This is a genomic window from Paenibacillus sp. strain BS8-2 (assembly GCF_054483835.1).
In genome coordinates this window covers 2,696,714-2,754,384 of sequence record NZ_CM137010.1, presented here as the reverse complement: position 1 = coordinate 2,754,384, position 57,671 = coordinate 2,696,714, and the positions used below count along the sequence as shown (strand labels likewise).

The window sequence follows — 57,671 nt, the reverse complement described above, 5'->3', positions numbered from 1 at the left end:
TCTACGCTTTTTTATCATGTATTGTGTTTACGTATACTGCAGCGATTCTTGAACAAAAGCAGCGCTTCACACACATCATCCTCGGACTGAAGTCGCTTGCCGCATCTTCATTTGGCATCTATCTGCTTCATCCATTGTTGCTTGCGTTCTATCGGGAGTTCAAGCCCTCCCTGACCTCTCTATCTGAATCTTGATTGCTTCATCTCTGGTATGGGGGCGGCTTTATGCTTGCATGGTTTGGTACATGGGGAATCGTTACTGCAGCACAACGTTATGTTCCGTTCGCCTGGCTTGCATTGGGACGAGCTGATGGAGAGAACAGGAAGAGGATGGCCAGTCAGAAGGGGCTTTCGCGTGTAAAAGCGGATAAACGAAGTGCGCTGTAGCAAAGCAGTTCCTTGCCCACTCGCGCAGCTCTCCGTTTTCGGAGGAATGAGCGGTTCGAGCAAGCCGTTCCAATAGAGGCTTGCTCCTGCCGCTCATAAAGGTAAACACTAACTAGTAGCCTACCTCCACCGAAGCAATAACGACATAAGCCAGATCGTTAACATCGTCTTTGTCCGCCAGAACGATTCCGCTGCTTGTCAGCATACCGCCGTCCACAACTTCGAATGTAACGTGTCCATACGGTAGTTCCTTACGGATTACTTCCAAATCTATTACATCCTTGTCCGCTGGTACCGCTAGCCTCACATTCACCTTCATATTAGCCAAATCTCCACCCGGAAGCACGGACCGAATACCCGGCATCGAATTGTGATGAATCGCATTTTGTACAGCACGAACGGCTGCTTTCGTAACATTCTGACCATGCAGGTCTATGCCCATTCCGATCTCTACAAACATCATTTTGTCCATTTGCCAATCACTCTCCTGAATGAAATGTCCTGATTATCGCTATCTTACCACCCCTATTATCCTTACCGCAAAGGCTGCCGCTACTAAGTTGACCTCCTCGCTAATCCCACGGTTCTCCGGGAAATCTACACAATCTTGACGGGATTTGAAATTGTCCTTATTCTGTAACAAGACGTGAAATCATTCACGTACTTTTCTTTTATACTGTTACTGTTACCACCAGTAAACATATCGTTTCATCACGGGTATGTGTAATTTTCGAAGACAGCCAACCTTGATGTTCCCTGGCGCATGTCAACAAGAAAGGCGGATCGTTTCATGAAGTCGACGCGGTTGATCACCGTTACTATAGTAGTCATCTCGATTTATCTTGCTTATGTATTGTCGGACAACTACCTGCTCGACCCGCAGGCCAAGCAGTTCCTTGCGCTCAAAACGGGTCTGGACAAACCGCTCAATTTGCCAGTATGGCTAAACGTTATGTATGTGCATGTTGGCTTCGCAACACTTGCTGTTAGTACTGGCGTTATCAACTTTATCCAATCCATCCGGGTACGCTGGCCAAGGTTCCATCGTGCCAATGGCTATTTGTATGTTATCTCGGTCATGCTTGTTGTCTTGACTTCTGGATATATGGCGCCTTACGCGACTGGCGGCAAAGCAGTCAGCATCGCATTTAATATGATGAATATCGTGTGGCCTGCTTTCACTGTTCTCTCTCTTATCCGCATCCGCAGAAAGGATATCCCCGGCCACCGCCGATGGATGATTCGAAGCTATATGTTCTGCTTTAACAACATCTTCGTGCATGCGATGACATATGTGATTCAAGAGAGCTTTAGACTCCCATATGAGACCAGCTACTCGGCAGGTGTCTATGCCGCGTTTGCGCTGAACTTACTGACGGCAGAACTCATACTTCGACTCTATTTCCCCAAGCCACGGACTAACAAAACCTCCATCCCGCCTTCTCCTTAACGGACGGCGGAACGGAGGTTTTTGCTGAACAATTAGCATTTTAACCCTTCACTTCTTTAAACGTTGCGTCGTAAAGGCGGAACATCGTTTTGTAGCCGGATTCATCGATTTTGATGCCTACATCGAGTCTTCCCGTCAGCTCAAGCGGCTTGGACGTATACCGAAGCTTCGTCCCGTCCTTGACGAATACGATCATAATTTTGTTCCAATAGGTTTCATCCCCGTTATCGAACGGGCATTCCGCACCAGGCTCCGGTATGAGGAGGAACCAGTTGCTGCCTATCGAAAGAACCTCGCCCATGAACCCCTTGATTCGAACCGTCGTACGAGCCTCGGACAAATCCCAGAATTGATCCGAAGGCGTCGTCTGATCTTCATTGTCGAAGAAGCCTGACCAGGTGATGGAAGGTGTTTTGGCTTTCTGAGCGTCGTTAGAATCCCCTTTTGTCTGCTCCGTAACAGGTGATGCAGGAGTAGGAACCACTTCGATCCCTCCCGTCTTTCCAGAGGGCGCCTTTTCTCCAGATGTCTCGTTCACCTTGTTATCCGCAATGGGCGAAGGGCTGGCAGCAAGCGAAAGCTTATCAGATTGCTGGGAGGGGGCAGCTGGATCGGCCAAATCAACCTCAATTGCTCCATCGCCGGCCGCATCGTCGACAAGGGTATCGTGACCCGGTGCTTCCGGGGATGGCTTAACTGATTTCTCTGCCGATTGTCCCTCCGGTTCTCCGTCGATGGGTACTGGCGTACCTTCGCCCGCTTCACTCCCTTCCGTTCCCGTCAGATTGTTGGAGTTGCTTCCACCTACTGTAGTCGACTCGCTCTCCGCTCTGTCCGCAACGACTGCCTCACCGAACGACCCCGTTTCTTCGTTCGATTGTTTGGCTCCACATCCACTGACGAAGATCGAGATCATCACAGATGCTGATATTAACGTCATCAATCGGTTCCGCTTTATCATCCTGTTCTCTCCTCTCAATCTCTGAATAACGACAGCGCATCCGTTCGATAGACGCCTAGCGCAGGCCCAATCGAAGCCAGTAATCCAACGCTCATCGTTGCTACGATGAGCAGCCACTCCGATCCGGCAATCCGCAACGATTCTATCTGAATGCCAGTCCGCTCAAGAATGATCGGCTCGAGCATCAAACCGGCGCCATGACCCAGCATCAGCCCCGTTATCAGACCGATCAGCGTAAGAGCGACGCCTTCTCCGACGAGACGGACCATAATGTACGAACGGCTTTTCCCAATAAGTCGAAGCAGTCCGACTTCCCGCTTCCGCTCCTGTATAGAAGCCATTAATGCCAGCAGCAATGTCATGGCAGCGAGCAGCACACAGACTGACATTACGATCAGCAGCAGCTCAGATCCCGTATCAACTGCATTAAGCACATCCGCAACCGCTTTGCCCGTGTATGCCGCCTGTACGTTGTTGTAGGCATCAAATTGCGTTTTCAACGTCTGCACACCGAGGAGCGTTGCCGGCTTGATCATAATGGACGTAATTTCTTTGTCTGTTTCCTCTAATCCATGAACGGCCCAAGCGTAATCCATCGTAGTGAAAATCGCTCGATCATCCGCCGTTCCCAGCTTCGGCAAAATTCCTGTCACCGTATAAACGAAACTGGAATGTGCATGGTCGGCATCGTCGGCGTGCTCATCACCATGCGTGTCTTCTTCTGAATGATGAGCGTTCTCTTCTTCTTCCTCATGTGCCAGCTCGATATGCTCCACTAATCCATGGGCGCCGCTGAAGGTGTCGCCTACATGCAGATTAAGCGCATGTGCCGCCGCTTGCCCAACGGTTACTTCCCCAAGCGAAGCGTACAGCCGCCCCTCCGATAGACGCCGATCCTCGTACCGGCTCATGAAGTAGGATGGATCTATCCCTACGATAGGGTATCCCGCATGACTATCGCCTGTCGTCATGCCATACGCTTGGTCGACATGCTCGCTATGTTCGGCTTCTTCAAGCAGCGTAAAAGGGATATTGCCAGTAGGCGCGCCTACGCGGTAGAACGTATTCAGCACGAGCTGCGACTCGCTTCCATCCGCTCCGATTACAAGCTCGAATGGCCCATACCCATCCTTTGCGCCAGTCTCCACGCCATCTCTGCTCATAAGCAGCAACGAGAACAGCGCCACCGTAACCGCTACCGCCACAATCGTTAATACAGCCAAGAAGGAGCGATGCCGCAGTTGTGTCCCAATATACGTCCAGCCGCTCATCCTTCGGTAACCCCCTTCATGTCCAGCAGAGTCTGCTCCGCATGCGCCCCTGCATCCTTACGGCCCATCCGTTCGTTGATCTCGCTCATCTGCACCGTTCTCGGGAACAGCTTGGCGAGCTCCAGGTCATGCGTCACGGTCAACAGCGTAGCTCCGTTTTCCTCACAAATATCGAGCAGCAGTCTCATTACAGTGCCCGCCGTCTCGAAGTCGAGACTGCCTGTCGGCTCATCTGCAAGCACGATCGGCGGTCTGCCGGCAAGTGCCCGCACGATCGCCGCGCGCTGTTGCTGACCCCGCGACAGCTTATTCGGCAGCCGATCCATTTCGTCTTGGAGCCCGACCCGTTCGAACCATCCTTCCAACAATCGAGCCCGCTCTTGTCCGCGAATGGATTTGGACAGAACAAGCTCGACATTTTGACGAATCGTCATAGACGGGATCAAATAAAAATCCTGGAACACATACCCTATGTACTGGGATCGGAATGCGTCACGAGCACGCTCCGACATGGCGCTTACAAGTTGATCCGCCGCAACAATCCTACCTCGTTGCGGCGCCAGCACGCCTCCAATGAGATGAAGCAATGTACTCTTGCCGCTGCCGCTTGGCCCTAACAACACAATTCGCTCCCCGCTCTTCACGTTCCACTGCTCAACGTGGATAACGGGCACCTGCTGCCGTGAGCCGAATGCGTGGCGCAGTCCTTGTATCCTAATGATGTCCGACATGAAACGCCCCCCTTATGATTGACCCAAGGTGAAACGGCTATCGCCGTCTTTGGCGGCGCAGCGCGTTTCATTCCGAAAATTCTAAGCTCAGATAAGATGCAAAAACTTATAAATTCTTAGAATTTCAAATAAAACGGGAGAGCAGCCGCTCTCCCGTCATTTGACATGCTCCCGATCAACCGTTCATCTACTTTCTAACGATTCGCTCCGACAAGGAGTCCCATGTCATTCCTGCACCGGTCAGCTCATTAAACGCCTCAAGCGGCAGATACAGCTTGCCATTGTCTACATCGCTAGCGATATCATACGCAGCGCCATCGAGCGTTGCCGAACGATCATCCAGCTTAACGCTGATCATGCTGCCATCCAACATAATAGATGCCGTACGTGTTGCCGCATCCCACTTCGCTTCGCCGCCAAGCGCTTCGACCATCGCTTTCGCAGGGAACATCACTTGACCTTCGCGTGTAATTTTGAATTTAGGATACAAATATTTGGCTAGCAGAGCGTCGCTTGCAGCGTCCAGATCCAATCCGATAATTTCGGCGGATGCCGTTGCGATACGCGTATTATCGATTTGTCCCTGTACGAGATTAGCGATCGGACCATACGCCCATACGCCGACGTCGACAGCCGAGTGACCATGACCGCTCCAGCCTACGAGCAGCCTCTTGCTGATTACAGCGTTATATGCTCCTTCCTGTGCATAGGAAGAGCCGTCTCCGGCCATGATTTGCTCCGCTTCTTCGTCAGAGAGATCGGTAATCCAAGTGTTGGCTTGAACGATTGCTTTCACTTCCGCGATCGTCGCAGCTTCTTTCAGCTTACCTGCAATAGACTCGGAGGAGTTCTTCTGCGCATCCCACAGATCTAGGTTCAGCTCATAGATATTATCGCGTGAGAGAGACAATCCGCCCGTCTCGTGATCGGCTGTAATGACAACGGATGTGTTGCCATCCTGCTTCGCAAAGTCGAGCGCAACCTTTACAGCGGCATCGAAATCGAGCATCTCTTGCACCATCGTAGGGAAGTCATTCGCATGAGACGCATGGTCGATACGTCCGCCTTCGATCATAATTGCGAAGCCGTTCTCTTCTTGCGACAGTATTTCCAGCGCAGCACCTGTCATATCGGCGAGGGAAGGCGTCTCCGCAGAGCGGTCCGGTACGTAAGACACATGGGAGCCTCCGAACAGACCTAATACTTTATCCGTATCGGCTGGCAAGGAAACCAGACCGGAACGATCGTTTATGTAGGTGTACCCTTTGGATTCAAAATTGTCGACAATCGTTTCATCGGAGCGTTTGCCCTTCTCATCCTTGCTGATGAAGTTCGCGCTGCCGCCGCCAAGCAGAACGTCAACTCCGCTTTCCAGGTATTGAGATGCAATGGCGTTTTCGTTATCACGGCTTCTAACATGAGATGCATATACAGCCGGGGTTGCATGCGTAATTCGAGCCGTCGATACGAGACCAGTCGCTTTGCCAGCCAGCTCCGCCGCTTCAATGACAGAAGCGAATGGCTTTGCCACATCTTCATTCGACACGCTAATTGCCGCGTTGTACGTTTTGTTGCCGGTACCGAATGCTGTGCCTGCAGATGCAGAATCCGTTACGACGCCAGATACAATCGTGCCGCCGTCTTCGCCGCGGTCCGCATACGTTGTCGCTTGCCCAACATAGATGCTGTCCAGCGTCAGATGTTCAACGCCCTTTTGGTACATCAGATAATTGCGAGCTGCGGAAACTTGCGCAGGGCCCATCCCGTCGCCGATCAACACGATCAGATTTTTCGACGGAGCCGCCTTTACGGATGTTGTAGCTGCTTCTTCCGCGTTAACCGTCGCAACGGAAAGTACGGACATGGCCATGCATCCTGCAAGTGCGGTACGAAACGTTTTGTTCTTCAACCTAATCTCCTCCAACTGGATAAGTAGTCGTTTGCTCGAATACTATCTTGTCACAATACAATCATTGGAATATTAGGTTGATTTAAAGAAAAAGTAAACGATCATGAAATCATAAACATGACGGCGCTCGAATGTATGAAAGAAATGAAAGAACAGATCTAATCTTAGCGGCATGACAAGGTGAAACGGCTACGCCGTCCTTTGGCGGCGGTGCGCGTTTCATTCCGAGAATTCTAAGTCCAGATAAGGTGCGAAACTTATAAATTCTTAGAATTCAAATAGAGCGTATCCGTCAGGACACGCCCTCTTCTATGTGACTGAATGTTGTTAGATCGGAATCCGGTACTCCGAATTCAATTCGATAATATGTTCTCCCTGATTATATACCCAGCTGAAGTGAAACTCGTTGCCCTGATACTGCGTACGCTCGCGGATATCAGGCACGATTGTCGAGTTCATGTGGTCGATGATGATCGACTCCATCTCTTGGAGGCGACGCAGCGTCTCCGATGCAAGCTCGGCCGCTTTGTCATCCGGGAGTGACAGGCGGAAGTAATGCTCAGCCACTTCGCTCGCGGGCAGGCCATCCTCCATCTCATACCCCGCTCCGCGAAGCACTTCCTTCACCGTTTTGATCCAATCGTTCCTCAAATCCATCGTAATTTCGTACATTGTCATAACTCCTATCCCCTCGTCCTCTACTTACGTTACCCTATCATATGGCCTTTGGGCGTTGCAAGTTCCAATCAAACGAGATATAGCGACAGGTTAGCCGAGAACTAGATTTTCGAGTTGCCCTTCTCGACATGTTCCATATCGATGGGTTCATACACGAGCTATACTCGAATCCAGTTTCGGGGCATAAGAGAAATCTCTTTTAGTCCTTCTTCATTCCCATAGGCATCATCATTCCATTATCCATACCCATCATCGTAACGCTATCTGATTGTTCTTCCTCATCTGCTAGATATACTTCCGTTCCGAATAACGGCTCGGCATAAGGGTGATTCGTCGTTCCTCTGGCCAAAATTTGTCGATAATTTCCCGAATCCCCTTCGTATCCATCATGATCCCAAGGCACCCATGATCTCGCATTGCAATAATGGCATACATACGACCTGCGGAATCGATCGGTCGTTCGATTGGGATAGGAGCGATGGAAGAGATGCGAATCGAAGAACAGCACGTCGCCCGCACTCAACTTCACGGGTATCGCTGGCGGATACTGCGCCACCACCTTCGACAACGTATTCACCTCATCATCAATATGGCTTACATTCTGAACCGAATGAAGGTCTTCGAACGCATCCAGCGCATGAACATTCCCGCCGCCGAAGCCCTCTGGAGGATAGACAGGTTCATGATTCGATCCCGGCACTACCCACAAGCAGCCATTCTCTTCATCCACCTCTTCCAGCGCGATCCATACCCCAATTAAAGTGTCGGGATGCGTCTTGATATAACAGGAATCCTGATGCCAGCCTTGCCCGCCTTTTCCCGGCGGATTGAGGAACATCATCGATTGCAAAGCATATACATCCGGACCGATAAGGGCTTCCGTCACATCTAGAATGCGAGGATTGAGCATGGCGCGTTCCGCGGTTTCGTTCAATCTGGACAGCATATGAACTCTTGTAGCCGCGACGAATTGTTCTTTCAATGGATCGGTCTCCCAATGCTGCTCCTTCTTGACTTTATCTTTCCCTTGCAGCCTGGTCTGTTCGGCTAATTCATACAATTCGGCTACTTCGTCCGGCTTAAGCAACCCTCGAACAATCAGATAGCCGTCTCTATGAAATTGCTTATATTCCCTCACGCCTACTAGATGTCTGTCTTCTCTGCTTTTCGATTTCGGAGTATAGAACTTTCCCATAAGTTATTAGGCCTCCTTAGTCCCGTCCTAGCTGCCCCCATCGTTCTGCTCTTTCTTCGTTTCATGGCCCCACAGCCGAGTGCCTCTGCCGTGCGCCTGCCGCCATTCGTGGCGCCATTGATGGACGTCCTGTACCGAAATTTCCGGCATGTTCTGGCGCTTCTCCTTTGCCGGGAACGCAGGGAAGGGTTTATGCGGCTCCATCTGGTACCAATATGAGACGGTGCTCAAATCAAGCGTCAGGTTGTTGTCGTGTCCGTGCTCGATACTCGCGCGCAGCGACTTGTCGAAGTAGACCGGCTCCTCGAGCATGAACCGGTAGCAGTGCGTCCGGCCCATGAAGCCCAGCTTATCCGGCACGCTGGCGTAGCCGAAATAAGGATGCAAATACACTTCGTTCGGGCACCAGGAGCTGTTGAAGAAATCTTCCGTCCCCGTGCCGTGTAACGAGCCCGGCCAGTCTTCGCCGTCCACGAGCCACATGTCGTCGCCTTCGCCGTACCACATCGGGCCCGGACTGTCCACGAAATAGTTGACTCCGACGAAATGGCCTTTGCCCTCGATATCGGCGAACAAGTAGTTGTTCGCGTCGCTCCGATTATGGCCTTGCGGCCCTAGGACGCTCCATTCGTTCTCCCCGGCCTCCGGATGCACCTCGGTCAGCTCGCGATTCCACCAGGCGTGGAATCGGCCCATGTAATCCGGCATCTCGCGGTGCTCCTCATAATCGATGTAGTAATAGAACGCCCGGATCGGTTCGTCCGACTCGTTCTGCAGCGTAATCCGCGCACCGCTGCCGTAAGGCATCGGGAAATAGCAGTTCAACGCTTTGCCCTTGGCAGGCGCCGCGGCAAGCGGCAACGAGATGAAGTTGTACTCTTCGCCCCAGCCTTGGCCGAAGAAGTCCCCGAGAGGCGCCTCTACGCTCGGCTCGGCTTCTCCGTCCCAATACATGCGCAGCACGGCATTGCGGCGGATCATCGGGTCAATCGTGTTGATCGTAAACCAAATATGCTTAATGATGCCCGCACCGGGAATGTCCGCCAGCACGGCCGTCTCGCCGGACTGAATCGTCACGCAATCATTATTGCCTCCCGCACGGTCGTAGCTCGATACCCGTTTGGTGCGAATGCCATCCCTGATCTTATAAATGTCGTTCAGCGCGCTCATCCCTTATCGCTCTCCCTTTGCCTCAACGTAACGAATATCGATCTCTCGCCGGCAGCAACCGGCTGCCGTTCCTCCAGCACGATGCGATACATGCGGTCGCCCCAATTTCTCCTCAGCCTGCTATCCATATCATCGATTTTCTCCATTCGCGCGCGAAGATGCTCGGCCTCGTAGCGGATCACCGCCTGCTTGCCAGGCGCGTACGTCAGCAGAATCTCTCCGCTGCCCTCGTCCTTGATAAAAGGCTCGCAAGGCGTGATCAATGAATGGAACATTTCCGCCGGCACGCCGTCCTTCATGGCGAATACGTCGCCCACCGTCACGGAGGGGACGCCGTCCCGATCCAGCCTAACCGTGCGCTCCCAGGTTGCGATGCCAGCTTCTTCCGGATACGCTTCGGCGATGTCCATTCGCAGCTCGGAGCGGCTGCCTTGCTGCGAGTATTCCGCGGAGCGAGCTTTATACCGCGAGCTTTCGCGCTGCATCACCCCGCGTACCGTCGGCAGGTTATGATACTGCGATTGCAAATACCAAAGCTCATAGCGCCGCGAGCTGAACGTCTGCGCCGTGTATTCCTCAGTGCCTACATCTACGAGCAGCGGATAGCCGTCGGCGAACACGAGGAAGCTGCCGACGTCGTTATGGTTATGCGACTCCCCGTTGTTCCCGCCTTTGGCCGCGACGTACAAGCCTTGCTCGGTGCCTTCCCGCTGCCTTGCGGTCATCACTTCGGTAACATGAAACCAGGCATCGCGTATATACGGAGCATGCGCTCCCTGCGAGAGCCGTTCCTTCTCGATGAACAAATCCCGCGTATAGCCATACAAGTTAAACCAAATGCGGGTGTTCGGAGCGCCGAGCGGCGGCAAGCTTGCTCCGAGGCGTACGAGCGACTCCTCCTTCGCATTAAGACCGTAGCGATACACGCTCCCGCCTCCCGGACTCGCCTTTGCATCGCAATCGGCGAATGCTACGTAATATTCGCCGTGAATGTGTACTTTGGGCATGTAAGCGCCAATATCCTTAACGATCTGCTCTCCAAAGATGTCAAAACGTCCTTGCGACGCCAGCGACAGCAGCTCCAGACATTCATACAAGCCGCCTCCCGCCGCGCTCCAATAAGACGGTCCTTCGTCGCAGCAGCCGTCGATCGGATAAGCAGCGATAAACGCGTCGAGGCTTCGCATCACCTTGGCAATTCCCGCTCTTCTGATGTCCGGGTCTTCCTCGATGAGCAGGAATCCTGCCAGCACCGAGCCGTTGCACCACGGATTCCAGTTGTTGATCCGCTCGCCCGGGGTGAAGCCTTGCCACCAGTAATCGTCATGCTCGAGGTAAGGCTTCAGCATCCGATCCTTCGTTTCCCGAACGATGCGCTCGTTCACTCTCGGACTGATTGCGTCAAACTTGCTTCCTAGCAAATAGCGGGTCCATAGCAGCAGCCGCGCTGTCTCCACGGTGGACAGCTCGACTCCGAATTCCTTGCTGCTTGGGATGCTCTCTTCCTTATCGAATTCCTGCCAATGGCTGCGATGGCCTGGGGGCACCCAGGTTGTCTCCTCGCAGATAGCGAAAATCCCGTTTAAAATTTGATCGAAATACTTGTCTTCGTCTTCCATGCATTCGGCAATGACGAGAATGCCGAACACGCTTCTCCGTTCGAAGTAAGCGAGACTGAGGCGCGACAGGTCGCCGCTCGTCCAATAGGAGCGATAGTCCGATACCCTAAGCACCGGCCACCCGTAATCCGCATAACGATCCGCAAGCCGCAGCACGCTCTCTCTTGTCTCCGATGAGAGCGATCCCCAGGCCTCTCGGTCTTCCGCCTTCGGGAACGGCGCGAAAGGGCCGTCGCCGAAGCCAAGCTCTTCCAGCCGCTCCGAGCCGTAACGTTCATATAACACCGTTCAGTCTCCTCCCTTGCAACGTCTTATTCTTTGACGCTTCCGAGCGTCATGCCGCTCATGAAGTACCGCTGCAGAAACGGATATACGCACAGTACCGGCAACATGCCGAGGAATATTTGAGCAGCGCGCACGGATCGGTCATTCAACTGCGACAGCAATAACATCATGGCAGGATCGGATATGGAAGACATATCCATGCGTACGATTATCGTCTGCAAGTAGCTGGCAAGCGGATAGTGGATCGGATCATTCATGTAGATCAGCCCATTGAACCATTCGTTCCAGTGCGAGACGATCGCAAACAGCGTTACCGTAGCAATCGAAGGCATCGAGAGCGGAATGATGATCCGCCAAAGCGTCTGCCATTGTCCCGCGCCGTCGATGAACGCTGACTCCGACAGCTCCTTCGGCAAACCTCTGAAGAAGTTGAGCATCAGAATGACGTTGAAGATTGGCAGCGCGCCCGGCAGCACAAGCGACCAGACGCTGTCGAGCAGGTGCAAATTACGTACGACCATATAGGTCGGAATTAATCCTCCGGAGAACAGCATCGTGAAGACGAAAAACCAGGCGTATCCCGTTCGGAACTTCAGACTCGCAGCTTCCTTGGAGAGCGGGTAGGCCGTAAGAACCGTTAGCAGCATGTTAATGCTGACGCCTAGCAGCACGCGTTGCACGGAGATGCCCATTGAGACCAAGAACTCATGTTTCTCCGCAACGAACCTGTAAGCCTTCCATGAATAATCGACCGGCCAAAGCGTAACTTTGCCCGCTTCAATCGCGGCGGCCGAGCTTAGGGAGAGCGAGAAGACGTTGAGTAAAGGCAGAATGCTTACCAGAGACAAAACCGCAAGGAACGTATAATTGAAAACAACGAACAGCTTGCGGCTCCATGAGTAAGGTTGAACCATGACAATCCTCCTTGCCGCTGATCAGAAAATGCGATAATTAGCGAAACGATAGGCCAGGAAATAAGACAACGCAATAAGGACGAGCGAGATGATCGACTTGAACAGTCCAATGGCGGTCGCGACTCCATATTGAGCGCTGGCCAGGCCGATCCGGTAGACGTAAGTATCGATGATGTCTCCGGTCGAATAGACGGATGGGTTATAGAGATTGAAGACTTGGTCGAAGCCGGCGTTCAGCACGTTGCCGAGCGCGAGCGTCGTAAGCAATATCGTAATTGGAATGATCGCGGGAATCGTCACGTACAGCGTTTGTTTCCAGCGGTTCGCGCCGTCCAGGACGGCCGCTTCGTACAAAGAAGGATTTACGGTAGTGATAGCAGCCAAATAGACCACCGTTCCGAATCCGAATTCCTTCAGTACGTCGGTCACCGCCAGCACGTAAGGGAACCACTTATCATTGCCGAGGAAGAACACTTTATCGAATCCAAGCCACGCAATGAATTGATTCACGATCCCGGAAGTCGGAGAGAGCACATCAATCAAGACGCCGGCCATAATGACCCAGGACATGAAGTGCGGCATATAGATAATCGTTTGGACGGAGCGCTTATAAAACTTCTTCCTGATTTCATTCAGCAGAAGTGCGGTGACAAAAGGCGCGACGAGTCCGCCGATAATTTTCAAAAGTGCGATAAATACGGTATTTCGTAGTACTCCCCTTGTCTCGGACAAGCTATAGATATATCGGAAATGATCCAATCCAACCCACTCGGAGTGAAAAATCCCTTTCACCGGGATAAAATTCTGGAAAGCCATGACAATGCCGACCATCGGGCCGTAGCTGAATAGCAGGGCGATGATAATACCCGGCACTAGCATAAGGTGCAACGGCAATTCCAATCTCCAATTTCTTCGGCTCAATAGATTCCCCTCTCTCCTTGTTCCAAGAAGGGATAGCGGCTAGCGGCTAGCGGCTAGCCCCTATCCCCCCCGTTACGTCTTATTGAACCATACCGCTGGCGTTGACCTCGTCGAGAATGCTCTGACCGCCGGATGCAAGCCAATTCGCTGCCCATTCGTCGAAGTAATCGAGCGGCTTGGAACCCATAATTATGGATGTCATCATCTTGACTTGTTCGTCGCGAAGCGAAGGACCTTTGGTGATCATCGTCGTAGTCGGATTGCCCACATACGCCGATGTGAACACTTGGTTGTTGTCTACGTATTGGCCGAGGAGGCTGAATACGCCGCCTTCCGCCCACAATTTGTTCGCGGCCCACATTGTCGCGTCGCCGGCCTCGAATTTCGCCACTTGATCGAAGTAGGTTTTCTGTTCGTCATTCATCGCCGACAAATCGCCGGATTTCCTCGCTGCTTGAACCGCGGCAGCCGACCTCGGATTGTTGCCAGGCAAACCTCCGGTTATCGGTGAAAGCATAAATTCATTGTAATCTTTGCCATCCACAGTAACCGTATGGTAATTCTTATCGAAGTTTCCATAGATTTTCTCAATATAGGTATTTAGTAGCAAGAACGGAGCTTCCGGATGTTTCGACTTTTTGCTTACGACGTAGTAGTGTGAAGGCAATCCTCCCATGCTTTGCGAGAGCACTGGCTGATCGTCGGACGACACGAGCGGATAGATGCCCCAATCGGCGCCCGGAACGTCTTTATACATATTGTTGATCGGCCATGTCGGTACCCAGAATGCGCCGAACGTTATTCCGACTTTGCTCGACGTAACGAGCTCCGCGGACTTATTGCCGTCGATGACGCTGAATTCCGGATAGATCGCGCCTTGCTTGAACAAGTCGGCCAGCTTGCCAAGAGCGGTCTTGACTTCCGGTTGAACGTCGGCCCACTGCGCCTTGCCGTCCGCGCCTTTGATGAAGTTCAGATTTGTGCCCGTGCCCTTGGTCGGATTGAACGGGTACGCGTGGTAACCGTTGAAGAAGCCGTCAAGACCGGACCAGCCGTTGAACAAGTTGTAGTCCAGGCTCAAGCCGTAAGTATCGTTCTTGCCGTTTTTGTCCGGATCGTCCTTCGTGAATGCCATGGCGATATTGATGACATCTTCCATCGTCTTGGGCGGCTGAAGCCCCAGATTGTCAAGCCAGTCTTTGCGAATATAGATGAGCTGAGTATCGGCGGCTTCTCCGCCGTTTGCCGGAATCCCCATGATTTTGCCGTCTACCGTCGCCGCCTTTAGACGAAGGCTGTTGCTTCCTTCGAACGAGCTCTTCGTCAGATCGGAAGCGTACTTCGCGTACACATCAGTCAGATCTGCGATCGTGCCGGCTTCTACGAGGATTTGGAACTGCTGAGCATCGACATACATGAAGTCAGGCATATCGCCCGAAGCCATCGTTACAGCAATCTTGTTCTGATATTGCTCAGCGTTTACTTTCCAGTTGTTCTTCAACTTAATGCCGAGATCGCTTTCGAACGTTTTGGTCCAAAGGTTCTCGTCGAATGTTTCGCCCGGCGGAATTTCGGCCGCTGGATTGATGTGGCGTACGGTCGTTACTTCGATCGGAGGATCGTATTTGCCTTCAGGACCGCTCGGAACGGAAGCCGTCGACGAAGCCGTCGGGCTTTCTTCCGTGCTTGGCGAGTTGCTGGCATTGGTAGATGTGTTGCTGTTGTCGCTGTTCGTGCAAGCTGTTACCATCGTCATAACAATCAGCAATAAGAGCATTGCCGTGCCTTTCGCTTTTGCTTTTGCTTTCGACTTCGCTTTCGCTTTCTTCAACACCATCTGTTTGCCCCCCTGTATCCTTGGTTATTTGTGGTACGCTTTCATTATGGGGGATATCCGATACGCCGAATATAATAATCCGCTTACATTCCTTATCCTTTTATATCTATTTGAGCGAATCACGATATTCCTGAGGCGTCAACGATGTCGTTTGTTTGAAAAACCGGGTGAAATAAGAGGCCGAATCGTACCCGATCCGCATGCCGATTTCATGAATCTTTAAGTTGCTCTCCCCGAGCAGCCGCTTCGCTACTTCGATTCTCCTGCTCTTGATATAGTCGCTGATGGTATAGCCTGTCTTCTGCTTATACAATCTGGAGAGGTAAAAAGGCGTCAAAAAGACGAACTCGGCCAAGCGGTTCAGCGACAGATCCCCATCGATTTGTTCTTCCACGTATCGATGAAGCTGCTCGACGACTTCGCTCGTCTCCTGCTCCTTGCCTCCTTCCATGCTTTCGAACAGCATTTCCGCCAGCTCGCGGAAAAAGCCGGAAACCTCCCTCCATGAACGATGCTCGCGGATAGAGAACAGCTTGCTCGGGATGGCATGACCTCGGGCGGTCCCGAACACTTCGAGCCGATTCAGATGCGGGATGAAGATGGCGGACATCTCGTAGAACACCTCGAGCGGCAAGCCCGTCTCCAGCGTCTCCGGCTCGCCGATGGCTTCCGTAATCTCGTCGAACAGCTGCTCGAATTTCGTCCTTTCCTTCTGCATCAAGTATTGGTCGAGCATCCGGATGCGCTTGATCTTGTTTCGAGCTTTCTCGTCTCCGGTTTCCTTCGCCCGGTCGTCCGACAGCAGCATCTGGCTGCCGAGTCCGAGTCCTCGGCCGAACAACTGCGAAAGCCGTTCGTATTTGGACGAGAGCGCATCCCATTCGAACGGCTCGCTGGAGACGACGAACGAGCATGCGAGCTTCAAATAGCGGCTGCAAGCGTCTTGCACCGATTCCAGCATCCCAAGCAAGTAAGCATGAAGGCCGGCTTCCTTATCGACTTCGGCGTCGGCCCCGGCGCCAGCGCGCAGCGGAGGCTCGCCGACGATCGCCTGGCGAAACCCCGAATCCGCCTTCGGCTGCAGCAGCCAGATCAGCCGCTCGTGATTGCCTCTGAAGGATGTCAAGTCGAATTCCAACGCTACGAATTCTTCGAAGATGTTGTTGATCGAATAAGCGAACAACACCCTATCTCCTCCCGTCGCATCCTCGCGCCAGCGGTCGATACGGGCGACGGCCATCATAACCGGCAAGTCGGGATTGAGCGGCACATCAAACTGCTCGAACCGCTCTCTCCGGGCTGCAGACGATGAGGTTTCTCCTTCCAGCAGCGCGGTCAAATACTCCTTGCGCAGCGCCGGGAGCGCTAGCTTAAGAGACGAGCGAGCGCTTTCAATCAGGCCTTCGTAGGTCACTTCCTGGGCAATGACATCAATCGCCTTGTTGACCGAGGCGACGATCGAATCGTCTCCTTCCGTCTTCAGCACGTAATCGATCGCGCCTCTACGGATGGACGACTGGATATAGTCGAACTCGTTATATCCGGTCAGGAATATCGACTTGCAGCGAGGCCAGAGGCGCTGCACCTCCTTCTGCAGTTCGATGCCGTTCATCTCCGGCATCTCGATATCCGTCAGCAGGATGTCGATGCGCAGCTTCCGCGCGATCGCCAGCGCCTCCGGACCATCAAACGCTTGATAGACCTCTAGTGGATGGTCAGACTGCGAGAATAGCTCGCTTAAGCCTTCGACGATAATCGGCTCATCATCTACGATCAACAACCGATACATGGTTATCCGACTCCTTTCACGTCTAAAGGATCTGTAGGTTTCTCGGGTTTGTCCAAGGAGCTCGGCATCGGCAGCTTCAGCATCGCTTTCATGCCGCCCATTGCGCTGCGGGCGACAGACACGCCATACTCGGCGCCGAACCGGATCTGCAGCCGGCGGTGAACGTTCAGCATGCCGGTATATTCCATACCCGCGAACTGCTTCTCTAAATTCGTAATGAGCATCTGAAGGACGGAATCCGTCAGCCGCTCGCCGTTATCCTCGACCGAAATGAGCAAATAGCCATCCTGTTTAGCGATCTTCACGGCGATTCTGCCATCCTTGCGCTTTGTCTCGAGCCCATAATGATAGGCGTTCTCGATGAACGGCTGCAGGATGAGCCTCGGTACCCGCATATCGCCGCAGTCTTCCGGCAGTTCGCTAAAATCGACGATAATGCGGCTCTTGGAGAAACGAATGTTCTGAATTTCCACATACGAACGGGAGTGCTTGATTTCCGCATGCAGCGGCACATCATCGGATCCATTGCGGGTGATGTATTGGAAGTACTCCCCGAGCTTTTGGCTAAACTGGATTACGCTGTCGTTATCGTGCATCTTCGCCAAGCGGTATAGGATGAAATAGGTATTATACAGAAAGTGCGGATTGATCTGCGATTGCAGCTGCTTCAGCTCCGATGTTTGGGCGCGCAGCTTCTGCTCGTACACTTCTTGGATCAGCACCTTCAGATTGTTCGTCATCATGTTGAATCGTTGGAACAAGTACTGAAACTCATCGCTAGACTTCGGCAGCGGGATCGGCTCCATCTTACCCGATTCTACCTTGCGGAATCCGTTGATCATCCGATGCAGCGGCTTGCGGATAAGCTGATACAGCCAATAGGAATAGGCAACGATAAAAACGAGCGAGACGAACGACAGCAGCCATAGCAGCATCCGGTATTTGTCTATCGGACCGAGCATTTCGGCTGCCGGCACGTAGGCGATCAAGTAGTAGCCGAACGTAGGCGAGCGCTTATAAGCGACGAAATAGGAGCTGTTTCCCGCCGAAATTTGCTTATAGCCCTCATCCGCGCTGTCCTCGGGACGGTTTTTCAAGTAGTCCGAAAGCTCGTTCGAGAGCCCTTCGTCCATTTGATTGCCCAAGATCCAGCCGTTCTCCGGATTGACCAGCATCGCTCCCGCATTCTTATAGTCGGAGAAGTTCTGCAGCGACTGCTTCATCGCCTCCTGGTTGATCTCGATCGACAGCGCGAACGTTTCCTTCATGTCCGGCAGATCGGAGCCGGGATAGGCGATCGCCATGAACAGCCGGTCATTCCAGTAGTAATTGCCGACGCCCCTGAGTTTGGATACGGAGGCGACAGCCTCATATTCGGGGCTAATCGTGTCGCTGATCGTTGCGTCGCTTGATAACGTCCGTTGCAGCGTCAGAATGTGAGCACTTACGCTTTTGATGTAGAGGCTCGAGTATTTGATCTGCACCAGCTTGTCCTGTATGCGCTGCACCGTTTCCGTCCATGCTCCGATCGACATCGTATTGCTGATAAATGCGGCGTGTTGGATGTCTTTGTCGATCGCGTACTGCTGCAGCAGCCCCCTCATCTGCTCATTGCCCACCTCAAGCGAGCTTAGGTAGAAGTCAACCCGCGACTTGAGCGATTTCGACAGTTCCTCGCGGACGCTCTCCTCGCCCATCTGATTCATCCAGAGACCGATACCGTAGATCGGAGCGACCACAAGCAGGAACGCGATGATCAGTTTCGGAAATATCGTCATTCTCCGCTGTTGGTTTAGAAAAACTTTCATTTCGAGTCGCCCCTCGCGTTTAGAATTCGACCTGTTATCTCTGGAACAAGCTTGAAGAATTCCACTGCGAAAACATCAATCAATCAAGCTTGCATTCCGCCTCAAGCTCTCCGCCTTCGTCCGATTCGCGGCTTTCGCCGTTCGGAAGCACGATCAGGGTAGGTACGCCGGCCGGTGAACGGACCGACAATCGGAACATGCGCTCCCCGCTTAGACTCCAGCTTACGTCGACGGTTCCTTTGGGCGTAGCGACCGTGCCCGATGCCCAGGTCAAGCCGCTTAGCCGCGGCGCGATCCGGATGCGCGCGAAGCCCGGCTCGGCAGGCTGGACGCCAAGCGTCTCCGCCGTATATTCGTACAGGGGAAGCGCACCCCAGCCGTGGCAATCGCTGCGCTGCGTGACCGGGTCCTCGACCCATGCCGTAAGATGCAAGCCGATCTGATCCTTCCACGGCTTCCACAGCTCCAAGGTGCGGTCGTACAAGCCCGTGATCGACAGCGCGCGGAAGTAAAAAAAGCTCATCGAGAACGAAGCGCGAGGCAGCGTCGCGTCGGACAGCGTACGCTCCATAAGCCGGGTCGCTGTCCGCCCGGTCGCGGCGCCGCCGAGCACCGCCCAGATTTGCGCGTGTTGGCTGAACTCGCGGACATCCGGACCGTCGCGGTACAAGCCGAGCTCCTCGTCGAAGCAACGGCTGCGGGCGGCTTCACGGATTTCGTCCGCTCTGGCGGCGTATTCCTTCGCCGTATCCCCTCTGCCTGTCGCCTCGTTCAGCTCGGCAGCGCAGGCCAAGGCCGCGGCGTACATCAGATTGTACACCGTCATCGGACCCTGCCACTTGGCCGGCGGTGATCCGGCTTGATCTCGCCACTCTTCTACCCAATCGACGAACGACCAATAAGCTTCGGGAATGATGCCGACCAGTCCGTTCTCCACCCGCCGGCCGAACCAATCGAGCACTGCGTCTATCGTGGGCCGATAACGTCTCACGAGCGACAGGTCACCATAATAGCGGTAATGGTCGTGTACCATCAGTACCCAGATGAGCGAGAAGCCGGGAATGATCTGCGGATCGACCGACGGGTATCGGCTCTGTAGCATGCCGCTCGGGAGCAGCGAGCTGTGGTAGTCATGGATCGTCTTGCGCGGCAGCCGGTCGTCGGCACTTATCTGGTACGTGAACAGCGCCTGCGAACGGGCGTCCATCGTGTACTGCATCTGCTCGTAGAACGGCGTATCCTCATATGTATCGTGCATGCAGCGCCGCAGCGTGTTCAAGCTGATCTCCCACATACGCGGCCAGTCCGGGTCTGAGCTCTCGGCCTTCGCGACGGATTCAAGCGGGTAGCCTACCTCCCGCCAGAGGAGTCCCAAGATTGTGAGCGGCTCGTCTGCCGTTGTATAGGAGAGCCGAATGAATCTGCCGGCACGCACCGCCAGCGGCTCATAGATCTCGGGCTGCTCCTCGCTGCCGAAGCCGGCCGCGATATAGGCATCCTCGTTGCCGACCAGCTCCTTGCCGGTCGGATCATCGCGCACGGCACGCCGCGATCCGCCTTGGCCCGCATGCGAGCTTACGTATTCGTAAGCTTCGGAATAGAGCAGCTTGATTACGGCCTTGGCGCCTCCGACCAACCGAAGCTCAGGATAACCCGCCGTCATCTCGCCGATGTCGAGCTCCAGCCACCCATCCGTGCGCGCCGCTATCGCATACGGGAACAGCCCTTCCACGCGCGATGCAGCGCAATCCGGATCGCGGTCAGTGCGCATCAGCCGTGACGGGTAACGCTCCGTCTCGCGGAGAGGCGGAATCGTGCGCGGAGTAAGCTGCCTTCTATTCAAGCCTCCCCACAGCAGATCGTGCGGCTCCTGTAGTTGGCCTGGAAGCGTCCAGGACGTGTCGTCGAATGACGGGAAACGCCATCCATTCGGCAATCGAGCGGCGTCCACCGTCTCCATGCCGCCGACGAACAGCGTCAGCTTCTCCTCGCCGATCGATACGGCGTCGTCTCGTTGTATGGTCCACCGATTGTCCGTATGCAAGGTTTCGAGCACGGTTCCGTACTCGTCCGTTACCGATCCTTCCAGGAGGAACCCCCCGCGATCGGAACGCCATACGGATACCGGACCGTTCTCCCCGTTGTTGCCCGATGAGACGATCGGATAATGAACGACGATCGCAGAGAGCACATTCACGCCGGGGACGAGATAAGCGGACAGATCCAGCGTTTCGTAATAATGACTCCAACCGTCTCCTTTGGAGGGACCGCTCGATACCCAGTCACCGTTCATATACAGCCGGTAACGGCTGTCCGCCGTCACATCTATGGTAAGCCGGACGTTGCCCGGATCCGCTATGAGGAACGTTCTGCGCGCATAGGCACGCTCTTGCTTCGTGCCGGATGCCGCCTCCTTATCCAACCAGATCCATTTGGCTTGCCACTTGCGATTCTCTTCCATCTTGCATCGCCCCTCTCACCCTGATTATAAAGCGCTTACACCAAGAATACGAACCCTATATTTTCAATCGTATCCATTCGCCCCATCGGGATATATGGTGAATCGATGGCTTTCGTTGACTTATCATATCCGAATTCACGATTCGGGTCCCGAGTGGACCCTTGATGATGTATACTCTTCTGGACATCAAACGATTAAGATTGAAAGCGTTACAATTATTTCAGTAAGAGGATGTGTTGGCATGACCTCTTCATTCATTGGCGTAGATATTGGCACGCAAGGATTGCGTGTCGTCTTAATGGATGCAACCGGCAACCCGCTCGCGGTTATAAAAGAAAACTTCGGATGGTCCGATAACCGGGACGAACAAGACCCGGAATTATGGTGGGACCTTCTCCTCAAGGCTTTGAGACAATTGGCAGACATGTCCGCCAAAGCGGAATGGAGCCCTATTCGCTCCATAGCCGTCACTTCCACATCCGGTACCGTCATCCCGGTCGATGCGCAATATCGCCCTTTGCATGCGGCTCTTATGTACAGTGATGCTCGGTCCAAGCAAGAAGCTATTCTCTGTACGGAAGCCGCGGGCAAGGCTGTCAACTCCTCGTATGGGCTGCCCAAGATGTTATGGTACATCCGACAGTATCCGGAGCAAGCCGCTCGAATCCATCTATGGTGCCACGCTGTCGATTACTTGACGGGAAGGCTAAGCGGAGTTTGGGGAATGACCGACTATACTAGCGCGCTTAAGAGCGGTTACGACCTCGAAGCGAATGAATGGCCGGATTATATGTCATCCGTACTGAACATTCCCGCGCATACCCTCCCCAAGGTGACCGCACCGGGCACAATCGTGGGTCGGCTATCGGATGAAGTGCGTGAATCGACCGGCCTCCCCTCCTCCGTGCTCATGGTTGCCGGGATAACGGATGGATGCGCTTCGCAGATCGCATCCGGATGCTGCCTCCCGGGCCACTGGAATACGACCATTGGCACGACTCTAGTCATCAAGGGACTAACTCGCCAGCCCGTGCACGACCCTCTCGGACGTATATATAACCACAAGCATCCGCAGGGGTATTGGATGCCAGGCGGCGCTAGCAATACGGGCGCCGATTGGATTACCCGCGATTACGGCGGATGGGACTTAGCGGCATTGAATCAGGAGGCGAAGCAGTGGCTCCCTACGCCATGGCTCAGCTACGCCTTAACGCAGCAGGGAGAGAGATTCCCCTTCCTGAACGAGCATGCACGCGGATTCGATGCCCCCGGGTTGACCGAAGTGCAACGTTACGCGGCCAGGTTGGAGAGCGTCGCTTATATCGAACGATTATCTTACGAGACGATAGAATCGCTATCTCAAGAAAAGATCGAAGTTATCTATACTGCAGGCGGAGGAAGCTCCAGCGATACGTGGCTGCAAATCCGGAGCGATGTTCTGCAAAAACCGATCTACAAGATGAAACACGTCGAAGGTTCCGTTGGAGCGGCGATGCTCGCTGCGTCGGCGACCGAATTCTCTTCACTCGGCGAAGCCGTTCAACGCATGTCGATCGTGGATAAATTCGTCGAACCAGGCGTCTGGCAAAGTCGGTACCAAGAAAATTACATCAAGTTCAAAGCGCTGTTGCAGGACAGAGGCTACTTGAACGATAACAACCGAAAAGGAGCTGCACCGTGACTCGTTTCTTTTTATTACGGCATGGGGAAACCATCTGGAACCATCAAGGTAACCGATATTGCGGGATAACGGATATTCCGCTGAATACTACGGGGCAGCAGCAAGCCCGTATGGCTGGCACCGCGCTTATGGGCGAAGGGATATCCAACATCTACTGTTCGCCGTTGCAGCGTTCGATCGAGACAGCCCGAATCATCGGAGCGGCATTGGATCTTGAGCCGGTCATGGATGAACGTCTGTATGAACTCGATTTTGGCAAATGGGAAGGGTTAAACCGGCATGAAATCGAATCGAAGTACCCAGGCGAATGGGACGTCTGGATGAACAACCCCAGCTCGTCTCCTGCGGGGGATACCGGGAATACCGGCGTTGAAGTGACCGAACGATACGGAGCATTCATGAGGGATATAGAGGCGATGCATCAGGGCGAGTCTGTTGTCGTGATCGGCCATAATACCTCGAATCGACTGTTCATAGCCGATTCACTCGAACTGCCGCTTCGATCATACCGAAATTTCAAGCAGCATAACTGCGGCATATCCCTGCTGGAGATGCACAATGGCGCAATCGTGTGGGAGCGAATGAACGAGACGGCACACTTGAGGAGGAGCTTGCCGTAGCGACATCTACGAGAAAAGACACCGAATCGGGCTACATTTCTTCGCTGTTTTCCATGTTAAGCCGGCATAACGCTGGATAACGCCACCTCGCTTTCGCTTTAGACAAAAGGAATAGCGCCCGAGGGCGCTATTCCTTCCATCTTATTCACCCTTTGCCAGAAAGCGTTCTGCGCCATCTGCCAGCCAAATGTCCCCCGTCTGCCGGCCCGTTCCCGTATCGCGGATAAGATTGTCATTCAGCTCATTGTCTACAGACCCAGCGTTCACGAAGAATCCGAATCCGACGTTATCCTCGACCACGTTGCGGAACCACTTGTTGCGGTTCGCCCCGTTATCCGCATTCTCCGGGCGATAATAGACGCCGCCATTCCCGTTATAGCGAATGACATTGTCGGCGAACCGGTTGTCAGAGTCCTTATGTCCGATCGAGATGCCAGACTCGGCGTTATGCTCCAACACGTTGCGCTCGAACTCGCCGAACTGGACGCGCCAGCAGACGAACAACCCTGCCGTGCCGTTGTCGCTGCACGTATTGTCCTTGACGCGAGAGGAGTGCGAGCCTGCGCCGGGATGCAGCCCCGATCCTTTGCAGCCGCGAACGTCGCAGTGAAGCACCGAGATATTTTCGGTAATCTGCCAACTGATGCCATCTCCGTTGAAGTCGCGCACGATGACGCGCTCGATCGTGCAATCGCGTGCCTTATTCAGATAGATCCCGCCCGCTCGGCAGCCGCCGATCGGCTCGTTTGCTACCTTGTTACCGTCGATCGCAAGGTCGCGCACGCGGACCTGCCAGGCGTCCACCGCCTCGATGATCGAGCAGGCATTCGTTGCCATGCCGCCGTCGTCCGAGCGATAATCGCGCTCTAGGTGCCGGTCGAAGCGCAGTACATTGCCTTCCACCGCCGTAATGACCGCCGTGCTCTCGTCCCAACCCCATTTTTGCGATTCGTCGAAAATTTGCAGGCCCATCCCGACGCGGAAGCCGCTGGCGTCCGCCACCTCTACCCGCAGCTCTCCGTAGTCGGCGTCGACGATGAACGGGCTCTTGAAGCCGTCCGTCTTACGCAGTACCGTCTCCGGACCGGCTCCGGCCAGCGTGACGCGATCCGTCAACCGAATCGGTCCGTACACGTCATACACACCTGGCTCCAGCCGCACGATGCCGCCGCCATGCCGGGTCGCTTCATCCACCGCCGATTGAACGGCCATGGAATTGAAGCCCGGATAGTCGCTTTGCGGTCCCCCGGCAGTCACTTCGATCGTGCGATTGCGCAGCATCGGATCCCTCATCCCCAACTTTCTCATCCTCTCGTCTATCTTAATGTCTCTGGTTTTGCCGTTTTCGTGTTTATTATAAAATTGGAGAACTGCCCTACATATAGCAATCTTTATGGAATCGTTGTCTTTTCATATCCTTTTAAAGGGCTTTGAAACTTATCCTTTACAGCCACCATCCGTTATCTTTCTCATCCAACGTTTCCCCGGTAACCGCGTTCCAAGCGAAACTTGTCTCTTCTCCATTCAGCAGCCAGCGGCTCGGGCATGTCGTGTACAGCCAATCGAGCGGTTCTGCCGCCTGACGTTCGACTGCCGCGAGCTCGAACGCCCGCCGAATCTCGTCCTTCTGCTCCTCCGTCAAGACGGCCGGATCCGCCGAGACGAACAGCGGCGTGCCGCTGCCAGCCAGCAAGCGAAGCCACTCGCGATTCAGCTCCCATGGCACGTCGGCCGTGAGACCTACGCAATCCGCATCGTGGCTGTAGAAAGTTCCGTGCTGCGGCATTCGAAAACCGAGCGTATTGACGCCCATATAGCGCGTCCGCTCCCACCACTTGCCGCTCGTATCGTCACCGGTCCGCTGAATCGAGAACAATCCCGCCGACAGATGGCCAAGCGTATTGCAGCCGATCACCTCGGCCCCTCCAGCCGCTTCCGCAATCGTCCGGTACAGCTCCAACGTGATCTCCGCGGTCGTCCGCGATCGATCCCGGAACGGTTGCGGCAGTGCGTGCGGCTTAGAGCGCATCGTGAACCCCCATTGGCCAAGCAGATCGTATGTCGTAAAATCGTGCTTCAACAGTTCGAAGCCCCATCGGACCATCCTACGGACCGCCTCTTGGATCGATTCGAGCACTCCGGGAACGGTCGGATCAAGCACATGGCCACCGCTTGACGAATAGCGAATCCATTCTGCGGGCACCTCTTCCGCCGTTAGAAGCGGCCGAAACCAAAGTCCGGGCTTGACGCCAATCTCTTTCATCTCCCGAGCCAGCCGGTCCATATCCGGGAACTTGTCATTACCCGTCCAAGGCCCGCCATTGCAGGCTCCCCCTCCGCTTTTCGACTGCCAGCCGTCATCGATAACCATATAGGGTCGATTGCTGGCGTTCGCGGACAGGGAGGAGATGAATCGGGAATCCTTGAGAATATCCCCGTGCGAGCTGTTGCCATAGGCGTAGTACCAGTTGTTTCCGCCATAGACCGGCTGTTTCGGCATTCGGGGACGATCGCACAGAAGGGAGCAGAACCGTCGTGCCGCCTCAATGGGCCGTTCTCCTGTCGTTCCCGAATCCGTGACGATCTCGGCGATTGGCAGTATGCGATTGCCGAGGCGGACGCCTTCGCTGCCGCAGGAGACGTCGGCAGTCAACGTCAGGCCATCCGAATCCATCTGCCAGAAGCAGAATGCTCCCGCTCCCGTCTTCACCCCGCAGCCTGCCGTCCGGACGCCGTCATGAGCTAGGAAATACCACGGCAGGACTCTCTCGGGCACCAGTCCGCGCCATTCCAAATCGCCGTATGCCCGCTCCCAATGATCCCCCAGAACGAGCCATTTCCCTTCGACTTTCTCGTCCCACCGGAGCTTAATGGCTCTGGGCTTTGCCGTCGGCGCTTCCAGAGTCACCGCTACTAGTCCACCTTCGTTCATCAGACGAAGCCTAACTCCTTCGCACTCCCACGTTCCGGGCTGAACCTGCGTCAGCGCCCGCCATCCGTCGTCCAGACGTACGAACGCGGCAGAAGGGCTCTCCATTCTATTAAACATCTCCACAGCTTCGGCCTCCTTCCTCCCCATGTTGCGCAACTGCTCGCAATAGCGAATAATAGTAGCGTATCCCCAAAGTATAAACGGCTTTGGTAACAGTCGTTAGGGCGAAAAGGGTCCGATCGGGAAGGAACGTTAACCAACTGGGACATGATTGGGATCGAAGGAGGTATTACAGTGGCAGATTACCGATGGGAAGACTATATGTCTTTTCCAAACAGCAAATCGGAAGCGTACCTATATGGCGCCCACTCCGCCTCCGTCCCTGCGGGCTGGGCCTGCGGCAGGCATCTGCATCACCTAATGTTCGAGCTTAATCTCGTTCTCGAAGGGACACAACTGGCCGAAATCAGCGGAATCCCGTACCGTCAGGAAGCAGGAGATCTCCTTTTCGTACCTCCGATGCGGCTTCACTCGTTTCGATCCGAGGCGCCGCTCCGCTATTTCGTCTTTCATGTGCAGATCGACGAGCCCTCTTTCCTGCAACGGTTGGCCGATTCCGGCCTGCTGTTCGTCGATCGCGGCCATCCACTGAACCGCAAACTGGCAGCAGCCGTGAAAGCCATCCGGGAGCAAATGATGCAGGGAGCCTCTCGAATTCGGCTTTATCGCTCGCTGTACGAGATGCTCGATCTGCTCGAGAACGAGCTCAACCGCATCTTGCCGGTACCAGACGCTTCGAAGGAACGCCTTTCCCTTCCTGCTCGAATCGCAAGGGAGATCGAAGCGTTTGTCGCCGTGCAAGGGGACGAAGATCGGAAGAAAGAAGAGAATTGGTTGGAATCGATCGCGCGCCGCCTCGGCTACAGCCGCAGGCATTGCTACCGGGCATTCATGGACAAATACCGGATGTCCCCGCGCGATTACTTATTCGTGCTGCGTCAACAAGAAGCGATGCACCTTCTGCTCAGCGGAGGGGATTCTCTGGAGCGAATCGCCCTTCGTATCGGATACGATAACGTTCAGAGCTTCATCCGGCAGTTCTCCAAGTGGACGGGGACGACTCCCGGCCAGTTCCGCAAACAAAATCGGGACGAGCTTGTCTATTTGACGCGTTTGGAAGTCCGTTATCATGAAGTCTAGACTAATTATATTAGTTACTCATGCCTCGCCCATATCGCCAAGCGGCTTCAATTTAACGAAGTACGATAACGCGAATGAAATAGCCAGCAGTACAAGTGGGACAAAACTGATGAGGACGCGGAACGCGAGCTCCGGATTATCGCCGGGATTGTCACCATTCTCGTATCCCAGGAACAAGCTTACGATCAAGAAAGCAAGCGCGGAGATCAAGCCGCTGGAGCGTGTTATAAAACCGCTGACCGCCGTATACACACCCTCTCTTCTGCGACCAGTCTCTGCATAATCCAGATCGATGATATGACTGTTCACAACTGGCGGCGTTACGAGGAAACCTGCCAGTCCGAAACCGACGAGTACACCCGCAGCGATTCCTGTCCATAGATTGCTTCCGAACCAAAGCGGGATGACCGATAGCGCATATGCGAATAGCGATAGGCGCCAAGCCTTGACACTGTCCATTCGTTTGATGATCCAGAACCACACCGCAACGAGTGGAATTACAGACACGAAGATGGATGCGAGCAGCAGTGACACCTGTGACTCGGGTACCTGCAGCACATACTTGGCGTAGAACGGAATCATCGAGCTCAACAAGCCGTTAACCGTTTGAGCGAACGAATTCGAGATATTGAAGATCCAGAACGGCTTATTGGATAACGTGGCCGCGAAGGATTCCTTTAAGCCCATGCGAGGCGATAGCCTGGCGGCTTCATCCTCCTTAGTGAATCGTAAGAACAGGGCCATCAACACCGCGAATATTACACCGAACACCAATGCCATAATATCGAAACCAAATGCGTTATACAAAATCGGCCCTGCAACCGAAGCGATAAGAATCGCTACGATCTGGTACGCCTGTTGAATGGCGGAAGCCTTCTTGCGCAGTTTATTTTCTCTATAGAGCTCCGGGAACAACGCACCATAATTGACCCAGATAATCGTCGCCACCGCCTCGAACAACACAAGCGCGACAAGAAACCATACGAATAAAGCCGTCTCGGACAATCCTTGCGGGACTGAGAACACGATATAGAACATCATTAGGAACAATGGAATTGAAGCATATAACCACGGTTTTCTGCGTCCGTGCCTGGAATTCGTTCTGTCGGAGAGATAACCTGCCATCGGTTGATTGACCGCATCCCAGATCATGAACACCAATCGCGCTACCGTCGCAAGCCCAACTGCCAATCCTAGTTTCTCTACATAATAGAATGTGTAAAACGAGCTGAATGCCTGACTCGGAATCATCATCGCCAGCATGCCGAATGCATACATCCAAGGCGAATTGACCGCTCTGCTTCTTGCCATCCCTTTTCCCCGCCCCCCATAAATTTACAATATAACAACTCAAGCATACTGGGATTGGTCCAAGGTTGCAACGAAAGTTTTGCTAGAACAGGAGCCAAATCTGGCGTGCGATGAGGAGCGAGCTGACACTAATGAACAGCGGACGCACATACTTGGCGCCTTGCTTGATCGCGACGCGCGAACCCGCGAGCGAACCCAGCACCATCGCCGCCCCCATGATAAGACCAATGCCATAAGACACGGAGCCTAACACGACGAAGGCAATCAAGCTGAACAAGTTGCTTGTGAAATTAAGAAGCTTCGCATTACCTGCCGCTTTGACGAAATCCAGCCCCAGCAGCAAGAACGCGAAGATGAGAAACGAACCCGTCCCTGGCCCAAAAAATCCATCGTAACCGCCTAACAGCAGCGCGGCGATTGCCATGGCGATGCCACCTCTGCGCGACAAAGTCCGGAAGGTCCCTACTCGTCCCCAATCTCGTTTCACGAGTGTATAAATCGTAACAATAAGCAACATGACAACGACGAGCGGCCTCATCCATTCTGATGGAACAAGCTGCAGCAACAACGTGCCGCTAACCGCGCCTATCGCCGTCAGCGGCACGAGCTTGCCCGATAATCTGAGATCGACATGCCCGGAGCGCAAAAACGTTAGCGTGCTGGTCAAGGAGGACATCGTGCCTGCAAGCTTATTCGTGCCAAGCGCCAGATGCGGCGGCAGTCCTGCCGCAAGCAGCACGGGTACTGCAATAAGACCTCCGCCGCCAACGACGGCATCAACAAAAGCTGCGAGAAAACCTCCCGCAGCTACAATCCATATGATTTCCAAAGTTATTTCCATCTCTAACATTCATCCGTTCTGCTTTTCCTTGTTGTCCTTGCCGTTGTTCTATGAATAAGGCAATTCGCTGCCGCTCAAATGTGCATACAGGTTAGCCAGCGAGCCCATGTATCCTTCTTCCGTCTGTTTAACGGCTGCTTCGTCATCGTATCCCGTCTCGCGAATCGTGACGCGAGTCCCCCCGTTCTCATCCTCTAACAAGAATGAGGTTACCATATCAGACAGCTCGCCATTAAATTCCCAGCGTATCGCAAATTCACTTTCTAATTGAATGTGTTCAATGACTCCGCGCAGCGTGACGATGTCGTCCCCGTCGTGATATTGGTTCGGTGAATGATGGAACCATATCTCCTCGCCTGCTTCAAGCTTCGGGACATCCCAAGGCGATCCCGGCGAATACCATTGTGTCAATTCATGACCCTCTGTAACCGCGCGCCATACACGCTCAAGACCCGATTCAACCCATACAGAACATTCTACCGTCATATTCGACATATCCATTTCTCCTCTAAGAAGCCTTGTTTCTTACCTGCTGTGCAACAGCTTATCCGTCATCGCCGAATACTGGATATACTCTTGTTCCCACATTTCCTTGCGTTTCGGAACGTCCTGTCCATCCAATAACAATGCAACAACATCCAGACAGACGTGCCAGCCTGCCAGATCTCGTGGTGTATGCGGCGTCAATGCGTTGATCGTCTCCACAAGAGTCAGCTTCGTGCCTTGCGGAGTCTGCGTCAATTCAAAACGTACCGAATCTTCGCCCCAGACATATTCCAGAACCGCACCTTCCTCGTAATCCAGAATATCCATGTTCTCAAAGCTGCCATCCCCCATATCAAACGAAAGCCGCCCGTTCTTGCCAAGCTCCTCGATACGAAGTTCCGCGAACCAAATTTGTAACTTATCATTACGAGTCAGGTAAGCCCACACGTCTTCTGGTGGATGTGGTAATTCGCGTTCAAACCTTGCCGTATAACCTTCTCCGTTTTTCTCCAAATGTGCAAACATGCCAATTCCCCCTCATCACGATCATCATATTGATTGAAAAATTCAAAATTTTAAAATATCTATTCAATTCATTTGAGTTTCGTGTTATATTAATTGACATAAACATCTCATAGGAGTTGACGAACATGCAAATCGCCCTTATCGCTCACGATTCCAAGAAAAACGAAATGGTCAATTTCGTCATTGCTTATAAACATATTTTTGATGCCCATGATATTTATGCCACTGGCACAACAGGCTCCCGCATCATTATGGAGAGCGGCGTTCGCGTTAATCGCTTGAAATCCGGCCCCCTAGGCGGCGATCAACAGATCGGATCCATGGTTGCGTCCAATGACATCGATCTTGTCATCTTCCTGCGCGATCCACTTGTCGCACAGCCTCATGAACCGGATATTACAGCACTTATTCGCCTCTGCGATGTACAATGTATCCCGCTCGCAACCAATATCGCTTCTGCAGAGTTATTGATCAAATCCATGGAACGAGCCGACTTCGCTTGGCGTGATGTCGTGAAGGAAAAATATAAGGACCTTCCATTAACAGGAACAGAGGTTTAGTTATAACCGACTAACCCCTTTCCGACTATATCGCGAACCAATCCGGAAACATTCGTCTCAATCGATCCAATTTAATTTCCGTCTGGTGCGCGCCGCCGCCTTCATGCCCATTAAACGGATAAATCATTATTTCTTTTTCCGTGCGTATCCGATTATACGTTGCAAAATACATTTGAGGCGGACAAGTCTCATCCTTAAGCGCAACGGATGCAAGTACTGGACACTGAATGCGCTCAGCCATATTCATCGTATCAAAATAACTCAAATTATCCATGATTTGATCCGTTTGCTCCGGGTGACGGCGCAAAAATTCGGTGACAGAGCCAAAAGCACCATGGTTGCCTTCGACTCTCGCCACCAAATTGCTGTTGCTCGGCACATCCACCATCGCAAACTTGGCTCGAGAATCCAGCGCAACGACGGCCATGCCGAGCCCGCCGCCTTGACTGCCGCCATCAATGATAATCCGATCCGCATCAATATCCACTTGCGAGCAAGCATAATCAATCGCCTTCAGACAATCCATATAGACGTGACGGTAATAATATTCACGTTTATCATGCACCCCTTTACTAGCTACGCTAGCCGAGAAGCCATGCGAATAGTTGGCCGTATTCCCCGTTTTGCCTCCCTGGTCTCTACAGTCAACTGCCAGCACTGCCAAGCCCATCATTGCATAATGCATGTAGTTTGTCGGATTTCCCCTGTTGCCCGTGAAACCATGATAATTGATTAGGCATGGATATTTGTCCTTGCCCAGGAAAGTAGGCACGATCAGCCATCCATGTATGTCCGTCTCATCCATTCCGTTGTACGAAATATCGTAGACGCGCACCGCGGGAATCGGGTAATCCGCTACAAGGCGGCGCTGAGGCATCAGCGGTACCGACTGCGCTTCGCTAATCGTTTCCTCCCAAAAATCGAAAAAGTCATCCTTCCTCGTCAGCTCTGGCAAATACCTCTCCAATTCCTTCTTCTTCTCTTCTACGTACCCCACTGATCATATCCCCCATTCTGGAACTCTTACTCTTACATCTACTTCTCCCCTTTCCGTCTGCAATCCTGCCTGATTTACAAATGAATTACGGCGGCTTACCTTGATATTTACCTGTATTAACAAGCTTTACCTTCACATCCACCTCTGCGAGCGAGCTTTCCGATAATACAAATCGACTGCCTGCTATCTCTTCGTAGTACTTGGCAGGATTGCTTCTATAAAGTTCTTCAAGCATGCCGTACGGATCCATACTTTTTTTTATACCCTTGCGAAATGTATCCATTACCTCCTCCGCAATTTGATGCTCAGCCATCTCCTCCATCTTAGCAATCGACTCCTCCTTCATGAGCTCCATGACGAATCCTCGTACCTTTATTTGCAATTTGAAACGTACATCATCCCCGTCCACGATCTTGATATTCAATTTCGGATTGGAAAACATGAGCATGGCCGTCGCAGAATGTTTCTCTCCAATAACAAGCGGCGTTCGTTCGAGCTTGGGGAACGCCCATCTAGCGCCCTGCAGCTCATCAACCGACATCCAGCCGGCCAATTGATGATTGCGAAGGAAATAAGCGCCTGTCACCTTAAACATCGGCCTCTCCTTCATATCCTCCGTCCACCCAAACGCATCGGCACCAATAGAAGGAATCCAAGCATGCTCTCCCGGCTCATCCAGATCAGAAATCGCCCGATTAGCCATAATCGGTCTAATGAACGCAGACGCAGCACTAGATTGAGTACCCGTGAACATTGTCGTGAACAACGGAGACATGTTAAACAACGACTTCTGCTTCAATACCTCACGCAGGTCTTTGTCCGTACCATACACGTAAACGGTATATCTGATTTCCCGATACCGATTGATGGCGCTGTAAATTTCTTTAACGTCCTTCTTAAGCGCCTCCTTCGACATGACAACCGCCTTCAAATGCCCCCAGAACATAAGCAGCTGAGATGTCGCCCCCACCTCCGTAAGCGCCGATGTCAGCGTCTCCCCTCTGCCCGAACCGATCCAAACAGGCTGTTCCTTGCCAATTTCAACCTGATCCGTATGCGCAATTGTATTAAAGTTAATGATCTGCGCATAGACCACCCATTCCCCATCCTTGTAATCAATACCGATGGCCGTTGCGTATGCATTTCCCTGAATATCAGGCATCGATGTACAGCCGCTTGTTGTGAGTAACAAGAGAACGACAACAATGACATTCAACCATCTCTGTGCGTTCACTCCTGATCCCCCTTCTGATTGTCGCTATCGATCGTCTGCAGCCCATCAGGACGCTCCTTCATCTTTTTCCAGGGTACTCGCAGAAACGATATGACCAATTGCTTAAGGTTGAGCGGCGATAAAGGCGACAGATACGGCACACCAAACGGCCGAAGGCTTCCCATATACCCTAACAGCAGCACCATACCGAGAATAACCCCAAACATCCCTAGCAGTGCCGATAGAATAAAGAAGAAAAACCGCAGCAGACTCACTTGTGTGCTCAAGGTTTGATTAACAAGCGTGACGCCCGACACCGCGGTAATAGCCCCCACAACGACAACAGACGGAGAAACAAGACCCGCCCGAATGGCAGCATCTCCGATAATTAATCCGCCGATTGAAGTTAAAGTCTGTCCGATGGCACTTGGCAGCCTGATGCCCGCTTCTCGGAATATTTCGAGCAGCAGCAACAGCAAAAACATCTCCATATGAGAAGACAACGGGATGCCGAGACGCGTAACAGATACCGTAGCCATCATCCGATAAGGAATTTGATCGGGATGGAATGTCATTAACGCTACCCAGATAGCAGGAAGGAAAATCGAAAGAAACAAACTGATCCCGCGGATGATCCTGGCAAAGGAGACATACGTATAATTAAAATGCGCATCCTCAGGCGACTTCAAAATCAGGGTCAAGCCTGCAGGCGCAATCAATACCATAGGCAGTCCATCAACAATAATGACGATCCTGCCAGAGAGCAAACTGCTCATGACATAATCCGGCCGTCCTGTGAAGTCCATAATAGGCAACAGCCTGAACTTGGAGTCATTCAGATACTCTTCCAGTTGACTGAGACTATAAATCGCTTCCACATCAATCTTATTAAGCCGTTCCTTCATCTCCTTCAAGATAGAAGGGTTCAATATATCACGGAAATACAGCAAGCCGATACGCGTCTTGGAGCGTCGCCCTAATGTCATATGCTCTACCTGCAAGGAGGGCGACCTCAGCCTCTTGCGGATAAGCGCAATATTTACTACCAAGTCCTCAACAAATCCGTCACGAGGTCCTTTAATCGAAATTTCGGTATTGGATTCGAACGGCGATCTCGTCGGCTTGTCCCCCATACTGACAAACGCCGCCTCGCCAGTCTCAACAAATAAGAGCAATAGATCACCCTGGAACACAACCTCATACAGCTCATCTTCCGTATTCCCTAGTTGTACGATCGGCATGACGCAAGACACCTTCTCGATCGGGCGCCCTTCCATCCCGCCTCTGTCGTAAAGCTTGTTCAGCTCCGGCAGCACATAAGTGCCGATCTCTATCGTATGGGCGAGACCCTCTGCATATACCAAGACAACCTGAACATTGCTGTCATTATTGAAGCGGCATTGTTGGAAGATAACATCGTCGTTTCCATGAAACAGCTTTCTCAGATTGTCCTCCGTCCAACGCCCGCTCTCCACAGTCGATGTTGTACTCATGACATTCCCTCTTTATGTATTTTTCTCCCGGGCAATAATGCTACAGCCATCCATATGAGCGACAATGGCAGCATTACCGCCAGAGAGATCGGCATATAGTATCGAGACAACCAGAGATAGAAGGTGTATTCGTTAATCGGTATCAAGGCCAATAACGCATAACTCAGCATGATGATCACCACAACTCCATATCGCAGCTTCTTCCGTTTCACAGGCACCATCTCCGATAACAAGAAAACACTCAAGCTAATTCTTATGCAGGCGCCCGACAGCCATTGGAATATGGATAGAAAATCCAGATGCTCGATATATTTGCCAATCTGCACTAGCCGCCACTGCTCGTACGGAGAAATCATCTGATGCATCGCTTCTGTAGGACCAAACTCTGTAATCGCCGCCATAAGGGGGCCCAGTGAGATCATGATCAAAAACATTCCGAATAATAGTAACTGCCAAATCTTAACCTTGTTCTCCAGTCGATGCTGCACGAGCATAATGACAATCAACTCTATAAATCCAGCCCCTGTATAAACCATGCCATGCAGCACCGGAGCGAAGCCGTGTTCCAGCATAGGACGCAGCAACGAATAATCCTTCATCGGTGTATTAAAGAAACCAACGAACATGCCGAGCCCAGCTACTAGAGGCAGCAGCACGCCAGATACCACTGCAATGACCGACAATCCCCACAGACTGAGCGCCGCGCAGATCAGCACCAGCACACTAACAAGCAGCGGCTTCGGCGTTAACGGCAAATAATTAGTAATATGCCAAGTCGCAGTATGAATCACCGTCGTGCCTCCGATACAATAGAGCTGAATGATAACAGGCGCGACGAGCAACCACGCAGCAGGTTTACTGATTCGCGAAGACAACCAATCGATCCACGGTCTCTGCTTCGATCTGCGCATAAGCCATCCGAGAAGTACAATCCATACCAAAAAAATCAAACCGCTCACGATAGCCGTTATCCACGAATCTCTGCCAGACGCATCCAGCACCATAGGATTCACAATGACATGACTCGCCAATCCATTCATCAAGGCAAACATCATAAACAATTGCACAAATTTGATCTGTCCCGAACTTTTCACCGTTCACCCCCACCATTCGACTTCCTCCACTTGGCATCGGTTAGTATAACCTCTACCACTTTTTTCTATGCCAAATGAAGGAATGCCAGTTGCGCTCGCGCATTCGCGCCAAACACGGAACAGGCCGTCCCGGAAGTCATTTCTGACTTGCGGGACGGCCCATTCAACGGATGAATACACATCAATTATGGAGTTGGCAGGAATTCCGTCGTAAAGATCTCTTTGGCATCAAATGTTTTCTTCAACAATCCTAGTCCGTGCAATTGATCGATTAGAGTCGTCCACCGTTCTTCCGACATGTATCCGAAGCCATGTTCAGCTGCATCGCCTCCATAAACAAATTCCTTCTGCGCTTCATCCTCGAACGCGATAGCATCGAGTGCAATGTTCGGATTCGCAGCATGAATAACGGGGTTGATTTCGGCCGAAGTATCCTTATATGACATCCAACCCTCGCTGAAGGCTTTCACAAAGCTTCCAACTTCCTCCTTGTGGTCCTCTAAGTAGGATTTGGCCACGAATAGCACGACGTTATACGGGTCATATCCAGAATCGGATACAAGCAGCGTCTTCACCTTGACACCCTCCTTCTCCATAAAAAACGGTTCGGATGTCAAGAAGGCTTGCGTTACTGAAGTAGGGTCTGCCAGGAAGTTGACATGTTGACCGGTGTATGTCATCTCCTTCACGCCGCTTAAGTCATATGTGCTCTTGAGATAATCCCAGTATGTGATACCAGGTTGAACAAATACTGTACGACCATTCATATCCTCGAAGCTGTCAATCGCTTCACTCTCCTGGAACATTAGCGCTTGCGGGCTTCCTTGCAGCGCTGCTGCAACAACCACGAGATCAATGCCCTGATTCTTGGCGATGACGATTTGGTCAGCATGCGCCAAGCCGTAGTCCGCATTGCCCGATGCTACGATTTGGACAGCCGAGACTTGCGGTCCGCCAGGTTCGATGGTTACATCGAAGCCATTTTCCTTGAAGATACCTTGCTCCTGAGCTGCATAGACCCCTCCATGCTGTGCTTTGGGGAACCAGTTCAGCACCATCTTGACCTTCTTCGTCTCAACAGGCGCCGTTGGCGCGGACGTTGTGCTTGTTGTCGGCTCGGATGTAGCAGTGGCCGACTCTGTCGCAGCCCCGTTATTCCCCGAGTTACTACACGCCGCAGCAAACACCATCATTAACGTAATAAGTAATCCCCCAACTTTTTTGTTCATTCGTTTCTCCTCCACTTTTCTATTTATTTGGATTTCATCGCCGACTCATGCCAAGAACCCAGAATACGATTCGAGATTAAGCTTACGATGAGATAAAAACTAATACCAAGAATGGCGGCGGCAATCCCGCATGCGAACAAGAATGGCGTTTTCATCTGCACCGCCGCGATCGTAATGGCGTAACCCAGCCCGCCTTTGCCTCCGCCAATACCCGCCACGTACTCTCCGACTATGACGCCAACAATCGATAACGTACACGATATCTTCAATCCCGCCATGATGTAGGGCATCGCCGCCGGAATTCTGAGCTTCGCCATTTTCTGCCACTTCGAAGCATTGTACAGCGTGAACAGTTCATCCATGTTTTTGTCAACGGAATTGAGACCCATCAGCGTGTTGGATATAACCGGGAAGAAACCGATCAGAAAAGCAATCACAACGATGGAATTGTAACCTGCTCCGAACCAGATCACGACGATCGGCGCCACAGCTACAACCGGTATGGTCTGGAGAATAATTGCATAAGGATATATACTTCTCTCAAGAATGACGGAGCTGGCAAGCAGAATAGAGACCCCTATTCCGATAACGGCACTTAGAAGAAAACCAATCACAGATTCGACGACGGTAATACGAACCGCTTGCCACAAGATCGCCCAATCTTCAATGGACGCTTTAAGTACATCTGTCGGCTTGGGGAAGATAAACGGTTTCATGCCCATCCATTGAGGAATAAATTGCCACAGCGCCATAACAACTACAAACGCGATGATTGGGCCCAAATAATGACTCAAAAACAAATTGCCCTGCTTCTTCGGTTTGCTTATCGTTTCGACCCCTTGCGTTCCTGCCGGCATCGTTTCCACTGTAGTCACTGACATTTAGCCCAACTCCTTATGCAGCGTTCCATGTTCGAGGTACATAGAAGCCTGGTTCACATACTGACCGAAAGCTTGCTCTGTCCGCATTCCGAGCTCTCGGGGATAAGGCAGCTCTACGTCGATCATCGCGGACAATCTGCCCGGGCGAGCCGACATGATTGCAATCTTGGAAGAAAGGAATACAGCTTCGAACACATTATGTGTTACAAACAAAACAGTCATCTTCTCCCGCTCCCAAATGTCGAGCAGCTCAAGCTGCAGTGATTGGCGCGTAATTTCGTCCAGCGCGGCAAACGGTTCATCCATCAGAAGCAGCTTCGGCTTGGCTGCAAGCGCCCTTGCAATCGACACCCTCATCTTCATCCCGCCGGACAATTGCCGGGGGTACGCCTTATGGTAATCCTTGAGCCCAACCATCTCCAGTACACGCGCCGCCTCTTCCTTGTGCGACCTCCGACTGCCCCCTCTCAGTTCAAGGGGCAGCACAACATTATCCATAATGGTCCGCCACGGCAGCAGATTCGCATCCTGGAATACAAATGCAATGTCGCCCGATTCTCTAATCAATTGTTTGGGAGACTTGCCCGCCGCAAGCACGTTGCCCGAAGTCGCTTCCTCCAGCCCCGCCACCATCCTAAGCGCTGTCGACTTCCCGCAGCCTGATGGTCCCAAGAAGCTGACAAACTCCCCTTCACGAATCGATAAGTTGACATTTGTTAATGCCACCGTTCCTGTGCTATATGTTTTGCCAACTTGGTCAAAGGTCACGATCTCCGCACCGCCTGTGTTTCTCACACCGCCGCCCCCTCCATGAACCCTTGATCTCTTATCAAAAGCCCATGTCAATTTAAGTGACATGTTATCATCCAACCTCATATTGAACAATGGATATAGTAGCCAAAGATCATCCGTTATCTTGGTCACGATCTACAAACACCTCCCAAAACCAGGCTGTTGCAGCCCTCGAATAACTGACGAATATATAACAATAATCTCACATCATTACGCCGTATTTACATGACATACAACCCCACTTCCTCCTTCTCCGTTATTAGACGAGACAAGGTGAAACGGCTATCGCCGTCTTTGGCGGCGCAGCGCGTTTCATTCCGAGAATTCTAAGCTCAGATAAGATGCAAAAACTTATAAATTCTTAGAATTCAAGGTGAAACGGCTATCGCCATCTTTGGCGGCGCAGCGCGTTTCATTCCGAGAATTCTAAGCTCAGATAAGATGCAAAAACTTATAAATTCTTAGAATTCAAGGTGAAACGGCTATCGCCGTCTTTGGCGGCGCAGCGCGTTTCATTCCGAGAATTCTAAGCTCAGATAAGATGCAAAAACTTATAAATTCTGGCGTGTAATATACTCCTTTTATAAAGGAAAATCCCCAGCGACTATCGAAGAAAGAAGCACCTGACGAAGAGCTTCAATCTAACCACCCACCACAGGAGGTTGAAGTCACATGGGGAAATCCCAACATATTCAAGGCTTAAAGGGAACAAAGTTCAGTCAACAACTGCGAGGTGTTAACCTGGAGCAAGTACTCATCGTAGCGATCGATGCGGCAAAGCTCCACCAAAAAGCACTCATATGCAATTATTTCGGCGACGTGATTGAGAAACCCTTCTTTTTTTCCGTCAGTCAATCCGGAATGAAACTCCTATACGACACGATTGAAAGAGCCATTCGAGACACGGAAGCCGTACGCTTGTTTCTTGGCATTGAAGCAACCGGCCACTACTACGAGGACATTGTCAGACAGATGACCATGCATGGGTACCACGTTCAAATTCTCAACGCCTACACGACCTCTGAAGAGCGTGCCAGCGCTCTTAGTTGGTGCAAAACCGATGACCTCGACCTCGTCGCCATTGCTCACGCCATTCGTAACAATAAAGCGACGGAGTATCGTTTAACGGAAGGCCTGCAAAGACAGTTGCGCGTCCTAACTCGTGCAAAGCGCTCAGAAATTCGCAAGCGTTCTAGCCTTCGTATGGAGATCCGAAACATCCTGGATATCGTCTGGCGAGAGTATCAAGGTTACGCCGAACACCAGAATGGAAGAGCTAAGAAAATAAAAGTGTTTAGCGACTTGTGGGGGAAAGCATCTCTCTACTTCATGGAGTACTACCCGCACCCCGCTCTCGTTTTGCAACTTGGTGAGATGGGGCTACGGAAGCTTTCCGTTCAGCACAACTTGAAGTTGCGTACGAACGCAATCGGCAAGCTGCTTCATGTGGCAAAGGAATCACTTGCCTCAGACGTGCAGACGCTCCGTCCCGAGCTCATGGTGCTACGTATGAAGCTACAGGACCTCCGCGCCTTCGATGCCAAAATCAATACGCTGGACAATGAGATTGAAAACCTGTTGCTTCAGACCGACGGTAGCTTACTCCTTACGGTTCCTGGACTCGGCGTATCCTTGGCGGCAGAGCTCTACGCGGAGATCGGTAATGTCTTGGATTATCAGCATGCCGGGCAACTCATCAAGAAGGCCGGTACCAATCCGATCGTCAAGCAGTCAGGCGGCGGCGCGGGCTCTTATCGCAAAATCTCCAAGCAGGGCAATACTCACTTACGCTATGTCACTTATCTAGCTGGGCGGAGCCTCTGCTTGCATAATGAGGACCTGAAGCCGTTTTACGAACGTCTCAGAAGCCGAGGCAAGCACGAACGCGCAACCTTTGTAGCAATGGGCAACAAGATGCTTAAGATCGCTTTTGCCATGTTACGCGATAAGCAGCCGTTCCATTCCTCCAAGCCAGCTTATCGGCTCGTGCAGGAAATCAACAAAAAGCTCGCCTTTAATTGCATGATCACATCAAGCGCTGCCTAGATACAAAGAAAAATGATGAAGTCGGTATGTCTGGGACCGAGGGAAGATCGGATCAAATTCTGGAGGCCCAGACCTCGTACTAAAGCGTTATCCACCTCGTCCTGTCAATGCGAATTGTACGTTAGAACAGCTATCTGCACTCAGCCAGATTGCATACAGGATTGAAACGAGGCTATTTCTTCAGATTCGAGACATACCGCTTTCGTCCACCGCTTTTCGTCAGTTGGTAACCCTATTTTTAAAATTCTACAGGTTAGGTGTGTTTGGGGTGCTCTAAAGTCCGTAAAAAGTAGTTGACATAGTACGCTTAGAATTCAAAAAAAAACCTCTAATGCGATCGCATTAGAGGTTAGAGACTAGAGGTTTAGCTCGTTTGGAAATTGATTCGCTCGTTAAACGTTGCTAATAACGAGTTGCTTACCTTTACTTTCAGCTCACAGAAGGAATAGTCGGCGTCGAAGCAAACTGGCTATTGTACAGATCGGCGTAGAAGCCGCCTTGCGACAACAGCTCCTCATGTGTGCCCTGTTCGATAACAGATCCATCCTTCATCACCAGGATGAGATCCGCATCCCGGATCGTCGATAGACGATGGGCGATAACAAAGCTCGTTCGACCGGACATCAGATGATTCATCGCCTGCTGAATCTGAATCTCCGTACGTGTATCGACGCTGCTCGTCGCTTCGTCCAGAATAAGAATGGCCGGATTCGCCAGAATTGCCCGCGCAATGGTCAGCAGCTGCTTCTGTCCCTGAGATATATTCGACGCTTCTTCATTCAGCACCGTGTCGTATCCGTCTGGCAATGTCCGGATAAAATGATCGGCATGTGCCGCTTGGGCAGCTTCGATGACTTCCGCCTCCGTCGCACCAAGACGGCCATACGCGATATTATCCCGGATTGTGCCATTGAATAGCCATGTATCCTGCAGCACCATACCAAACATGCTTCGAAGTTGACCGCGCTGCAGCTCTCGGATATCCTTTCCATCAATCTGGATCGTGCCGTCACCAACCTCGTAGAACCTCATCAACAAATTAACGAGCGTCGTCTTACCTGCTCCCGTCGGCCCGACGATCGCAACGGTCTGTCCGCTCCTGACAGCAATGTTCATATTCTCGATAAGCGGCTTCTCCGGATTATATCCGAAGTTTACACCGCGGAATTCTACATCTCCGCGAGGTCTCTCAACCGCTGCGCGGCCTGCAGCATCCGGCGATTCTTCACTCTCGTCAAGCAGTTCGAATACACGTTCTGCTGATGCGAGCGTCGACTGAATAATGTTAGCGATATTCGCCGTTTGTGTAATTGGCATCGTGAATTGGCGCGCGTATTGGATAAAGGCCTGAATGTCGCCAACCGTTATACTCCGCTGCGTCACAAGAATACCACCCACAACGCAGATACACACATAACCAATGTTTCCGATCAAGTTCATAACCGGCATGATTATGCCAGAAATAAATTGCGCCCTCCAGCTGGAGTCATACAGCTTGTCATTCATCTCTTCGAACTGACGAATCGATTCCTTCTCACGACCGAACGCCTTTACGATCGTATGTCCCGTATACATCTCTTCAACGTGACCATTAAGGGCTCCAAGCTGGGCTTGTTGATTCTTGAAATGGACCTGGGAACGCTTTGCAATCATTCCGATCGCCACGAAACTGAGCGGCAGCGTCAGAATCAGAATCAATGTGAGCAGCGGACTGATCGTCAGCATCATGATGATGACGCCGACAAGCGTCACGATGGACGTGATAAGCTGCGTCAAGCTTTGTTGCAGCGTGTTGCTGATATTATCTACGTCATTGACGACTCGACTCAGAATATCACCGTTCGAGCGCGAATCATAAAATTTGAGCGGCAGCCTGCCGAGCTTGTCATTCACTTCGTTCCGCAGGCGGAATACGACCTTCTGAGCAACTCCGGCCATCATATATTGCTGGACGAAAGCGAACAGCGCGCTGATCACATATAGTGCAGCTAGAAGACCGAGAATTTGAATGATCCCGTCAAAATCGATCGGCGACTTCGTCACGATCCCCGTAAACAACTTATCCGTCGCTCCACCTAATATCTTAGGACTGAGAATCGAGAATACGGTGCTAAGAATCGCGGCTGCCAGCACAGCGATTAATGTCCACCTGAACGGCTTCAGATAACCCGACAGACGTTTCAACGAACCTTTAAAGTCCCGCGCCTTCTGGCCCGGGGCGCCCATCATCCCCGGTCCGGGACCAAAGCCCATCGGACGCCCTGGGGGAGGACCTCCACTGCGAGCGCCTGCACCGCCTTTTCTTTCATTGCTCATGCGCTCTCCTCCTCCGACAGCTGCGAGGAAACGATCTCGCGATATACATGACTGGATTTCATCAATTCTTGATGCGTTCCGATCCCCGAAATACGTCCTTCATCGAGCACGATAATTCGATCCGCGTCCATAACGGTACTCACCCGCTGGGCAACGATAATAACCGCCGCATCTGTTGTCTCCGTTCGAAGCGCGCGGCGAAGCATCGCATCCGTCTTGTAATCAAGCGCCGAGAAGCTGTCGTCGAACAAATATACTTTGGGCTTGCGCACAAGAGCACGCGCAATCGACAATCGCTGCTTCTGACCGCCAGATACGTTGGTTCCGCCTTGAGCCAGGACGGAGTCAAAGCCCTCCGGCATCTCCGTGATAAAGTCGAGTGCTTGGGCCGTCGCTGCCGCATGGCGCACTTCATCCATCGTGGCATCATCCTTGCCGTAACGAATGTTTTCGGCAACAGTTCCCGAGAACAACACCGCTTTCTGCGGCACAAGCGCGATTTGCCCACGCAGCGTTTCCTGCTGCCACTCCCGGACATCCTTGCCGTCGATTCGCACCGAACCGCTTGCCGCATCGAAGAAACGCGGAATCATATGAATCAGCGTAGACTTGCCGGAGCCCGTGCCGCCGATAATCGCCGTCACCTCACCCGGTTCCGCCCGGAAGGAGATGCCCGACAGTGCAGGAATCTCCGCACCTGGATATCTAAAGCTGACATTATCAAATTCGACGATCCCTTTTGCGGCTTCGAGATTCGAAGTCTCGCTTGAAGCTAGATCTGTCACGGACGGCTGCAGCTCCAGCACTTCATTGATACGCACCGCAGACGCCGACGCACGCGGCACCATCACGAACATCATCGAGAACATGAGCAGCGAGAACATGATTTGCATCGCATATTGGATAAACGCCATCAGATCACCGACCCCCATCGCGCCGCTCTCAATACGCAATCCGCCGAACCATACAATAGCTATCGTAGATAGATTCATAATCAACATCATCACTGGCATCATGACCGCCATGATTTGATTGACCTTTACGGAAGTATCCATCAAATCACGATTCGCATCTACAAATCTTTTGTTCTCATGATTAGTGCGGTTGAAGGATCGGATAACGCGAATTCCCGTCAACCCTTCTCGAAGCACGAGATTAAGGCGATCAAGCTTCTTCTGAATCGCTTTGAAATAGGGCATGCCCTTCGCCGTTATGAGCCAGATCGCACCAGCTAGTACAGGCAGCGCCACCAGTAGTACCAGTGTAAGCTCAGCATCCTTGTAGAGCGCCATAATAATACCGCCGATACACATCATCGGCGCCATGACCATCATACGAAGCATCATCATTAACACTTGCTGCACCTGATTAATATCATTTGTAGTGCGTGTAATCAGCGAGGCGGTACCTATTCGATCGAATTCTTGCAGCGAAAAATGTTCGGCATGCTGAAACACCTTCCCTCTAACAATCCGACCGAAACCGGTCGCAATCTTAGAAGCGTAGAAGCTCGCCAGAATGGACACTGCCGTACCGAGCACTGTGAACAACAGCATATACCCGCCCATTCGCCAAATGTAAGGCTTATCACCTTCGATGACGCCTTTGTTCACGATGTCCGCCATCAAGGTCGGCAAGTACAACTCCGACAACGATTGAAGCAGAATCAGCGTCATAACCAGCGCGATTGCAGCCCGATAAGGCTGCAGAAACCGGAACAATCGAAGCATCTTCCTTCATCATCCTCCAGACACGATAATGACCCGTTCGAATGGAGAACGGCACTCAATATCTATCATTATTTTAGTAGTAAAATATGTACCTTCCTATTATATCTGTTCCGCTACATGAAATTCAAACGCGACTCTAACGACTCAAATAAGCTGCAGCTAATATGCCCAGAATTGCTGAAGTCAAATCATATAACGCCAAAAAGGCCGCACAACATTACCGAATCACATTCAGTAATGTTGGCAGCCAACCGGCTCACAATTACAACCTATTTCCGTTCAATTATCCTTTGCTGGCCGCTTCTTTGGGAGCTTCGACAGCCTCGTCCTTCGAATCGGAAACCAGTTCCTTCGCAGACGATTTGAATTCATGCAGCGTCCTGCCAACTGCTCGACCAAGCTCCGGCAGCTTGGATGGACCAAATATAATAAGAACAACGATCAATATCATCAACAAACCTGGGAGACCTAAATTTTGCAACATGTGAACATTACCCCTCTCCTTGTGATTGATCACTCATACCGACAAGATAACATCCAAGGATTGCGTATTTCTATTTTTTTGTAAGAAGTTCTGACATAAATATTTTTTGGCATAACAGCTCAGACTGATAAATTTCACAAATACAGACTAGCCATCTTTTTGGCATAATATTATTCTATTCATCCAAATAATAGTTCAATTGGACTATTGATATTCAATTCCAACTCTTGCTAAAATCAATTCCAAACCACCAGCAAGACATCAATATCCTCTGTTTCTTCATCTTTACCGTTTTCCTCCGTAACAACGCAGTATTCCTTTGCAATAGACTGGCATGCCAGCTCTCGCTGATCGCCTTCTACTTGCCCTTATTCAATCTAATTAGAATCAAATGAAAAGCTCTACTTTTGTTTTTGTATGTCCATTTTTTTGAAAATCCAAGAATTAATAAGTTAATTCGGTCATTCATATCGGCGTCACGTTTCTTTTTGACGTTGTTTTGTCGCAATCTTAACCTATTTGTCGATCAACGAACCAGCCAGGAGGAGAGAATATGAGCGAGAAAGTGATTAGTATCGGCATTGTCAGAGAGTTAACTGGACTATCGGAGAGACAGATCCGTTATTACGAGGATCGTCAATTAGTATTCCCCGCACGCACGACCGGAGGCGCAAGGAAGTTTTCATTCGACGATGTAGAGCGGCTCAAAGAGATAGATCGTAAGCTGCGTGACGGCTTCCATACCTATGAGCTGCGCAAGGCTCAGCTATCCTCCATCTCCCGTCCTGTCCATTCGTAGAGAGGAGCACGCTATTCTATGAAACAACCAAACCTGATGAGTTTTCTCGAACATCTGGCCCAGCTGCGCAAACAAATCATTACGATCGTTGTTGTGTTCGCGGTATGTACAGGGATCGGCATGTTTATCGCACCGCTTATCTTCGACGCCATCAAGAACGCTCCGCCAGCGGCAGACATGGAATGGAACACCTTCTCTCCGTTTGACGGCGTGCGCATCTATATGGTCATTGCAATGTCCTTCGCGATCGTACTCACCTTGCCTGTTGCATTAACCTTGATCTGGAATTTCATCAAACAAGGTCTTTACGACCACGAGCGGACCGCCACTCTACGATATATCCCTTACAGCGTACTTTGTCTTCTCGCCGGAATCGCATTTGGTTACTTTGTCGTCCTCCCGATGAGTTTCTCATTCGTAACGAATGTATCCGAGAAGCTGCATCTTACCGAAACCTTCGGCGTCACGCAATATTTTACGTTTATGATGAACATCGTCCTCCCCATCGCCCTTGCCTTCGAACTGCCTATCATCGTGATGTTCCTCACTCGCATCGGCTTACTAACACCAGATCGCCTGCGACGCTCGCGTCGTTACGCCTACCTGTTACTCGTCATTGTCTCCAACCTGCTGACGCCGCCAGATTTCGTCTCTGGTTTGATGATGCTCATCCCGCTCTCCTTGTTGTTCGAGATCAGCGTCTGGTTGTCCAAATCCGTTTATCGAAAACGCAAGCTTGCATTAGAGCTTGCCTCTTAGAACATAAATCAATGATGCGAAGCCACTCTGTCCATATTAAACAACAAAAAGGCCGCGTAACACCACTAGATAGCACCCAGCAGCGTTACGCGGCCAACCCGACCACCAGCTTCAACAACACAAGAAACTGCACTCCTGCGCAGCCGCTATATATTACCCTTTGCTAGCCGCCTCCTTAGGCGATTCGATAACATCGTCCTTCGTTTCGGAGACAAGCTCCTTTGCAGACGTCTTGAACTCATGCAGCGTCCTTCCGACCGCGCGACCAAGCTCCGGCAGCTTCGACGGACCGAATATAATTAGTACGACGACCAATATCATTAACAAACCTGGGAGCCCAATATTTTGCAACATATGAACATTGCCCCTTCCTGATCTCTATTGGTTATCAAGTATACGAAGCGCCAACCGGCCTTCCTTATTAATCCTGGTTATGAGGCGTCGGATACGCAGCAACCGCTTCGATCTCGATGAGCCAGTCGGAGCTGACGAGACTTGCAACGCCAACGGTGGAGCGTGCCGGCTTTGTCGGATTTTCTTTGGTATTAAAGAACTTCCCGTAAGCATTGAACCAGCCTGTGTAGTCAAATTTCCCTTGCTGTGCCGCATCCGGTGTCACGTAGACGCGCAGATAAACCACATCCTTCAAGGACAAGCCTTGTTCAATCAATTGTTTCTCGATATTCTTCATAATACCTTCCGCTTGTTTCTCCGTATTGCCATACCGCTCGTAGACGGTCTTGCCTTCCTTGTTGAGCAATGGAGGCACGGTGCCGCTCGTGGAGAACGTGGCCGAGCTTGCCGGAAGCGCGACCGCGCTAGCGATGGACGAGTTCGGACTTCCATAGAACTCCGGCTCATAGATCGGTGTCAGAGGCAATTTATTCGGCGTCGCCGTCGCTGCATATACAGAAACGCCAATGAAGCAGGATAAGACCGCTGTGCTTAGCAGCACTTTTACGTTACGTTTGATCGCCATATCAACAGTTCCCTCCAATTAGATAACGATATTAAATAAGGTCAATGCTTGTTAAATTAATTTAATAGAACAACAAACTACTCTTTCATGACGCGTTCGGCAATATCCGTAACAACCGCTCGCGCCGACTCAATTCCACCAGCCATCCAAGCCGTGATATAACTGATATGTTCCCCGGCCAGATACACTCTGCGATCCGGCTTGCAAAGCGTTGGATAGACTGTTTTTCGTTGGTCACCTGAGTAGGACACCCATCCACCCTCGTTGTACTTGATCTTCTTCCAATCAACGGAGAACGAAGCTTCGAATTCCTTATGATATTGCGGATGAATTTTCGCCCCTTGACTTAACGCATGTGCTTCGCGTGCCTGATATGACATTGCGCCTAACTTGTCGGCACTGCCGCCAAACGCATAATATCCGAGCAGCAGCCCCTTCTTCTCCATATATCCCGTCGGCGGGTAATAAATAGAGGAGATATCCATGTTCGTCAACGTGTTGCCGCCGTAAATTTGTTCATCTTCCTCCCAGAAGCGCCGCTTGAACTGCAAACCGATTTTGCCCGCAGAAGCGTAACCGACACTGTCGATCGCCTTCTTCATATCCGGAGAGAAGTCCGCCTTAATATTCTTGAGCACGGACAGCGGTATCGTACAGATACAATAGTCGGCTTCGACCTTCTGCACCTCTCCCGTTGCTAGATTCTTATAAGAAATCGTGACACCAGCGTCGCCTTGTTTGATCTCCATAACCTCGGAGTGGAAACGAATCTTTCCCTTGAGCCGTTTCTCGAACGCTTGCGGGATCGCATCCATGCCGCCCACGGGATGGAACATCATCATCTGTTGATCGTACCCATATTCACTGCTGAAGTAGTTGCCGAAGCCGGAATTCATGATCGCTTTCATGCTGAACGGATCCCGAATCACACCGGCATCAAGCCGAGCGCCCGGCTCGTCCTTGTAACCGCCGCGCGACGACCCTTTGTAGAACAAATCTGTGTCCAGACCGCCCTCCGAGCGCAAATAAGCAACCAGCTTCTCCTTCTCTTCTGTCGTAAGCGGCTTGTCCAGCGCATTCTGATTAACCGCTTTTGCCATCAACTCGCTGACATACCCGCGAACATCCGCCTTAGCCTCACGCTTGCGAATCTTCTTGCCGGATAACTCCCCTACGTTTTCGTTATAGTAATAAGCATGATCGTTAACATTGTTGAACGGTTCGATCGGGATACCGAACTTCCGTATATACTCCATCGTCACATGGAATTGTGGAATACGCATTGGGCCCGCATTAAGATACAATCCATTGGCGAACCGCGCCACCTGCTTCTGAGCTCCCAGCTCCGTCACAGTCGTCCCTCGGCGCACCGACCAGATCCGTCCGCCTGATCTCGCTCTCGCTTCCAGAATGGTACAATCGAATCCGGCTTGCCCCAACTCGTATGCGGCGGTCATGCCCGCGATACCCGCTCCGAGTATGACAATTTTTTTGCCGCCTCGACCGCTTAGGTTCAGAGCACTCTTGTCCGGGGGCTCATAATCTGCAGCTTTCATCGTTTCGGGAGACAATAGACCGAGCGTCCCCATTACACTAAATACTGCCGCACCTCCGCCGATCTTCCCTACCGTGCTGAGAAACTGCCGCCTTGACATTTCATTCGGCGTTTTACTTGATTCCATTTCTCTTCACTCCCATTCTTCAGCGTTCTTGTGTTTGACAACCCACACCGACAAGATAACACTTGAAGATTAAGAGATTCCATATATTTGTTAGAATACCTGACATAAATAATTTTTGACACGATAGCTCAATTTGATAAAATTCACGAATATAGGCTAATTATCCTGAATTATTATACTAATTTATACCATTTTTCTGACTAATAGTTCACCAAGACCATTGCCAACCCGTACCCACTCTTGCTAAAATCACTCCTAAACAAAGATTGTGTCATATTTTCTAACCTCAATATGTTACAAAAATCAACTATTCATTTGTCGATCAACAATTGAACCAGGAGGCGAAATTATGAGTGAAAAAGTGATGGGTATTGGCATGGTCCGAGAGTTAACCGGTTTAACAGAGAGGCAAATTCGTTATTACGAAGATCGCGAATTGATATTCCCGGCCCGCTCATCCGGAGGAGCCAGAAAGTTCTCGTTCGACGATGTAGAACGTCTCAAAGAGATAGATCGCAAGCTGCGGGACGGATTCCATACATTCGAGCTGCGCAAGTTGCAGTTGTCCACCAGCTCCCGTTCTATCAACACCTAAGAGAGGAGCTGTCAACCTATGATACAACCAACTCTAATGAGTTTCCTCGAGCACCTAGCCCAATTGCGCAAGCAGATCATTGCGATCGCTATCGTTTTCGCATTTAGTACGGGTATCGGACTTTTTGCAGCTCCGCATATATTCGAGGCAATTAAGAGCGCTCCACCGGCAGTAGATATGGAATGGAACACGTTCTCTCCGTTCGACGGCGTGCGCATTTATATGGTGATCGCCATGTCCGTCGCCATCATACTTACACTCCCCGTCGCATTAACCTTATTATGGGGTTTTATCAAAAAAGGACTTTATCCGCACGAGCGAACCGCTACACTGCGATATATTCCCTACAGCGTTCTCTGCCTCCTGGCAGGTATCGCGTTCGGTTATTTCGTTGTCCTCCCAATGAGCTTCTCATTCGTTACGAATATATCCGAGAAGCTGCATCTTACCGAAACGTACGGCGTCTCGCAATATTTCACCTTTATGTTAAACATCGTTCTCCCCATCGCCGCCGCTTTCGAGCTGCCTATCATCGTCATGTTTCTGACCCGTATCGGCGTACTCACGCCAGATCGACTGCGGCGTTCGCGCCGTTATGCCTACCTGATTCTCGTCATCGTTTCCAATCTGATCACTCCGCCAGACTTCGTCTCCGGATTGCTAATGCTTATCCCGCTCGCCTCCTTATTCGAGATTAGCGTCTGGTTGTCGAAGACCGTGTATCGAAAACGCGAGATCGCAGCAGAACAATTCGCTTCATAAAGCAAACAAACCCCCGGGAGCGTCAGCCAGCATAACAGGCTGCCTCTCCGGGGGTTGCTGCATCTCATCCTCAACGCCGTAGCTTATTATCGAGCAGCTTGAATGCTTCATTAAGAGCATCGTTCGGAATATCGCTGTACAGGTCGCCCAAGCTAACTTCGTACGAACAACTCGTCTCCCCCTTGTCTTGCAAGACTCGAGCCATGCCCACGCCACTTTCCATCGCAATCTCCGCTAGTACAGCCTCTACCTTAGCTTTCGGTGCATCAAAGTAGACATGGAACATATTCGATACCGGTACGACAGGCATCGTCCACACTCCCTCGCAGCTGTTATACATCGATGCAAGCTCGACTGCATCGCGGTGATAATGTGCCATCTTGGGCAGTCGACGCTCCATATAATAATCAGCAGCCAGAATATACGGATATAGGCTGATCAAATCACCGCCATGGCGCCTCTTCCATACTTTCGATTCCGCTGCGAATTCCGCTCGACCCGCCAGCACCGCACCTGCAATCCCGCCGATCCCCTTATACACCGACACATATACACTATCGAACAATGCACATACTTCGTTCGCCGTCTTGCCGTAATACGGAAGCACCTCAAACAATCGCGCCCCATCCAGATGGAGCTTTATCCCCCGTTCCTTGCATATCCGCGACATCTCTACCAGCTCTTCGTACGGCGGCAATTGACCGCCGATTTCCCGCTGAGGCAGCTCAATCAACACACATGCGACAACTTCTTTAAGCTCTGCGATATCCTTGAGCCGCACCGGGCGCGTAGCATCAGCGAGCAATACCGGCTCTAGGCCATGCAGCACTTTAAGTCCGTCCTTCTCGTGAATTTCCAAGTGGCATAACGGATGGTACGCCACCTTGCGGCTCCCGCTCTGATCCGCCCATATTCGTAATGCGATCTGTTGCGCCATCGTACCGCTCGGGAAGAAGACCGCCGACTCCATCCCGAGAAGCCCCGCCATCTTCGCCTCATAATCCCCGATGATTGCCCCAGTCCCATACAGATCTGCAGCTTGATCCTGATCAACGTTCTCTAGCGCCTCAACCAGCACTCGAACATCACGTTTTCCATGACCAAGCAGTGGGTACTTTGAACTTCCATACGCTTCCGACAACGATGCCACCATTACCTCTTCCTCCACATTCACGTTTAAGTCGTTATTGGATTAACCGCATTCTCATTTCCGGGTTAGCTAAACCCATTCATTCGTCATCTCCATAGTAGTCTAAACACTCGATGAACCACCCATACAATCGCCGTCACCACCATCATATCGAAGCAGACGTTAAACAGGAATAAATGTTTGCCCATATCAGCCAGCCCGTCTCCAAGGATCGGAATCAGAAAAGCGAAGATGCCAGTCAATGCCAGCAGCAGAAACAGCTCGGCTTTAATTTTGCCTTGGCGAGCAGCCGCCTTCCGCCATTCCATTACAACAATCGTTATATAGGCCGCAGCAAAAGCAACGATAAACCACAGCTCGTTCGGCATAATTTTATGCTTAAACTCACTCCAGCTGCTGAATTGGAACGTCAGTGCCCCTCTTTCCTTCCCCGCAGTCTTCTCGAAGTTGCCGAGATAATATGGACGAATGCTCATGCTGTTCTCTGCCGCATAACTCATCTTGTCCAAGAGTCTGCCAGGATGACTCATATAGAAGAGAAGCACATCGAAGTGCGACATCCGGTCGTAGAAACCCTCCTTCAAAGAAGGATCATTCTGCGGAATCACCGTCCCCGATTGGAAATAGTTAGTACCGGCGAGCACAGACAAATGCTGCGGCAATCCCAGCGCTTCAAGATCGCCTTTGACGTCGGGAGAGTTATTTAATATACCAAAAAATACAGTCTGATAAATATTAATGTCCTTAAAATCTTTGGGAGCCGCCACGTACATCGTAACGGAAGCTAACATTGTAAAAGCGGACAAGCCGATAATCCACCCCCGAAGTCGCCTCTCTTTATCGAGCCCAACGAATCGGAGACCAAGCAAAGCAAAACCTATCCCGATCGGAGCATTCTGCGTTTTCGAACAAGTAAGGAACAAAACAGAAACATAAAAAATGACTAACAGAACCGGAGACAACTTGCTACGCTTCAGCAACGTTAACCCTATACCCATCGTAAGCAACAAGAAAACAAATGAAACCGGTTCGCCAAACAATGAATTGAAATAGGCCAAATAAGCAATATCGGTGAATACAACTATCATCAGCAGGACTAACAACACCGTTATTATACGGTAGGAAGACTTCATCGCCCGAACAACAAAATAACCGCCAGCTAGCAGCAATGCCGTATAGATCGCACCTAATACGCGAATATCAAACGCTGCTCCATTCACTATTCCAGCTATCAGTCTAGCGATCACCACCAATATCATTTGGGTGGAAGGATAAAACCCTCTTAAGAAATCATCATACGCAAACAACGCATGCGCATATCCAAAGAACCGATCCTCGTAAACTTCTGCAGCATCATAATAATTAAGCCCTGCCGTCCCCATCACACGCAAAAAATCACCATTGTCCGCGACACCAATAAATGGCCCTGCAAATAACAACACGATTGCGACGACCCCGGCAACGGTTAGGTATATCCGCTCCGCTTGGATCCATTTTTTCATCTGCACACCTTCTCATCTATCGGTATTCCAACCTGAATTTACCATGTAAGTCTACCATATATTCATTTATTCCCATAATCACCATCTCGCATATCATCCTTCACGCGCAAGTAGAGGAGAAGGCATTGAAATACGACAACCACGGCATAAAACATAACGCGATTGTTGCTAATTCTCTTCAAATATCGTCTGAATAGGATTACTTCAAGTAAGATATTGACGAATTTTGCTCTGCGTGAGATATTATTACATAGAATTGTAGAAAACATACAACGAATTGGTCATTTTACACAGTGAAATACAGGAGGAACTGTCAAGATGAAAAAAATCGAAGCCATCATTCGTCCGCAAAAGCTGCATGACGCAATCAAAGCGCTGCACGCCATCGGCGTTACGGCCTTTACCGTCAATCAAGTCGTTGGGCGGGGCATGCAGAAGGATCAGAACGGTATCTATAGAGGACGAAACTATCAAGTAAGCTTGCATCCTAAAGTGAAAATAGAAATCGTCATCTCCGACTTTATGGTGGAACGCACGGTGCAAGCCGTTATCACTGCTGCGCAAACCGGAGAAGCCGGAGACGGCAAGATCTTTATCTCCACAATCGAACAAGCTTACAACATTAAGACCGGCACGGTCGACGACTCCATCGACGAGCTCCGTCCCCCCGCGCCGCAGAAGGAAGAGGGATAACATATGGAGCCGATTCATATTAATACAATTTGGGTTGTCATCGCGGCCGCTATGGTGCTGTTCATGGAAGGCGGCTTCAGCTTGCTTGAGGCGGGATTAGTACGAACCAAAAACGCCGTTAACGTAACGATGAAAATATTCGTCGATTTGACGATCGGCGCGCTTGCCTTCTGGGCAATCGGCTTCGGATTTATGTTCGGGGACGACAGCGGCGGGTTTATCGGAACTTCGTTGTTCGGATCGCCGCAAGACATCGCGCTGAGCATCGAATTGCCGCCTGCCGCTTATGTGTTATTCCAGCTAGGTTTCGCAATTGCCTGTATCTCGATCGTTTCTGGCGCTGTCGCAGAACGTATGAACTTTAAAGCTTACGTCTTGATCGCGGCTTTCCTTACGATGTTTCTTTATCCGATCTCCGGTCATTGGGTGTGGAATGCGGACGGCTGGCTTGCGCAGCTAGGGATGAAGGACTTTGCAGGCTCCGCAGTCATCCACCTGCTAGGGGGATCCGCTGCACTTGCAATCGCCTGGATTCTCGGCCCCCGCAAGGGACGTTACACGGATGGAAGCGTCAATGTATTCGCACCTTCCAACATCCCCCTCGCTTCCGCTGGCGTATTCGTGTTATGGTTCGGCTGGTTCGGCTTTAACGCAGGCAGTACTTTGAGCGCGAGTGATGCCAACTTGTCCAGCATCGCCCTTAATACGATGCTTGCCGCAGCGGCTGGCGGAGCATCCGCATTACTTTTCACGATGTTCAGGTGGGGCAAGACCGATCCAAGTATGGTGATGAACGGCGCATTGTCCGGTCTCGTGGCCATTACCGCGGGCTGCGCATATGTGGATCAATGGCAAGCCATCCTAATTGGCCTTATCGGCGGACTCATCGTAATCGGCGCTACATTATATATTGACCGCTTGAAGATTGATGACCCGGTAGGGGCTGTTGCAGTCCATGGCTTCAATGGCGCATTCGGTACAATTGCAGTAGGTTTGTTCGACACACAAGATGGCTTGCTGACTGGCGGAGGGGCGGCACTTCTGGGCACGCAGCTGTTAGGCACGCTTACCATTCTCGCTTGGGGCTTCGCCGGCGGTATCGCTATCGCATACATTTGCAAATATACTGTCGGTCTTCGCGCATCAGCCGAAGAAGAAGAGGAAGGTCTCGACATGTCCTACCACGGCATCCCGGCATACAATGAGCTTGACCGATTCTCCGAGACAGCCAAGGCAATGTACGACTTCGAAGCTACAACAGGCGTCACAATTAAGCCTGTAGACGCCCTGTCCATTAGTTCCAAGGCTGGCGGCTAACCTCCGATTCCTATTAATGAGAAATGTAGTAGATTCTAGACGAACAATATCATCTACGGAGACTTACTATGTTAGCCGACGGTTACTCTGCCGTCGGCTCTTTCATTATTATGTCAGCAGGAACGACATAACCGCCGGAATCGCTCCGAAACAAAAACCCCAACCTCCACGAAATCGTAGAGATTGAGGTTAGTCATTCTGAGATGTTACCTTCATATCACGGCAATGTTTATATCCGACTGCCTACGTTATCAAAATCAAAAACTCAAGCTCCAGCTACCGCAACCCAATGTCCCTTGGATACTTCGATGAAGCTAGACCGATCCAATCCGTATGGATCCGCTTTGGACGCTTCGGTACTTACGATCAGCTTCTTCTTGGATTCAACCTTTGGATCCGGTACAGGAATAGCAGCTAGCAGTGTCTTGGTGTAGTCGTGCAGCGGATTTGAATACAGCTCCTCGCTCTCAGCCAGCTCCACAATTTTCCCCTTATACATGACGGCTACCCGGTCGCTGATATGCTTCACCATCGACAAGTCATGGGCAATAAACAAGTAGGTCAACCCGAGTCGCTGTTGCAGCTCCTCAAGCAGCTTGACAATCTGAGCCTGAATAGAGACATCGAGTGCGGATAACGGCTCGTCACAGACGATAAAGTCCGGCTCAACGGCAAGCGTACGCGCAATGCCGATCCGCTGGCGCTGGCCGCCCGAGAACTCATGCGGATACCGCATCGCATGCGAGGCGTTCAGCCCTACCATATCAAGCAGCTCCTCGATCCGCTTCTGGCGAGCCGCCTTGCCCTCATGCATACCATGAACATCAAGCGCTTCGCCAATTATGTCCGCCACACGCAGCCGCGGATTAAGCGATGCATACGGGTCCTGGAAGATCATCCCCATATGTCTTCTCATCCGCTTCATTTCGCCTCGTTTCAACTGTCCCAACGGAATCCCCCGGTACAGCACCTCGCCGCCAGTCGCTTCATTCAACCGTAGAATTGTGCGGCCTGTCGTCGATTTGCCGCTCCCCGACTCGCCCACTACACCGAGCGTTTCTCCCGCATGAATATCGAAGCTAATATTGTTGACTGCCTTTAGAATCTGCCCCTTGCCGAGGTTAAAATGCTGTTGGAGAGACTTCACTTGAAGAAGCGGCACAGAATCCTTCTCGATCCTCGTCGTATTGATAACCTTTGGTTTCTTCTTCTCATCAAGGCGCGGCAAAGCGTTCAGCAGCTTTATGGTATAGGGATGCTTAGGATTTGCAAACAACTCCTCCGTTGTCCCTGTCTCAACGATCTCTCCATCCTTCATCACGACGACCCGATCACACATGCCAGCTACGACACCGAGATCATGCGTAATCAAAATAATCGATGTGCCAAGCTCCCGCTGCAATTGCTTCATCTGATCCAGTATTTGCGCTTGAATCGTAACATCGAGCGCTGTCGTAGGTTCATCCGCGATCAGCAACGACGGTCGGCATGCAAGCGCAATAGCGATCATAACGCGCTGACGCATACCGCCTGAGAACTCGTGCGGATACTGTGCATACCGGGTCTCCGCATTCGGGATGCCGACCATCTTGAGCATCGAGATCGCCTCTGCGCGAG

General features: G+C 51.6%; 51 protein-coding genes (2 of these 51 running past the window's edge). 14 read left to right on the top strand and 37 right to left on the bottom strand.

Going from position 1 to position 57,671, the window contains the following annotated elements:
• Both ACX1C1_RS11930 and ACX1C1_RS11925 read left to right on the top strand, forming a co-directional pair.
• On the top strand, positions 1 to 194 hold the end of the coding sequence (locus ACX1C1_RS11930; protein WP_458957292.1) for an acyltransferase. 826 nt of this gene lie to the left of the window's left edge; the window shows 194 of its 1,020 coding nt (coding positions 827–1,020); the start codon falls outside the window, past its left edge; the stop codon is at positions 192 to 194.
• Positions 195 to 224: 30 nt separating this feature from the next.
• Positions 225 to 386 carry a hypothetical protein gene (locus tag ACX1C1_RS11925; RefSeq protein WP_458957291.1) on the top strand — a complete coding sequence of 54 codons (162 nt, stop codon included), beginning with the start codon at positions 225 to 227 and terminating at the stop codon, positions 384 to 386.
• Positions 387 to 498: 112 nt separating this feature from the next.
• Here ACX1C1_RS11925 and ACX1C1_RS11920 read toward each other — a convergent pair whose 3' ends face one another.
• On the bottom strand, positions 499 to 858 hold the full coding sequence (locus ACX1C1_RS11920; protein WP_458957290.1) for a Lin0512 family protein: 360 nt from the start codon (positions 856 to 858) through the stop codon (positions 499 to 501).
• Positions 859 to 1,176: 318 nt separating this feature from the next.
• Between ACX1C1_RS11920 and ACX1C1_RS11915 the strand changes: the two genes are divergently transcribed.
• The gene (locus ACX1C1_RS11915) at positions 1,177 to 1,836 is read left to right on the top strand and encodes a DUF2306 domain-containing protein (protein ID WP_458957289.1); all 660 of its coding nucleotides are present in this window, start codon (positions 1,177 to 1,179) and stop codon (positions 1,834 to 1,836) included.
• Positions 1,837 to 1,876: 40 nt separating this feature from the next.
• Here ACX1C1_RS11915 and ACX1C1_RS11910 read toward each other — a convergent pair whose 3' ends face one another.
• The 14 genes from ACX1C1_RS11910 to ACX1C1_RS11845 all read right to left on the bottom strand — a co-directional run bounded on the left by ACX1C1_RS11910 (position 1,877) and on the right by ACX1C1_RS11845 (position 21,385).
• Positions 1,877 to 2,797 (bottom strand): hypothetical protein, encoded by a 921-nt coding sequence (locus tag ACX1C1_RS11910; RefSeq protein WP_458957288.1) that lies wholly within the window; start codon positions 2,795 to 2,797, stop codon positions 1,877 to 1,879.
• A 14-nt stretch (positions 2,798 to 2,811) separates the two neighbouring features.
• Entirely contained in the window at positions 2,812 to 4,068 is a 1,257-nt protein-coding gene (locus tag ACX1C1_RS11905) for an ABC transporter permease (protein ID WP_458957287.1), read from the bottom strand.
• Positions 4,065 to 4,799, bottom strand: a complete 735-nt coding sequence (locus tag ACX1C1_RS11900; RefSeq protein ID WP_458957286.1) for an ABC transporter ATP-binding protein — start codon at positions 4,797 to 4,799, stop codon at positions 4,065 to 4,067. Before ACX1C1_RS11900 ends, ACX1C1_RS11905 begins: the two co-directional genes overlap by 4 nt.
• A 187-nt stretch (positions 4,800 to 4,986) precedes the next feature.
• Entirely contained in the window at positions 4,987 to 6,669 is a 1,683-nt protein-coding gene (locus ACX1C1_RS11895) for an alkaline phosphatase (protein WP_458957665.1), read from the bottom strand.
• Between the two features lie 366 nt (positions 6,670 to 7,035).
• Positions 7,036 to 7,386, bottom strand: coding sequence for a hypothetical protein (locus ACX1C1_RS11890; RefSeq protein ID WP_458957285.1), 351 nt, complete (start codon positions 7,384 to 7,386; stop codon positions 7,036 to 7,038).
• Positions 7,387 to 7,585: 199 nt separating this feature from the next.
• The gene (locus ACX1C1_RS11885) at positions 7,586 to 8,581 is read right to left on the bottom strand and encodes a phytanoyl-CoA dioxygenase family protein (RefSeq protein WP_458957284.1); all 996 of its coding nucleotides are present in this window, start codon (positions 8,579 to 8,581) and stop codon (positions 7,586 to 7,588) included.
• 27 nt (positions 8,582 to 8,608) lie between these two features.
• The gene (locus tag ACX1C1_RS11880; RefSeq protein ID WP_458957283.1) at positions 8,609 to 9,751 is read right to left on the bottom strand and encodes a glycoside hydrolase family 172 protein; all 1,143 of its coding nucleotides are present in this window, start codon (positions 9,749 to 9,751) and stop codon (positions 8,609 to 8,611) included.
• Positions 9,748 to 11,655, bottom strand: coding sequence for a heparinase II/III domain-containing protein (locus tag ACX1C1_RS11875; RefSeq protein ID WP_458957282.1), 1,908 nt, complete (start codon positions 11,653 to 11,655; stop codon positions 9,748 to 9,750). Before ACX1C1_RS11875 ends, ACX1C1_RS11880 begins: the two co-directional genes overlap by 4 nt.
• 26 nt (positions 11,656 to 11,681) lie before the next feature.
• Positions 11,682 to 12,569, bottom strand: a complete 888-nt coding sequence (locus ACX1C1_RS11870) for a carbohydrate ABC transporter permease (RefSeq protein ID WP_458957281.1) — start codon at positions 12,567 to 12,569, stop codon at positions 11,682 to 11,684.
• A gap of 21 nt (positions 12,570 to 12,590) precedes the next feature.
• Positions 12,591 to 13,490 carry an ABC transporter permease gene (locus ACX1C1_RS11865; protein ID WP_458957280.1) on the bottom strand — a complete coding sequence of 300 codons (900 nt, stop codon included), beginning with the start codon at positions 13,488 to 13,490 and terminating at the stop codon, positions 12,591 to 12,593.
• A gap of 79 nt (positions 13,491 to 13,569) precedes the next feature.
• Positions 13,570 to 15,327, bottom strand: coding sequence for a type 2 periplasmic-binding domain-containing protein (locus ACX1C1_RS11860; RefSeq protein WP_458957279.1), 1,758 nt, complete (start codon positions 15,325 to 15,327; stop codon positions 13,570 to 13,572).
• A gap of 106 nt (positions 15,328 to 15,433) precedes the next feature.
• Complete coding sequence (locus ACX1C1_RS11855) at positions 15,434 to 17,116, bottom strand: response regulator (protein WP_458957278.1); 1,683 nt, start codon at positions 17,114 to 17,116, stop codon at positions 15,434 to 15,436.
• A gap of 2 nt (positions 17,117 to 17,118) precedes the next feature.
• Positions 17,119 to 18,924 carry a sensor histidine kinase gene (locus ACX1C1_RS11850; protein WP_458957277.1) on the bottom strand — a complete coding sequence of 602 codons (1,806 nt, stop codon included), beginning with the start codon at positions 18,922 to 18,924 and terminating at the stop codon, positions 17,119 to 17,121.
• 79 nt (positions 18,925 to 19,003) lie between these two features.
• On the bottom strand, positions 19,004 to 21,385 hold the full coding sequence (locus tag ACX1C1_RS11845; protein WP_458957276.1) for an alpha-L-rhamnosidase-related protein: 2,382 nt from the start codon (positions 21,383 to 21,385) through the stop codon (positions 19,004 to 19,006).
• Positions 21,386 to 21,626: 241 nt separating this feature from the next.
• Between ACX1C1_RS11845 and ACX1C1_RS11840 the strand changes: the two genes are divergently transcribed.
• Both ACX1C1_RS11840 and ACX1C1_RS11835 read left to right on the top strand, forming a co-directional pair.
• Entirely contained in the window at positions 21,627 to 23,066 is a 1,440-nt protein-coding gene (locus tag ACX1C1_RS11840) for an FGGY-family carbohydrate kinase (protein WP_458957275.1), read from the top strand.
• Positions 23,063 to 23,686 carry a histidine phosphatase family protein gene (locus tag ACX1C1_RS11835; RefSeq protein ID WP_458957274.1) on the top strand — a complete coding sequence of 208 codons (624 nt, stop codon included), beginning with the start codon at positions 23,063 to 23,065 and terminating at the stop codon, positions 23,684 to 23,686. The genes ACX1C1_RS11840 and ACX1C1_RS11835 overlap by 4 nt, the downstream gene beginning before the upstream one ends.
• A 141-nt stretch (positions 23,687 to 23,827) precedes the next feature.
• On the opposite strand, the gene ACX1C1_RS11830 is transcribed toward ACX1C1_RS11835, so the two are convergent.
• Together ACX1C1_RS11830 and ACX1C1_RS11825 are read right to left on the bottom strand one after the other, a co-directional pair.
• On the bottom strand, positions 23,828 to 24,967 hold the full coding sequence (locus ACX1C1_RS11830; protein WP_458957273.1) for a right-handed parallel beta-helix repeat-containing protein: 1,140 nt from the start codon (positions 24,965 to 24,967) through the stop codon (positions 23,828 to 23,830).
• A 163-nt stretch (positions 24,968 to 25,130) separates the two neighbouring features.
• Entirely contained in the window at positions 25,131 to 26,735 is a 1,605-nt protein-coding gene (locus ACX1C1_RS11825) for a glycoside hydrolase family 36 protein (RefSeq protein WP_458957664.1), read from the bottom strand.
• Positions 26,736 to 26,912: 177 nt separating this feature from the next.
• On the opposite strand from ACX1C1_RS11825, the gene ACX1C1_RS11820 reads away from it, so the two are divergent.
• Positions 26,913 to 27,818 carry a helix-turn-helix domain-containing protein gene (locus ACX1C1_RS11820; RefSeq protein ID WP_458957272.1) on the top strand — a complete coding sequence of 302 codons (906 nt, stop codon included), beginning with the start codon at positions 26,913 to 26,915 and terminating at the stop codon, positions 27,816 to 27,818.
• A gap of 18 nt (positions 27,819 to 27,836) precedes the next feature.
• Here ACX1C1_RS11820 and ACX1C1_RS11815 read toward each other — a convergent pair whose 3' ends face one another.
• From ACX1C1_RS11815 to ACX1C1_RS11800, 4 genes are all read right to left on the bottom strand, one after another.
• Positions 27,837 to 29,129, bottom strand: coding sequence for an MFS transporter (locus ACX1C1_RS11815; protein ID WP_458957271.1), 1,293 nt, complete (start codon positions 29,127 to 29,129; stop codon positions 27,837 to 27,839).
• A gap of 82 nt (positions 29,130 to 29,211) precedes the next feature.
• Positions 29,212 to 29,970, bottom strand: a complete 759-nt coding sequence (locus tag ACX1C1_RS11810; RefSeq protein WP_458957270.1) for a TSUP family transporter — start codon at positions 29,968 to 29,970, stop codon at positions 29,212 to 29,214.
• A gap of 48 nt (positions 29,971 to 30,018) precedes the next feature.
• Positions 30,019 to 30,465, bottom strand: coding sequence for an SRPBCC domain-containing protein (locus ACX1C1_RS11805; protein ID WP_458957269.1), 447 nt, complete (start codon positions 30,463 to 30,465; stop codon positions 30,019 to 30,021).
• Positions 30,466 to 30,495: 30 nt separating this feature from the next.
• Positions 30,496 to 30,981, bottom strand: coding sequence for an SRPBCC family protein (locus ACX1C1_RS11800; protein ID WP_458957268.1), 486 nt, complete (start codon positions 30,979 to 30,981; stop codon positions 30,496 to 30,498).
• A 125-nt stretch (positions 30,982 to 31,106) separates the two neighbouring features.
• Here ACX1C1_RS11800 and mgsA point away from each other — a divergent pair, with 125 nt between their 5' ends.
• Positions 31,107 to 31,541: a methylglyoxal synthase gene (gene mgsA / locus ACX1C1_RS11795; protein ID WP_458957267.1), complete on the top strand. Its 435-nt coding sequence runs from the start codon at positions 31,107 to 31,109 to the stop codon at positions 31,539 to 31,541.
• Positions 31,542 to 31,566: 25 nt separating this feature from the next.
• Here mgsA and ACX1C1_RS11790 read toward each other — a convergent pair whose 3' ends face one another.
• The 7 genes from ACX1C1_RS11790 to ACX1C1_RS11760 all read right to left on the bottom strand — a co-directional run bounded on the left by ACX1C1_RS11790 (position 31,567) and on the right by ACX1C1_RS11760 (position 39,243).
• On the bottom strand, positions 31,567 to 32,538 hold the full coding sequence (locus tag ACX1C1_RS11790; RefSeq protein WP_458957266.1) for an acetylxylan esterase: 972 nt from the start codon (positions 32,536 to 32,538) through the stop codon (positions 31,567 to 31,569).
• 85 nt (positions 32,539 to 32,623) lie between these two features.
• Entirely contained in the window at positions 32,624 to 33,772 is a 1,149-nt protein-coding gene (locus ACX1C1_RS11785; protein WP_458957265.1) for a Ger(x)C family spore germination protein, read from the bottom strand.
• On the bottom strand, positions 33,769 to 35,244 hold the full coding sequence (locus ACX1C1_RS11780; RefSeq protein WP_458957264.1) for a spore germination protein: 1,476 nt from the start codon (positions 35,242 to 35,244) through the stop codon (positions 33,769 to 33,771). The genes ACX1C1_RS11785 and ACX1C1_RS11780 overlap by 4 nt, the downstream gene beginning before the upstream one ends.
• A complete protein-coding gene (locus tag ACX1C1_RS11775) occupies positions 35,241 to 36,338 on the bottom strand; it encodes an endospore germination permease (RefSeq protein ID WP_458957263.1) in 1,098 nt (365 codons plus the stop codon). The genes ACX1C1_RS11780 and ACX1C1_RS11775 overlap by 4 nt, the downstream gene beginning before the upstream one ends.
• A gap of 185 nt (positions 36,339 to 36,523) precedes the next feature.
• Complete coding sequence (locus ACX1C1_RS11770; RefSeq protein ID WP_458957262.1) at positions 36,524 to 37,567, bottom strand: ABC transporter substrate-binding protein; 1,044 nt, start codon at positions 37,565 to 37,567, stop codon at positions 36,524 to 36,526.
• Between the two features lie 23 nt (positions 37,568 to 37,590).
• Positions 37,591 to 38,448 carry an ABC transporter permease gene (locus tag ACX1C1_RS11765; RefSeq protein WP_458957261.1) on the bottom strand — a complete coding sequence of 286 codons (858 nt, stop codon included), beginning with the start codon at positions 38,446 to 38,448 and terminating at the stop codon, positions 37,591 to 37,593.
• Positions 38,449 to 39,243, bottom strand: a complete 795-nt coding sequence (locus ACX1C1_RS11760) for an ABC transporter ATP-binding protein (RefSeq protein ID WP_458957260.1) — start codon at positions 39,241 to 39,243, stop codon at positions 38,449 to 38,451.
• Positions 39,244 to 39,912: 669 nt separating this feature from the next.
• Between ACX1C1_RS11760 and ACX1C1_RS11755 the strand changes: the two genes are divergently transcribed.
• Positions 39,913 to 41,286 (top strand): IS110 family RNA-guided transposase, encoded by a 1,374-nt coding sequence (locus ACX1C1_RS11755; RefSeq protein WP_458952756.1) that lies wholly within the window; start codon positions 39,913 to 39,915, stop codon positions 41,284 to 41,286.
• A 429-nt stretch (positions 41,287 to 41,715) separates the two neighbouring features.
• Here ACX1C1_RS11755 and ACX1C1_RS11750 read toward each other — a convergent pair whose 3' ends face one another.
• From ACX1C1_RS11750 to ACX1C1_RS11740, 3 genes are all read right to left on the bottom strand, one after another.
• Positions 41,716 to 43,602 carry an ABC transporter ATP-binding protein gene (locus ACX1C1_RS11750; protein WP_458957259.1) on the bottom strand — a complete coding sequence of 629 codons (1,887 nt, stop codon included), beginning with the start codon at positions 43,600 to 43,602 and terminating at the stop codon, positions 41,716 to 41,718.
• The gene (locus ACX1C1_RS11745) at positions 43,599 to 45,332 is read right to left on the bottom strand and encodes an ABC transporter ATP-binding protein (protein ID WP_458957258.1); all 1,734 of its coding nucleotides are present in this window, start codon (positions 45,330 to 45,332) and stop codon (positions 43,599 to 43,601) included. Before ACX1C1_RS11745 ends, ACX1C1_RS11750 begins: the two co-directional genes overlap by 4 nt.
• 283 nt (positions 45,333 to 45,615) lie before the next feature.
• Positions 45,616 to 45,816, bottom strand: a complete 201-nt coding sequence (locus tag ACX1C1_RS11740) for a twin-arginine translocase TatA/TatE family subunit (protein WP_458957257.1) — start codon at positions 45,814 to 45,816, stop codon at positions 45,616 to 45,618.
• Positions 45,817 to 46,369: 553 nt separating this feature from the next.
• Here ACX1C1_RS11740 and ACX1C1_RS11735 point away from each other — a divergent pair.
• Positions 46,370 to 46,615, top strand: coding sequence for a MerR family transcriptional regulator (locus ACX1C1_RS11735; protein ID WP_458957256.1), 246 nt, complete (start codon positions 46,370 to 46,372; stop codon positions 46,613 to 46,615).
• 18 nt (positions 46,616 to 46,633) lie between these two features.
• Entirely contained in the window at positions 46,634 to 47,374 is a 741-nt protein-coding gene (gene tatC, locus ACX1C1_RS11730) for a twin-arginine translocase subunit TatC (protein WP_458957255.1), read from the top strand.
• A 153-nt stretch (positions 47,375 to 47,527) separates the two neighbouring features.
• Here tatC (ACX1C1_RS11730) and ACX1C1_RS11725 read toward each other — a convergent pair whose 3' ends face one another.
• From ACX1C1_RS11725 to ACX1C1_RS11715, 3 genes are all read right to left on the bottom strand, one after another.
• Positions 47,528 to 47,728 (bottom strand): twin-arginine translocase TatA/TatE family subunit, encoded by a 201-nt coding sequence (locus ACX1C1_RS11725; RefSeq protein WP_458957254.1) that lies wholly within the window; start codon positions 47,726 to 47,728, stop codon positions 47,528 to 47,530.
• 67 nt (positions 47,729 to 47,795) lie between these two features.
• Entirely contained in the window at positions 47,796 to 48,353 is a 558-nt protein-coding gene (locus ACX1C1_RS11720; protein ID WP_458957253.1) for a RidA family protein, read from the bottom strand.
• A 77-nt stretch (positions 48,354 to 48,430) separates the two neighbouring features.
• Positions 48,431 to 50,035 carry a flavin monoamine oxidase family protein gene (locus tag ACX1C1_RS11715; protein ID WP_458957252.1) on the bottom strand — a complete coding sequence of 535 codons (1,605 nt, stop codon included), beginning with the start codon at positions 50,033 to 50,035 and terminating at the stop codon, positions 48,431 to 48,433.
• Positions 50,036 to 50,384: 349 nt separating this feature from the next.
• Here ACX1C1_RS11715 and ACX1C1_RS11710 point away from each other — a divergent pair, with 349 nt between their 5' ends.
• Together ACX1C1_RS11710 and tatC (ACX1C1_RS11705) are read left to right on the top strand one after the other, a co-directional pair.
• The gene (locus ACX1C1_RS11710; RefSeq protein ID WP_458957251.1) at positions 50,385 to 50,630 is read left to right on the top strand and encodes a MerR family transcriptional regulator; all 246 of its coding nucleotides are present in this window, start codon (positions 50,385 to 50,387) and stop codon (positions 50,628 to 50,630) included.
• Between the two features lie 18 nt (positions 50,631 to 50,648).
• Complete coding sequence (gene tatC, locus ACX1C1_RS11705; protein ID WP_458957250.1) at positions 50,649 to 51,392, top strand: twin-arginine translocase subunit TatC; 744 nt, start codon at positions 50,649 to 50,651, stop codon at positions 51,390 to 51,392.
• A 70-nt stretch (positions 51,393 to 51,462) separates the two neighbouring features.
• Here the strand turns inward: tatC (ACX1C1_RS11705) and ACX1C1_RS11700 are convergent, their stop codons facing one another.
• Positions 51,463 to 52,545, bottom strand: coding sequence for a threonine aldolase family protein (locus ACX1C1_RS11700; protein ID WP_458957249.1), 1,083 nt, complete (start codon positions 52,543 to 52,545; stop codon positions 51,463 to 51,465).
• Between the two features lie 83 nt (positions 52,546 to 52,628).
• Positions 52,629 to 54,044, bottom strand: coding sequence for a glycan biosynthesis hexose transferase WsfD (gene wsfD, locus ACX1C1_RS11695; RefSeq protein WP_458957248.1), 1,416 nt, complete (start codon positions 54,042 to 54,044; stop codon positions 52,629 to 52,631).
• A 318-nt stretch (positions 54,045 to 54,362) separates the two neighbouring features.
• On the opposite strand from wsfD, the gene ACX1C1_RS11690 reads away from it, so the two are divergent.
• Both ACX1C1_RS11690 and ACX1C1_RS11685 read left to right on the top strand, forming a co-directional pair.
• Positions 54,363 to 54,737 carry a P-II family nitrogen regulator gene (locus ACX1C1_RS11690; protein WP_458957247.1) on the top strand — a complete coding sequence of 125 codons (375 nt, stop codon included), beginning with the start codon at positions 54,363 to 54,365 and terminating at the stop codon, positions 54,735 to 54,737.
• Between the two features lie 3 nt (positions 54,738 to 54,740).
• Positions 54,741 to 56,054, top strand: coding sequence for an ammonium transporter (locus ACX1C1_RS11685; RefSeq protein ID WP_458957246.1), 1,314 nt, complete (start codon positions 54,741 to 54,743; stop codon positions 56,052 to 56,054).
• Positions 56,055 to 56,319: 265 nt separating this feature from the next.
• Here ACX1C1_RS11685 and ACX1C1_RS11680 read toward each other — a convergent pair whose 3' ends face one another.
• On the bottom strand, positions 56,320 to 57,671 hold the 3' portion of the coding sequence (locus ACX1C1_RS11680) for an ABC transporter ATP-binding protein (protein WP_458957245.1). Its footprint extends 385 nt past the window's final position; the window shows 1,352 of its 1,737 coding nt (coding positions 386–1,737); the start codon falls outside the window, past its right edge; its stop codon occupies positions 56,320 to 56,322.

What these genes read in the sequence shown, in the direction of transcription:
- ACX1C1_RS11925 (WP_458957291.1), top strand. Translation starts at nt 225, where the DNA reads ATGCTTGCATGGTTTGGTACATGGGGAATCGTTACTGCAGCACAACGT.
- ACX1C1_RS11920 (WP_458957290.1), bottom strand. Translation starts at nt 858, where the DNA reads ATGGACAAAATGATGTTTGTAGAGATCGGAATGGGCATAGACCTGCAT.
- ACX1C1_RS11915 (WP_458957289.1), top strand. Translation starts at nt 1,177, where the DNA reads ATGAAGTCGACGCGGTTGATCACCGTTACTATAGTAGTCATCTCGATT.
- ACX1C1_RS11910 (WP_458957288.1), bottom strand. Translation starts at nt 2,797, where the DNA reads ATGATAAAGCGGAACCGATTGATGACGTTAATATCAGCATCTGTGATG.
- ACX1C1_RS11905 (WP_458957287.1), bottom strand. Translation starts at nt 4,068, where the DNA reads ATGAGCGGCTGGACGTATATTGGGACACAACTGCGGCATCGCTCCTTC.
- ACX1C1_RS11900 (WP_458957286.1), bottom strand. Translation starts at nt 4,799, where the DNA reads ATGTCGGACATCATTAGGATACAAGGACTGCGCCACGCATTCGGCTCA.
- ACX1C1_RS11895 (WP_458957665.1), bottom strand. Translation starts at nt 6,669, where the DNA reads ATGGCCATGTCCGTACTTTCCGTTGCGACGGTTAACGCGGAAGAAGCA.
- ACX1C1_RS11890 (WP_458957285.1), bottom strand. Translation starts at nt 7,386, where the DNA reads ATGACAATGTACGAAATTACGATGGATTTGAGGAACGATTGGATCAAA.
- ACX1C1_RS11885 (WP_458957284.1), bottom strand. Translation starts at nt 8,581, where the DNA reads ATGGGAAAGTTCTATACTCCGAAATCGAAAAGCAGAGAAGACAGACAT.
- ACX1C1_RS11880 (WP_458957283.1), bottom strand. Translation starts at nt 9,751, where the DNA reads ATGAGCGCGCTGAACGACATTTATAAGATCAGGGATGGCATTCGCACC.
- ACX1C1_RS11870 (WP_458957281.1), bottom strand. Translation starts at nt 12,569, where the DNA reads ATGGTTCAACCTTACTCATGGAGCCGCAAGCTGTTCGTTGTTTTCAAT.
- ACX1C1_RS11860 (WP_458957279.1), bottom strand. Translation starts at nt 15,327, where the DNA reads ATGGTGTTGAAGAAAGCGAAAGCGAAGTCGAAAGCAAAAGCAAAAGCG.
- ACX1C1_RS11855 (WP_458957278.1), bottom strand. Translation starts at nt 17,116, where the DNA reads ATGTATCGGTTGTTGATCGTAGATGATGAGCCGATTATCGTCGAAGGC.
- ACX1C1_RS11850 (WP_458957277.1), bottom strand. Translation starts at nt 18,924, where the DNA reads ATGAAAGTTTTTCTAAACCAACAGCGGAGAATGACGATATTTCCGAAA.
- ACX1C1_RS11845 (WP_458957276.1), bottom strand. Translation starts at nt 21,385, where the DNA reads ATGGAAGAGAATCGCAAGTGGCAAGCCAAATGGATCTGGTTGGATAAG.
- ACX1C1_RS11840 (WP_458957275.1), top strand. Translation starts at nt 21,627, where the DNA reads ATGACCTCTTCATTCATTGGCGTAGATATTGGCACGCAAGGATTGCGT.
- ACX1C1_RS11830 (WP_458957273.1), bottom strand. Translation starts at nt 24,967, where the DNA reads ATGCTGCGCAATCGCACGATCGAAGTGACTGCCGGGGGACCGCAAAGC.
- ACX1C1_RS11825 (WP_458957664.1), bottom strand. Translation starts at nt 26,735, where the DNA reads ATGTTTAATAGAATGGAGAGCCCTTCTGCCGCGTTCGTACGTCTGGAC.
- ACX1C1_RS11815 (WP_458957271.1), bottom strand. Translation starts at nt 29,129, where the DNA reads ATGGCAAGAAGCAGAGCGGTCAATTCGCCTTGGATGTATGCATTCGGC.
- ACX1C1_RS11810 (WP_458957270.1), bottom strand. Translation starts at nt 29,970, where the DNA reads ATGGAAATAACTTTGGAAATCATATGGATTGTAGCTGCGGGAGGTTTT.
- ACX1C1_RS11805 (WP_458957269.1), bottom strand. Translation starts at nt 30,465, where the DNA reads ATGTCGAATATGACGGTAGAATGTTCTGTATGGGTTGAATCGGGTCTT.
- ACX1C1_RS11800 (WP_458957268.1), bottom strand. Translation starts at nt 30,981, where the DNA reads ATGTTTGCACATTTGGAGAAAAACGGAGAAGGTTATACGGCAAGGTTT.
- mgsA (WP_458957267.1), top strand. Translation starts at nt 31,107, where the DNA reads ATGCAAATCGCCCTTATCGCTCACGATTCCAAGAAAAACGAAATGGTC.
- ACX1C1_RS11780 (WP_458957264.1), bottom strand. Translation starts at nt 35,244, where the DNA reads ATGAGTACAACATCGACTGTGGAGAGCGGGCGTTGGACGGAGGACAAT.
- ACX1C1_RS11770 (WP_458957262.1), bottom strand. Translation starts at nt 37,567, where the DNA reads ATGAACAAAAAAGTTGGGGGATTACTTATTACGTTAATGATGGTGTTT.
- ACX1C1_RS11765 (WP_458957261.1), bottom strand. Translation starts at nt 38,448, where the DNA reads ATGTCAGTGACTACAGTGGAAACGATGCCGGCAGGAACGCAAGGGGTC.
- ACX1C1_RS11755 (WP_458952756.1), top strand. Translation starts at nt 39,913, where the DNA reads ATGGGGAAATCCCAACATATTCAAGGCTTAAAGGGAACAAAGTTCAGT.
- ACX1C1_RS11750 (WP_458957259.1), bottom strand. Translation starts at nt 43,602, where the DNA reads ATGAGCAATGAAAGAAAAGGCGGTGCAGGCGCTCGCAGTGGAGGTCCT.
- ACX1C1_RS11745 (WP_458957258.1), bottom strand. Translation starts at nt 45,332, where the DNA reads ATGCTTCGATTGTTCCGGTTTCTGCAGCCTTATCGGGCTGCAATCGCG.
- ACX1C1_RS11740 (WP_458957257.1), bottom strand. Translation starts at nt 45,816, where the DNA reads ATGTTGCAAAATTTAGGTCTCCCAGGTTTGTTGATGATATTGATCGTT.
- ACX1C1_RS11735 (WP_458957256.1), top strand. Translation starts at nt 46,370, where the DNA reads ATGAGCGAGAAAGTGATTAGTATCGGCATTGTCAGAGAGTTAACTGGA.
- tatC (WP_458957255.1), top strand. Translation starts at nt 46,634, where the DNA reads ATGAAACAACCAAACCTGATGAGTTTTCTCGAACATCTGGCCCAGCTG.
- ACX1C1_RS11725 (WP_458957254.1), bottom strand. Translation starts at nt 47,728, where the DNA reads ATGTTGCAAAATATTGGGCTCCCAGGTTTGTTAATGATATTGGTCGTC.
- ACX1C1_RS11720 (WP_458957253.1), bottom strand. Translation starts at nt 48,353, where the DNA reads ATGGCGATCAAACGTAACGTAAAAGTGCTGCTAAGCACAGCGGTCTTA.
- ACX1C1_RS11715 (WP_458957252.1), bottom strand. Translation starts at nt 50,035, where the DNA reads ATGGAATCAAGTAAAACGCCGAATGAAATGTCAAGGCGGCAGTTTCTC.
- ACX1C1_RS11710 (WP_458957251.1), top strand. Translation starts at nt 50,385, where the DNA reads ATGAGTGAAAAAGTGATGGGTATTGGCATGGTCCGAGAGTTAACCGGT.
- tatC (WP_458957250.1), top strand. Translation starts at nt 50,649, where the DNA reads ATGATACAACCAACTCTAATGAGTTTCCTCGAGCACCTAGCCCAATTG.
- ACX1C1_RS11700 (WP_458957249.1), bottom strand. Translation starts at nt 52,545, where the DNA reads ATGGTGGCATCGTTGTCGGAAGCGTATGGAAGTTCAAAGTACCCACTG.
- wsfD (WP_458957248.1), bottom strand. Translation starts at nt 54,044, where the DNA reads ATGAAAAAATGGATCCAAGCGGAGCGGATATACCTAACCGTTGCCGGG.
- ACX1C1_RS11690 (WP_458957247.1), top strand. Translation starts at nt 54,363, where the DNA reads ATGAAAAAAATCGAAGCCATCATTCGTCCGCAAAAGCTGCATGACGCA.
- ACX1C1_RS11685 (WP_458957246.1), top strand. Translation starts at nt 54,741, where the DNA reads ATGGAGCCGATTCATATTAATACAATTTGGGTTGTCATCGCGGCCGCT.